Source organism: Stenotrophomonas sp. (assembly GCF_059505245.1).
In genome coordinates this window covers 317,010-364,417 of record NZ_JCACKF010000037.1, presented here as the reverse complement: position 1 = coordinate 364,417, position 47,408 = coordinate 317,010, and the positions used below count along the sequence as shown (strand labels likewise).

Below are 47,408 nucleotides of genomic sequence, written 5' to 3'. Positions count from 1 at the left end.
CCCCCCCCCCCCCCCCCCCACCCCCCCCCCCCCCCCCCCCCCCCCCCCCCCCCCACCCAGCCCTCCCGGCATTTCGGTGTCGGACGGCAAGAGCATTGGGTTTCCAGGTGGAAAGAGGGGTCAGATCCGTTTTCCTGCGGAAAACGGATCTGACCCCGGATGCGGTGCGGCTGTTGCTCTTGCTCTTCTTTTTTCAATCCGGTGTGGACGCGCACGGAAAGTGTCCGTGGCCGGGAGGGTGGGTTGCGCAGGGGTGTCCGCGGCATGGGCCCGAGGCATGCCTCGGGCGGGTTGGGCAGGACGCCCAACCCCGGTCTTGCCGTGTGCGCAGGACAGTGCACACGTGCAAGCGGCGACCAGCTTACAGAGACGTACTTGCAGCGTCCCCTGCGCAACCCATCCTCCCGGCCTGCCCTCAGCAGCCCAGCACTTCGACCGACCACCCCGAGGGGCTTCGCCGTTGGCTGGATAATCAGATACCCCGTAAACAAAAACGCCCCAGCACAGGGCCAGGGCGTTCTCGTACATCAGATCAGGCAGGCATCAGAACTCCTGCCAGTCCCCGTCGGCCAGTTCGGTGGCCATCGGGCGACCACCCGCCGTGCGGCGGGCCGGCGGGGCAGTCGGGGCCGGGGCAGCCGGTGCAGCGGCGCGCGGCGCCGGGGCGGTGACGCGCGGGGCGGCGACGACCTCGGCTTCGTCCACCACGAAGATCGACACGGCCTCGCTGAGGTGGCCGGCCTGTTCTTCCATCGCACGTGCGGCGGCGGTGGCTTCTTCCACCAGCGCGGCGTTCTGCTGCGTGGTTTCGTCCATCTGCACCACGGTCTGGTTGACCTGCTCGATGCCCGCCGACTGTTCCTGCGAGGCCGCAGAGATCTCGGCCATGATGTCGGTCACGCGCTGCACCGAGGCGACGATCTCGCCCATGGTCGCGCCGGCCTTGTGCACCAGCGCCGAGCCGTCGTTGACCTTGCCGACCGAGTCGTCGATCAGGCCCTTGATCTCCTTGGCGGCGGCGGCCGAGCGCTGGGCAAGGGTGCGCACTTCGCTGGCGACCACGGCAAAGCCGCGGCCCTGTTCGCCGGCACGGGCGGCTTCCACTGCGGCATTCAGCGCCAGGATGTTGGTCTGGAAGGCAATGCCGTCGATGACCGAGATGATCTCGGCGATCTTCTTCGACGAGGCTTCGATGGCCGACATGGTGGTGACCACCTGGCCGACCACGTCACCGCCCTGCGAGGCGACACCGTGCGCGCCGATGGCGAGCTGGTTGGCCTGGCGTGCGTGCTCGGCGTTCTGGCGCACGGTGGAGGTCAGTTCCTCCATCGAGGCAGCGGTTTCCTCCAGGTTGGCGGCCTGCTGTTCGGTGCGGCGCGACAGGTCGCTGTTGCCCGAAGCAATCTCGCCGGCCGCCGAACTGATCGCGCGGCTGGACTGCTTGATGCGGGTGACGATCTCGCTCAGCTGCGCGGCGGTGGCGTTGGCGTCGTCGCGCATCCGGGCGAACACGCCCTGGTAATCGCCGTGCATGCGCACGGTCAGGTCGCCCTGCGACAGCGCGGCCAGCAGGCCGGAGATCTGCTCGATGCTGCCGGCATTGGCGTCCAGCAGGCCGTTGATCTGCTGGGCCAGCTGCAGGAAGAAGCCTTCCTTGTCGCTGGCATCGATGCGGCCGGACAGGTCGCCAGCGGCGGCCTGGGCGATCACGCGGGCCACTTCGGCTTCGACCTGCGCTTCCTGGGTACGGTCGCGCCATTCCACCACGTAGCCGACGGTGTCGCCGCCTTCATTGCGGATGGTCGAGACCACCTGGGCGAACTGGGCATCGCCGTACTGCATCGGGCGACGGGCGACGCCGTGTGCCTTCAGGTTGCCCAGCAGGGTCTGGTCCATCTCGCCGCGGTGTTCGAGCACGGTGACCGGCTTGCCGATCAGCGAAGCCTGCGCATCGAAGTCCGGCAGGTCGCGGCGCAGTTCGTCCTGGTACTGGCTCAGGGTCTGCTGCAGGGCGCGGTTGCTGTAGACGATGGTGTTGCTGGTGTCGGTCAGGTAGACGCCGGTCGAGCTGTAGTCCAGCGCGGTACGGATGCGCAGGTTCTCGCGGGCGATGGCCTGGTCGGTCTCGATGCGCTCGCGCAGGTCGCGCTGCATGCGCTGCATGGCCTGCATCAGTTCGCCCACTTCATCCTGGCGGCTGACGTCGATGTGGCCATCGAGCTTGCCGCCGGCCACGTCGTTGGCCACCGAGACGGCGCCACGCACGCTGCCGACCAGGGCGCGGGCAAACAGCCACACCAGCACCAGGCCGAGCGCGGCGCCGCCCAGCAGGGCGATCACGGTCAGCACGGCCGAGGCGGAGTAGGTGGATGCGGCCTCTTCGCGCGAGGCGCGGGCGAGGCGGTTGTCTTCGGCGATCAGCGCCTCCAGCGCGGAGGCGGCCTTGCGGTGCTTGGTGCGGGTTTCGCCGACGAAGGTATCGATGGCGTCGTCCGGCAGGTCCAGTTCCAGCATCTCGGTGACGCTGTCATAGGATGCCAGGGCGTCCTTCCATTCCTTGGCGAAGGCGTCGAACAGCTTCTTCTGCTGCGGGTTGTCGACCAGCTTCGGATACTCCTTGATCGACTTGTCCATGCTGGCGCGCAGGTCGACGCCCTGCTTGCGCGCATCGGACTTGACGTCATCGCTGGCGCGGATCAGCTGCTGGTAGGCGGCATTGCGGTACTCGCCCAGCATGCCGCGCATCTCGCCGGCCATGCGGATGCTCTCCATGCGTGAACCGGCCAGCTCGGTGGTCACGTTGTTCAGCGAATGCAGGCCGCGATAGGCGACGATGCCCTGCAGCAGCATCACCAGCAGGAGGACGCCGAAGGTCAGCAGCAGTTTCGGCATCAGTTTCAGGTTGTTGATCCACGGCATGGGCGTTGCGAGCTCCTAAGGCAGACGCGCCCGGGCATCGGGCCCGGTTGCAGCAGAAACCACGCCAGGACCAGGCCCGGCGTGGTCCGACGAACGGCGGATTACTTGATGTTGGCCAGCTTCAGCCCGGCCGGCGAGCTGACTTCGATTTCCGCACGCGAGGCGTCGCGCTGGATCTTGCCGATCACGCACACGGTCTTGCCTTCCAGGGTTTCCAGCGGGAAGGAGAACTTGCCGCGGTTCTCGCCGGCGATACGCGCCGAGAAGGTGTGGCGCGGGAAGGCGCCGCCCATGTACAGGAAGGTCGGCTGGCCTTCGGAGCCTTCTGCGTAACGGGCCTTTTCGACCTTGCCACAGACCATGCCGTCCTTGCCGACCGAACGCGGCGCCATTTCCGGCGGGATCATGTCGGCCGACTGGGCGAAAGCGGAGGCGGCGGTGGTGGCCAGGACAGCGGCCGAGACGAACGCAAACAGGGACTTCATCGAGGGTATCTCCGGGGATGGTAACGATCGGGCCGGTCCTGTGCGCTCCTGCGCGACCGGCTTCTGTCCCCCTATCGGCACCGCCGAAGGGAACTGAAGGGTTTTGTGACTGGAACGTGAAGCAGTTCCGTTTGCTCAGGCAGCGACGTCTTCGGCGAGGTTGGCCTGGCCCATGTCGGCGCTGTCGAGCAGGGTCTCGATGTCCAGCAGGATCAGCATGCGATCGTCGTGGGTACCGATGCCGGAGATGAAACGGGTGTCGACGGCCGCGCCGAATTCCGGGGTCGGGCGGATCTGCTCGGCCGACAGGGGGATCACGTCGGAGACGCTGTCGACGACGATGCCGACCACGCGGTCTTCCACGTTCAGCACGATCATCACGGTGAAGGCATCGTAGCGGGCGTTGTCCAGGCGCAGCTTCAGGCGCAGGTCGATGACCGGGACGATGGTGCCGCGCAGGTTGATCACGCCCTTGATGTAGTCCGGGGCGTCCGGCACGCGGGTGACGGCGTCGTAGCCGCGGATTTCCTGCACCTTGAGGATGTCCACGCCATAGTGCTCGTCACCAAGGGTGAAGCTGAGGAATTCGCCACCGGCGCTGGCGGCGGAGCTGGTCATGTCGTTCATCGAGGGGTCCTGGTTCTGCCGGAAGTCCCGGTGTCAGGCTCGATATCGGCCCCGCCGGGGGGGACTTTAGGTGCCGGGCAGTGCCGTGGATGGGGTCAGATCCCTTTTCAGGGAAAAGGGATCTGACCCCGGCACGCGTTCCAGGGTTGCCGGCCGGCGGCCGGCACTACCGGTCGGACGGCCTCAGAGCTCGCCGTTGCGGCGGGCCTTGCGCTGGCGGTCGATGCGGAAGATGTAGCGCTGGATGGCGCTGTCGGCGCCGCGTGGCAGACATTCAAAGCGCATCCCCACGCGCTTGACCTCGATGCCATTGGGCTGACGCTGCGGCAGCAGGTTGCAGACCACCAGTTCGATATCCAGGTCGGGGCCGTCCGGCAGCGACAGCTGCGCCGGATAGCGCCTCTGCAGACCAAACACCGCGCAGTCATTGGGCACCACCACGGCCAGGCCGCCACCGCTGATGTCCACCACCCGCATCGACAGCGCTTCGGCCCGCGCTTCGCCAGGCGGCAGCAGCAGGTGGGGCGAGTCGGTGACCGGCGTCTCCAGCCGGTACAGCTCGCGGCGCTGCAGGTGCACCAGTTCGTCAGGCAGCGGCGCACGGAAGGCCACATGGCCGTCGTTGTCCACGCGCTGCAGTTCGTGCAGCCGGAACCGTACCAGCACGCGTTCGAGCTGGGCGAAGCACAGCAGGTGATCGGCCTGTTCGGCGGCGCGGTTGGAGGCTTCCTGTGGGCTGCCATCGAGCAGCAGGAAGTCCTCGTCTTCGTCGAGGTCGAGCAGGGCGGTCGGGAAGGAACGGTCGCGGCCGTCGATATGGGCGTTGATCAGCGATCGCTGGTCGATCAGCGAGCGCAGCAGCTGGCGCAGCTGGCGCGGGTTGCGGACCAGGAATCGTTCGTCCGCGGCATCGGCCGCGTGGACATCATGCACTGCAGTGTCGTTGCCGTCGGACATGGAATCTACGGTCAGGGGCGGGCGCCAGCACGCATTGGCGCGAGGCTCGATGGGGATATCGGCCTCTGCACCGGATTATGAAGTGGGATTTGCATCACTTTCCACGCGTAAGGGGTCAGATCCCTTTCCCGCAGGAAAGGGATCTGACCCCGTGGTTCTGTCAGAATTCCTGCCAGTCGCCGTCGGCGGCCAGCGCCGGCTGGGCCGTTGCCGTGCGCAGCGCACGTGCCGGGGCCGGCTTTGCCGCAGGCGCGGCGGCTGCGAGCTGTCGCGGTACCGGTGCGGCCAGCGGGCGTGCCGGGATGGCCATCGTGCCCTGCGATGCCAGCCGGAAGCGGGCCACGGCTTCACCCAACTGCACGGCCTGGTCTTCCATCGCGCGCGCCGCAGCAGTGGCTTCTTCCACCAGCGCAGCATTCTGCTGGGTGGTTTCGTCCATCTGCACCACGGTCTGGTTGACCTGCTCGATGCCCGCCGACTGTTCCTGCGAGGCCGCAGAGATCTCGGCCATGATGTCGGTCACGCGCTGCACCGAGGCGACGATCTCGCCCATGGTCGCGCCGGCCTTGTGCACCAGCGCCGAGCCGTCGTTGACCTTGCCGACCGAGTCGTCGATCAGGCCCTTGATCTCCTTGGCGGCGGCGGCCGAGCGCTGGGCAAGGGTGCGCACTTCGCTGGCGACCACGGCAAAGCCGCGGCCCTGTTCGCCGGCACGGGCGGCTTCCACTGCGGCATTCAGCGCCAGGATGTTGGTCTGGAAGGCAATGCCGTCGATGACCGAGATGATCTCGGCGATCTTCTTCGACGAGGCTTCGATGGCCGACATGGTGGTGACCACCTGGCCGACCACGTCACCGCCCTGCGAGGCGACACCGTGCGCGCCGATGGCGAGCTGGTTGGCCTGGCGTGCGTGCTCGGCGTTCTGGCGCACGGTGGAGGTCAGTTCCTCCATCGAGGCGGCGGTTTCTTCCAGGTTGGCGGCCTGCTGCTCGGTGCGGCGCGACAGGTCGCTGTTGCCGGAGGCGATCTCGCCGGCGGCCAGGGTGATGCTGGAGGCGCTGGCCTGGATCTGGCCGACGATCTGGGTCAGCTGTGCAACGGTGGTGTTGGCATCATCCCGCATGCGCCCGAACACGCCATTGAACTGGCCTTCCATGCGCGCGGTCAGGTCGCCGGCGGCGATCGACTGCAGCAGCTGCGAGAGCTGGCCGAGGTTGCCGTCGGCCACCTGCATCATTGTGTTGAGATGCTCGATCATCAGCTTGAAGTCATGCTGGAAACGCTGTGCGTCGCCGCGCTGGCTGAAGTCACCGGCAGCGGCCGCCGCGGCCAGCTGCTGGATCTGCGAATTGATCGCCAGCAGGCTGGCCTTGGCCGCGTCCATCGATTCGTGCAGGATCGCGCGGCTGCCGGGCAGGCGGCGTGCATCCGGGGTGAGATTGCCGATGGCGTACTGGTTGAGCACGTCGATGGCATCGCGGATCGCATCCAGGTGCTCGAAGATCACCGTATTGATGCCTCCGGCCAGCTGGCCATAGACACCCGGGAAATCTTCCGGAATGCGATGGCTGATGTCCGGTCCCGCGTGCATCTGTGCCATCAGCTGGGTCTGCTCGCTGAAGCGGCGGAGCATTGCGGTCATCTCGGTCGTGGCGGCCAGCATCCTGCCGGCTTCGTCCTTGCTGGTGGCCTGGGTGCTGACGCTGAGGTCGCCGCGGGCAACCGCCTGGATGGCATGCACGGCCTTGCCCAGCGGGCCAGTAACGGCGCGCGAGATGACGATGGCCAGCGCGGCGGCCACCAGCGACAGCAGCACGATGCAGCCGATGATGGCGATCATGCTGGTGCGATGGGTGGCGTTGGCGTCGGCGATCTTGCCGTCCATCTGCCCGGCGATGTGGGTGCCCAGTGCCTTCATCGCAGCGAACAGGTCGCGGCGCGCCGGGCGTGACTGCTCATCGGAGATCTGCTGGGCCTGCGTGCCATCACCGGCGGCCACGGCGTCGCGCATCGCCTTGTTGGCGGCGAAGTAGCGATCCAGCTGGGTGCTGGCGGCGCGATACAGTTCGCGCTCCTTGTCCAGCGCCGGCAGCGCCGCGTACGCCGCCAGTTCGTCATGTACGGCCTTGGCGGTATCGTCCATGCGCTTGTTGTAGTCGGCGACCTTCTCCGGCTGGTCGAGCATGCTCAGCTGGGCCAGTTCGTAGGTGCGGAACTCACCGAGCTGCGAGCGCGCCTCGCCCAGGTGCTGGACCGAGGGGATATCGTTGCCGGCCATCTCGCGCAGCTGCGCGTTGGCTTCGCTCAGTCGCAGCAGGGCGAACGCGCCGAGGACCAGGGTCATCAGGGTGGTAAGGGTGAACCCCACGGCCAGCTTGCGGGCGATGGGCAGATCTTGGAACCACTTCATGCAGGGTGCTCCAGGTGGGCAGAGTGCCGGCGTCTGTGCGCCGGTTTGGGGGTGGTTGCAGAGCGAACGGTGGTGCCCGGTGGGGTTCGGTGACGGCCGTCATTGCGAAATAACGGCGCCGTCCGCGTGGACTTTATGGACGCAGATCACATTCGGTTGCGTAGGGATGACAGCGCGAAAGCGTTGCAGCGGCGTGCTTTCGCTTGGATGAAGTAGTTGCGCCCGCAACCATCATGGCGACGGAGTTCACAGAAGGGATGGGGTCGGATCCCTTTCCTGCGGAAAGGGATCCGACCCCCTTGGCAGAGCGCGCAAACAAAAACCGCCGCCCCGAAGGGCGGCGGTCCAGTACACGCATGCAGTGTGGATCAGGCGGCCTGCGGCATCCGCAGTGAACGCACCAGCCCGCCGATGTCGACGATCAATGCGACGCGGCCGTCGCCGAGAATGGTCGCACCGGACACCCCGCCGATGCGGCGGTAGTTGTTCTCGATGTTCTTCACCACCACCTGCTGCTGGCCGACCAGTTCGTCCACTTCCAGGGCGATCTTCTGGCCATCGCCTTCGACCACCACCACCAGCGATTCGCTGCCGGGTGCACGGTTGCCGTAGCCGTAGTACTCGCTCAGCGACAGGATCGGCAGGTATTCACCGCGCACGCGCAGCACGCGGCCTTCGCCGGCCATGCTGCGGATGTCCTCGGCTTGCGGCTGCAACGCCTCAAGCACATAGGCCAACGGCAGGATCAGGGTTTCACCGGCTACCGCCACGGTCATGCCATCGAGGATGGCCAGGGTGAGCGGCAGGCGGATCAGCGTGCGGGTGCCAGCGCCGAGGCTGCTTTCAATCTGCACCTCGCCCCCCAACGCCTGGATGTTGCGGCGGACCACGTCCATGCCGACGCCACGACCGGACAGGTCAGTGACCGCATCGGCCGTGGAAAAGCCGGGCTGGAAGATCAGGTCCCAGACCTGCGAATCGGTCGGGTTGTCCGGCACCGCCAGGCCGCGCTCGGTGGCCTTGGCCAGGATCTTGGCGCGGTCCAGGCCGCGACCGTCGTCGCTGACTTCGATGACGATGTGGCCGCCCTGGTGCGAGGCCGCCAGGGTGATCGTGCCGGTTTCGTCCTTGCCTGCACCGCGGCGCACGTCGGGCATTTCCAGGCCGTGGTCGATCGAGTTGCGCACCAGATGCACCAGCGGATCGGCGATCTTCTCGATCAGGCCCTTGTCCAGCTCGGTACCTTCGCCGACGGTGCGCAGCCGCACCTGCTTGCCGAGGCGGCTGGACAGGTCGCGGACCAGGCGCGGGAAGCGACGGAACACCGCATCGACCGGCAGCATGCGCACGCCGATCACCGCTTCCTGCAGGTCGCGGGTGTTGCGTTCAAGCTGGTCCAGGCCAGCGAACAGGCTCTCGGCGTGGACCGGGTCCAGCGCATGCGAGACCTGCTTGAGCATGGCCTGGGTGATGACCAGTTCGCCGACCAGGTTGATCAGCGCGTCGACCTTGTCGACGCTGACGCGGATGGAGGTTTCCGCTTCCTGGCTGGCGCCACCGCTGGCGGCAGGCGCGGCGGGTGCCGACAGCGACGCTGCCGCCGGAGCGGGAGCAGCCGCGGCCGGCGCCTGGGTGGCCAGGCTCGGCGGTGCGGCCGGACGGATGTCCAGCTCGCAGTCGTCCAGTACCCACGCGAAGGTGTCTTCGATCTTGCTGCGCGGCACCTTGCCGACCAGACCCAGGTCCCACGCCAGGTGGGCTTCGAGCGGATCGAGCTGCGCGAAGCCCGGCAGGCGGTCCATGCGCGCGGCGACCTGCAGCGAACCGAGGTGTTCCAGTTCGCGGATGATGCGCAGCGGGTCGTTGCCGCTCATGAACAGCGACGGCGCCGGGGTGAAGCCGATCTGCCAGGCTTCCGGCGTATCGTCCACCTTGGCTGCGGCGGTCGCCGGGGCGCTCGCTGCGGCCTGGCCGGACAGAACCGCTTCCAGGCGTGCCTTCACCGCAGCGACGGCAGCCGGATCGGCAGCCTGGCCATGTTCGGCTTCGCGCAGCAGGGCGCGCAGCACGTCCACCGAAGACAGCATGGCGTCGACGGCGTGGCCTTCCAGTGCCCGCTTGCCGGCGCGCAGCTCATCGAGCAGCGTTTCCAGCACGTGGGTCAGGCCGGCGATCGCGTCGAAGCCGAAGGTGCCGGCGCCGCCCTTGATCGAATGGGCAGCGCGGAACACCGAATTGATGATCTCCGCGTCCTGCTGCCCCGATTCCAGGGCCAGCAGGCCAGCCTCCATCGCGTCGAGGCCTTCGCGGCTCTCCTCGAAGAAGGTGGCGTGGAAGCGTTGCAGGTCCATGCTCATGGCAGTGGTGGTCCGGAAGCGAAGAGGGGGAGCGGTGCGGGGCGATCAGCCCAGCACTTTCTGCACGGTGGCGACCAGCTGTTCGGGATTGAACGGCTTGACCAGCCAACCCGTAGCGCCAGCGGCCTTGCCTTCGGACTTCTTGTCGGCGGCAGATTCGGTGGTCAGCATCAGCAGCGGGGTGAACTTGTAGTCCGGCAGCTGGCGCAGTTCGCGGATCAGCGCGATGCCATCCATGTTCGGCATGTTGACGTCGGTAACCACCGCATTGAAGCGCTGGCCCTTGGCGCGACCGAGCGCGACCGCGCCGTCTTCAGCTTCTTCGACGGCAAAACCGGCCGAGGTGAGGGCGAAGGACACCATCTGGCGCATCGACGCCGAATCGTCCACCACCAAGATACGTGCGCTCATGCAGCGTTCTCCACAGATTTCAGGTTGTCATGGGTTACGTCCAGGCCGAGGGCCTGGGTGACGCCCAGCAGGCGCGCGGCGTCACGGAAGGTTGCAGTGCAACCGTGGAAGCCGGTGCCCAGGCCTGCCTCGCGGCGGGCCTGCACGAACGCACACAGCACCTGCACGGCGGCCGTGTGGATGCGGGCGACCTGGCTGGCATCCAGGGTCAGCTCGCCTGCCTGCTCCACCAGGGGGGCAAGGCGGTTCTTGAGCTCGGTAGTGCTCTCGATGCCGAGATCCCCACCCAGTTCGACAGTGCTCATCGTTGCTCCGGACAAACGGTTCCGTGATCCATAACGGCACCCCGGTGGGGTTCTTTAGAAGAATCGACGCGGTGCGTCGATGCGGTCGCTGTTGAAAAGGGGACGGAGGGGATTAAGTCGCAAGCGACCTGGCTCTACTGCAGCCCCTCGGCTAACGGCGACTGCGCGGTGGGGACATAAGGTGTTGATCCAACGGATCAACTCCTTGCGTCCCCGACAGGCACCGCTTCGGCGCCAAGCGCCGAGCCACTTGCGACTTAATCCCCTCCGTCCCCTTTTTGGGGGTCAGCTCAACAGCCGTGTGGCGTCCAGCAGGATCATCGGGCGCTGGCTGACCCGGGCCACGCCGCGGAACAGGTCGTTGGAAATCTGGCAGATGCGTGCGGTATCGGGAGGTTCGATCTGTGAATCGGTGAGGTTGGCGACATCTTCCACTGCCGACACGCGCAGGCCGATGGTCTCGCCGTCTTCTTCCAGCACCACGATGCGGGTCTGGGCGTCGTCCTCGGCGGCAGCCGCGCCCAGGTGCAGGCCCAGGTCCATCACCGGGACCACCTGGCCGCGCAGGTTCATGATGCCCAGCATGGCGGCAGCGGTGCCGCGCAACGGCAGCAGCGGCACCGGCAGCACGACCTCCTGGACCTTCAGCAGTTCCAGCGCATAGGCCTGGGTGCCACAGCGCAGGCGCAGCCAGCGCGAGGTGCGTTCACCGGCACGACGGTTCTGCGGATGCGGGCTGCGGGCCGGTTGGTGGGCCTGCGCCTGCAGCTCCTGCCAGGTGCCGGGGCGGTTGCCTGCGGGTGCATCGACGGCGACGCGCGGCGGCGGCGTGCCGGCGCGTGCGGCCGGGGCCGGTGCAGGGCGTGTCGCCGGGGGGGGCACCGGCGCTGCGACCACGGCGGGCGGCGGCGCAGGCACGTCTTCGCCACCAGCGGCCGCCTCGAAGGCGGCCTGCAGGCCGGGGCTGTCGGTGTGGGCGAGACGATGGCTGTCCGCCGGGTCGGTCTCGTAGATCACTTCGTCCGGCAGATCGTCCCAGGTGGGTTCCGGGCCGGTGTTCGCAGCGGCCGCAGCGGGCGCCGGCGCGGTTTCGTGGATGACCTCGTCGGGCAGGTCATCCCAGGTCGGCTCGCGTTCGGTGGACCCGGCGCTGGCCGGCGCGGCGGCGGCCTCGAAGGCGGCCTCCAGTGCAGCCTCATCCTCGGCCGGGGCCGCGACGACGGCATCCGTTTCGTTGACCACTTCAGCGGGCAGGTCGTCCCACGTGGGTTCGCGTTCGGCATCGATCACGCTGACGGGCGCGGACGCGGCATCGAAAGCGGCTTCCAGTGCGGCATTGTCCACGGCAGGGGCAGCGGCAACGCTCTCGGTTTCGGTTTCGTAGATCACCTCGGCCGGCAGGTCATCCCAGGTGGGTTCGCGTTCGGCGGCGGCTTCGGTGGCCGTGGCCGGGGCGGTGCTGATCGGCGCGGGGAGGGGAGCGGCGGCCGGGGCGATCGCCTCGCCCAGCAGTTCGTCCAGGTAGTCGTCGAGGATGCCGGTGCTGTTCATGCGGCCTGCTCCAGGGCGCGGGCATCCTCGCCGAGGATCCAGTTCAAGGCGCGCCGGTAGGCAGCCAGGCCACGCCCCGGGTAGTCTTCGCCGACGCTCGGCAGGGTCAGCCCGGCGGCGTTGCTGATGCGGGTGTCGATCGGAATCGCATCTTCCCAGACGCGGCTGCCATGCCGGTCCTGCATGGTGCGCAGCGATTCGTTGCCGGCGCGGGTGCGACGGTCGAACAGGGTTGGCAGGATCGAGATCGGCAGCGGCCGGCGGCGCGAACGCTCGACCATCTCGCCGGTGCGGACCATGCCATCCAGGCCGTGCAGCGCCAGCGGCTCGGCCTGGGTCGGAATGATCAGGCGATCGGCGGCAGCCAGTGCGTTGATCATCAGCAGGCCGAGCGTCGGTGCGCAGTCCAGCAGGATGTAGTCGTGCTGGCCCTGGTGGCGCGCCAGCGCGTTCTGCAGGGCCAGGCCGAGGCCGGGTTGGTTGGCGCTACGGCGTTCCAGCGTGGCCAGCGCGGACTGCGCGCAGACGTAGTCCAGGCCCTGGATGTTGCTGGCATGGCACAGGCCGGACAGGTCCGCCGGCGGTGCGCCGAACAGCTCCAGCACGCCGGCCGGCGGCGGGTCCACCGGCACGCCGAAGGCGCGGCTGAGCGAAGCATGCGGATCGAGGTCGATCAGCAGCACGCGATGGCCGAGCGCGGCCAGGCCGCGGCCGAGGGCGAGGGTGGTGGTGGTCTTGCCGACTCCGCCCTTCTGGTTGGCGACTGCCCAGATGCGCATCGGATTACTCCTTCATTGCCGGGGGAACGGCGGCGCCGACGCGGCTGCCAGCCGGCACCGGTGGCAACGTCACCGGTGCGATGGGGGAGGTGGGGGTGCTGGCCGGCGTTGCGGCGGCCTGTTCGGTGACGGTGCTGCCGGTGGCGCCGGTGGCTGCGTTCAGGCGCTGGCCGAGCGGGTCCACCGAATGCGAGGTGTCGGCCAGGATGATGACCATCACCCGACGGTTGCGGTTGCGGCCCTGGGCGCTGTCGTTCTCTTCGCGAGGGCGGAACTGGCCATAGCCGACCATCGCCAGCCGCGACGGCTGCACGCCCTGGTCGGCGAACAGATGCACCACGCTGGCGGCGCGTCCGGCCGACAGCTCCCAGTTCGAGGGGAAGGTGGCGGTGGCGATCGGCACGTTGTCGGTGTGCCCTTCCACGCGCACGCTGTTGGGCACGTCGCGCAGCACCTCGGCCAGGCTGGCCAGGGTCTGCCGCGCATGCACGTCCAGCGCGGCCGAGCCGGTCGGGAACAGGATGTCGCTGTTGATCTCGACTTCGATCCACAGCTCGGTGCGGCGCACGCTGATCATGCCGCGGTCGATCAACGGCGCCAGTGCGGCGGTGAGGCGGTCGGCGATGCTGTTGAGCTGGCGCTCGGCGCGCGCGATCTGCTCCTGGTTGTGCACCGACACCGGCATGCGCATCTGCGAGGCCATCGACGGCAGCAGCGTCGGGTCGTGCGAGGGCGCCGGCGCGGACGGTCCGATCTTGGTGCCGGACTTGATCACCGACGGGCTGTCCCAGCCGCCACCCTGCACCTGCTTGTTGCCCACCTGCACCGGATTGATCGTGCGCGGCGCGCCACCGAAGGCATCGGTGAGCGCGTCAGCCATGATCCGGTACTTGCCCTCGTTCACCGACGAGATCGCGTACATGACCACGAAGAAGGCGAGCAGCAGCGTCATCAGGTCGGCATAGGGGATCGCCCATGCTTCGTGGTTGGCGTGCTCTTCGTGGTGCTTGCGGCGGGCCATGTCAGTGCAGGAAGCCGGAGAGGTTGGTTTCGATGTTGCGCGGGTTCTCGCCCTGGGCGATCGAGATCAGGCCTTCGATGACCATTTCGCGGTCGCGCGTGTTGTGCGAGATCACGCTCTTGAGCTTGGCGGCGATCGGCAGGAACAGCAGGTTGGCCGAGGCGATGCCGTAGATCGTGGCGGTGAACGCCGCAGCGATGCCGTGGCCGAGCTTGCTCGGATCGGCCAGGTTCTTCATCACCGCGATCAGGCCCAGCACGGCGCCGATGATGCCGAGCGTCGGTGCGTAGATGCCCATCGCTTCGAACACCTTGGCGCCGGCCTGGTCCTGGTGTTCCTGGCTGCCCAGTTCGATTTCCAGCATGTGCCGCATCGATTCGGGCTCGACACCGTCCACCAGCAGCTGCAGGCCCTTGCGCAGGAACGGGTCCTGCTGCGCTTCCACCTGCGATTCCAGGCCGAGCAGGCCCTGGCGGCGGGCGATGTTGCTCCACTCGACGATCTGCTGGATCAGTTCGCGGCGATCGCTGTGCGGCGGGCGCACGACCCAGCGCACGATCTTGAACGCATGCTTGAACACCGCCGGCGAGGTGTGCAGCAGGATCGCGGCAACGGTGCCGACGATGACGATCACGAACGCCGCAGGCGACCACAACGACGCCAGGCCGGCGCCCTTGAGGATGCTGCCACCGACCAGCGAGGCCAGGGCGAGAAAGAGTCCAATGAGGCTGAGTCTATCCATGGATCCGGTATCGGCTTGTATGAATGGGACTTGAGACACCGGTACGGGCTACTGGTGCGACTTCACGGTTTTACGGGTTCAGCAAGCGGATCAGTCGTGCGGGCTGCGCAGGCCATCCACATCCAGGATCAGCGCCATGCGACCATCGCCGATCAAGGTTGCACCGGCGTAACCGCGCAGGCCGCGCAGGGCCTTCGGCAGTGGCTTGATGACCACTTCCTCGCGCCCACGGACCTGGTCCACGACCAGGCCGAAGCGCGCTTCGCCGGCCTGCAGCACCACGATGGTCAGCAGGGTCGATGCGGCCGGCGTCACATCCAGCCAATGCCGCAGATCGACCAGCGGCAGCGTGTGCGAACGGCGGTCGAGCACGGCACGGCCATCGAACCAGCCCAGCGAGGTGGGCGGCGCGTGCAGCACCTCCATCACGCGCGCCAGCGGCAGCGCATAGACGTCCTCGCCGGCCTGCACCAGCAGGGTCGGCAGGATCGCCAGGGTCAGCGGTACGCGGATCAGGAAGCGGCTGCCGCGGCCCAGCTCCGACTGGATCTGGATCTGCCCGCTGAGTTCGCGGATGCGCGACTGCACCACGTCCATGCCGACGCCGCGTCCGGAAATATCCGTGACCTGCTGCTTGGTCGAGAAGCCGGGCAGGAACACCAGGTGCAGGCACTCCTCGCTGCTCAGGCGGGCGGCGGCTTCCGGATCGATCAGGCCCTTCTCGCGTGCCTTCGCGCGCAGCTTTTCCGGATCGATGCCGGCGCCATCGTCCTGCACCTCGATGCTGACGTAGTCACCTTCCTGCTGCGCCGACAACCGCACATGGCCCATGCGCGGCTTGCCCTGCGCTTCGCGCAGGTCGGGCATTTCCACGCCATGGTCGATGGCGTTGCGGACCAGGTGCACCAGCGGGTCGGCCAGCGCTTCGACCAGGTTGCGGTCGAGCTCGGTCTCCGCGCCGATCAGCTCCAGGTCCACTTCCTTCTTCAGCGAGCGGGCGACGTCGCGGGCGACCTTGGGGAAGCGCGAGAATACCTTGCCCACCGGCTGCATGCGGGTGCGCATCACCGCCGACTGCAGGCGCGCGGTGGCGATGTCCAGGGTGGACACGGCGCGGTCCAGCTCCTCGTCGCGCAGGCGCGCACGCAGGGTCTTGAGCCGGTTGCGCGACAGCACCAGTTCGCCGATCAGGTTGACGATCGCATCCAGGCGCTTGGTGTCCACGCGCACGGTGTGTTCGGCTTCGGCCAGCGGCTTGGCGGCCGGCTTGGCCACCGGTGCCGGTGCGGCGGCCGGGCGCGGGGCGGCGATCGGTGCCGGCGCCACCGCAGCCGCGGGCCTGGCGCCGGGTGCGGCGCCGCCGTGCAGCTGGTCGAGCAGGGCTTCGAACTCATCTTCGCTGATCAGGCCGTCGTCGGCCTTCTTTGCCGGCGCCACCGCAGTCGGTGCGTTGCCACCGTGCAGCTGGTCGAGCAGCGCCTCGAACTCGTCGTCGGTGATCAGGTCGCCGGCACCGGCCGTCGGTGCGGCGGCAGCGGCGGCAGGCGCTGCTGCACCTCCATGCACGTCGAACTGGGCGATCAGGTCCGGCGGTGCATAGCCCGGCTCGGTGCCGGAAGACACGGCATCGAGCATCGACTGCAGGTAGTCCAGCGATTGCTGGGCGGCGTCGAAGTGATGGGCCTGCAGCACGGCCTGGCCGGCACGTGCAGCGCCCAGCGCTTCTTCAGCGGCGTGGCACAGCTCGACCATGGCGGTGACACCGAGGAAACCCGCGCCGCCCTTGAGCGTGTGGTAGCCCCGGAACACCGCGTTGAGCTGTTCGGTGTCCTGCGGTGCCTGCTCCAGCGACACCAGCTGTTCGCCGAGGCGATCCAGGATTTCCTGTGCCTCGATGATGAAATCGGCAGTGATGTCGTCGGATACCGCGCTCATGCTTACAGCCCCAGATCCGACAACAGGTCGTCGGCGTCGTTCTGCGAGACCGCGTGGCGGTCCAGTCCCTTCAGTGCCGGCCCGGCCAGTTCCGGGTCGGTGCGATGCTGTTCCGGCGGCAGGCCGAGCGCGCCGAAGCCTTCATGCACGCGGCGGACGATGCCGACCACGCGACGGATGATCTGCCCGGTCAGGTCCTGGTAGCTCTGGGTCAGGGCGATCTCGGTCAGGTTGTGGCGGATGCGCTCGAGCTGCGCGTCCTGGCCTGGCTGCAGGCCTTCGGCGCGCAGCTGCTCGGTCAGGCTGCGGCATTCCTCGGCCAGGTCCAGGGTGCGGTGGGTGGCCTGTTCGGTCATCGCCACCACGTGGTCCAGGCGTGCGCACGCATCGTCCAGTTCGCCGGCCTCGCTGGGCACGGTCGGCAGTTCGCCCAGGGCCTGCCCCAGCTCGCGGGCCAGCCGCGAGAGGCCGCTCATCATCGGCTGCGTGCGCAGCGCGACCAGTCCGTCGATGCGTTGCCGCCAGGCGGCTTCGTCACCGGACTCCAGGGCATCCAGGGCTTCCTGCAGGCGCAGGGCGAGGGCGTTCTTGTCGACCGTGGTATCCATCAGGCGCTGGCCGCCAGGCGTTCGAAGATCTTGCCCAGCTTCTCTTCCAGCGTCTGCGCGGTGAAGGGCTTGATGATGTAGCCGTTCACGCCGTTCTGGGCCGCTTCGATGATCTGCTCGCGCTTGGCTTCGGCGGTGACCATCAGCACTGGCAGGGTCTTCAGCTTGGCGTCGGCACGGATCGCCTTGAGCAGTTCGATGCCGGTCATCACCGGCATGTTCCAGTCGGTGACCACGAAATCGAAGGGCTGGCTCTGCAGCAGCGACAGTGCGGCATGCCCGTCCTCGGCTTCGGCGGTGTTGGTGAAGCCCAGATCGCCCAGCAGGTTCTTGACGATTCGACGCATGGTCGAGAAGTCGTCGACGATGAGGATGCGCATGTTCTTGTTCAAAGCAGAGTTCCTTTGTTGTTCATTCCGGGCGGCCGGGGGCAGTCGCCTCGGGGATGTTCATTCTTCCAGGCCGGCGTCGACGGCCTCGAAGATCTTCAGGCGGCCGCGCAGGCGCAGCACGGCCTGGCCATGGATCTGGCAGACCCGCGACTCGCTCACGCCGAGCACCGCGCCGATCTCCTTCAGGTTCAGCTCCTGCTCGTAGTACAGCGAGAGCACCAGCTGTTCGCGCTCGGGCAGGTGGCCGATGGCCTTGCCCAGCTCGCGACCGAACTCGCCGCGCTCCAGCACCTGCTGCGGGGTCGGGCCGCCCTGGGCGACGGTATCCAGTTCGCCCTGGTCTTCGATGCGCGACTCCAGGCTCAGCACCTGGCCACGTGCGGCGTCTTCCATCAGCCTCAGGTACTCGGGCAGCGGCATCTCCATCGCGGCGGCCACTTCGGTGGCGCTGGCGGCACGGCCCGTGCTCTGTTCCAGGCGGCGGATGGTGGCGGCGGCGTCGCGTGCACGGCGGTGCACCGAGCGCGGCACCCAGTCGCCACGGCGGATCTCGTCGATCATCGAGCCGCGGATGCGGATCGAGGCATAGGTCTCGAACGAGGCGCCCTGGTCGGCGTCGTAGCTGCGCGAGGCTTCGATCAGGCCCATCATGCCGGCCTGGATCAGATCATCGACTTCGACGCTGGCCGGCAGGCGCGCGGCCAGGTGGTGGGCGATGCGTCGCACCAGGTCCGAATGCTGGGCGATGACCTCGTTGGCCGCCGAGCGCTGGACTTCCCTGTACTGGTGGGCTGCGCCTTTCATGCGGCCACCCCACGCTGCTTGAGGATGCGTTCGAGGAAGAACTCGACGCCACCGCGCGGTTCGGTCGGTGCCTGCCAGCGCGCGGTGCGGCGTGCGATCTCGGTGATCGCCAGCGCCGACGGGCTGGACGGATAGGCCTTCACCACCGGCTGCTGGCGCTGCACCGACAGGCGCAGCCAGTCATCCTGCGGCACGCAGCCCAGGTAGTTCAGCGAGACATCGGCGAGGAACTTCTCGCAGACGCGGGTCAGCTTCTCGTACAGCACGCGGCCCTCGTTCGGGTCGCGCACCATGTTGGCCACCACCTGGATGCGGTCCACGCCGCGCTCGCGCGACAGCACCTTGATCAGTGCGTAGGCGTCGGTGATCGAGGCCGGTTCGTCACAGACCACCACCACGGTGTCCTGCGCGGCCTGGCAGAAGGTCAGCACGCCGTCGGTGATGCCGGCGGCGGTATCGACCACCATGATGTCCAGCTCGCGTTCCAGTTCGGAGAACACGTTGACCAGGCCGACATGCTCGGCCGGGGCCAGCTCGGCCATGTGCCGGCGGCCGGAAGCGGCCGGGACCACCAGCACGCCGTTCGGGCCTTCGACGATGACGTCATCCAGCGAGCAGCGGCCGGCCACCAGGTCGGCCAGCGTAAAGGTGGGGTTCAAGCCCAGGATCACGTCGATGTTGGCCAGGCCCAGGTCGGCGTCCAGCAGCAGCGTGCGCTTGCCCATGCCGGCCAGCGCCACCGCCAGGTTGGCGGACACATTCGTCTTGCCCACGCCGCCCTTGCCGCCGGTCACGGCAATGGTGCGCACAGGGCCGAGCGGCTCGCTGCGGGTGGCCGACAGCGGGAAGGTCTTGGTCAGCTTGGCGTACTCACGCGACGGCATGGTTCAACTCCGGGTTGCAGGGCATATCGGCCGCTCGGCGCAAATCTTCAAGGCGAAGTACAAGATTGGCTGCACTGGCCCGGTGCAGGTCCTCCGGGACGTCCTGGCCATCGGTCACCCAGGTGATCGGCAGGGCGTGGTCCACGGCCACCGACAGGGCGTTGCCGAAGCGGCCGGTCTCGTCCAGCTTGCTCAGCACCAGGCCCTGCAGGTTGGCCGCACCGAAGCGGCGCACCACCTCGTCCATGTCGCCGAAGCTGGTGTTGGCCGGCAGCACCAGCAGGGTGCGCACCTGGCGCGCGGCGCGCAGCCACTGCAGCTGGGCGGCCAGGGCACGGTCGCGCGGGCCCAGGCCGGCGGTATCGATCAGCACCAGCTTGTAGTCCTTCAAGCGTTCCAGCAGCTGGTCCAGGTCGGTGCCGCTGTTGGCCTCGTGCACGGCGATGCCGAGCTGGCGGCCGTAGCCATACAGCTGTTCACGGGCGCCGATGCGGGTGGTGTCGGTGGTGACCAGGGCGACGTCACGCGGGGCGTGCTTCTCGGCGAAGCGCGAGGCCAGCTTGGCGATGGTGGTGGTCTTGCCGGCGCCGGTCGGGCCGACCAGCGCGATCACGCCGCCTTCCTCCAGCGGGTCGACCGGGGCGATCGGCAGCTTGCGCGAGATCAGCCCCAGCATCAGGCCGCGGCCACGATGGGCTTCGGTCTCCAGCGGGATCTGCATGGCCACGTCGCGGGCCAGCCCGGCGTCGAAACCGTACTCGTCCATCAGGTCCAGCGCGGTGGCGCGCACCGGGCTGCCACGCAGGCGCTCGTCGGTGAAGCGGTTCATCTCGCGCTCGATCACCTGGCGCATGCCGGCCACTTCCTGGCGCAGCTGGCGGATCTCGGCGTCGTCCTGGGCAACCACGGTCAGCGTCGGTGCCGGGGCCAGCATGGGGGCCGGGCTGGCCTCGATAGCGGCTTCGACCGCTGCCGGTTCGCTGGCGGCGATCCCGGGCTGCGCGTCGATCACGGCAGCGGTCGGCAGCGGCGGCGGCAGCACGGTCGGGGCCACGCTTTCGTGATGCGCCTCGTGCGGCGGGTCGATCTGGAAGCGCGCGCGGTTGGCCGGCACGGTGGCGGCCGGTGCAACGATGGCCTCGGCGAACGGCGCGAAGGTCTGATCCGGCGGTGCCGGTTCGTTGACGGCGGCGCGGGCCAGGGTGGCGGCGAAGCCGGTGCTGCCCCGGGTCGGCACGATCTCGTCGGCGCTGTCCAGGGTGCGGCCGGTGGCACCGACGGCGGCGCGGGCGAGGGCGGCCACTGCCGAGGTGGTGGCCGCGACCGGTTCCGGCGCCGGGGTGCTGCTGCGGCGGCGGGTGACGGCGGCGATCACCGCGTCGGCGGCGGTGCGCGGCTTGGGTGCCGGCGGCGGTGCGACGTCACGGCGCGAGGCTTCCAGTGCACGCTGCACGGCGCTCTCGTCGTAGTTGGCGGCGGCGACGATCTCGATGCCTTCCTCGATCCGGCGGTTGGACAGGATCACGGCGTCAGGACCATGTTCCTTGCGCACCAGGTTCATGGCCGAGCGCATGTCGGCGGCGACGAATCGTTTGATTTTCATGCTGTGGTCACGGGGCGAAGACGGCGGGGTGGCGGTCGGAGAACTCGGGTGGTCGGTGGTCTGCACGGTGCGGGTTCCCCTTGGTATCTGTCTGTTGCGTTGGTTCGAAAGTGGTGTCTGTTTTCTGGCGCATCGCAGGGCGGCGTCAGCTGATCGTTCCGACCAGCTTCAGGCGCTTGTCCTCCGGCACCTCGCTGTAGGCCAGGACCGACAGCGACGGAACGCTGTGGCGGACCAGGCGGGCCAGCGCGGCGCGCACCGGGCCAGGTACCAGCACGACCGCGGGCTCGTTGCGGGCTTCCTGCTTGCTGACACATTCGGCCAGGCTCTGGTGCAGTCGCTCAGCGAGTCCGGGTTCCAGCGCGGCGCCGTTGCCCTGCGTGGACTCCTGCAAGACACGTTCCAATTGCGGATTGAGGGTGAACACCGGCAGCTCCGCCGACATTCCGGCGATCTCCTGCACGATGAAGCGGCCCAGTGCGGTGCGAACAGCGGCGGTCAGCACGGCCGGGTCCTGGCTGCTGGGCGCATGTTCGACCAGTGCCTCGGCGATCTTGCGCAGCTGGCGGATCGGAATGCGCTCGACCAGCAGGTTCTGCAGCACGCGCACCACCGCCGACAGCGGCAACGCCTTCGGCGTCAGATCTTCGACGAGCTTGGGCGCGCTCTTGGCCAGGTTGGCCAGCAGGTGCTGCACTTCTTCGTGGCCGAGCAGTTCCGGCGCGTGCTCACGGATCAGGTGCGACAGATGGGTGGCGACCACGGTCGCCGGATCGACCACGGTGTAGCCCAGCGTTTCGGCCTGGGCGCGCTGGTGCGGCTGGATCCAGGTGGCGTCCAGGCCGAACGCGGGGTCCTTGCCGGCGATGCCTTCCAGCGCGCCGAGCGCGCTGCCCGGGTCCAGCGCCAGCTCGCGGTCGGGGTGGATCTCGGCGGTGGCCACCGGCACGCCGTGCACCAGCACGCGGTAGCCGTTGGCCGGCAGTTCCAGGTTGTCGCGGATGTGCACCGACGGGATCAGGAAGCCGACATCCTGGGTCAGCTTGCGGCGCACGCCCTTGATGCGCGCCATCAGTTCGCCGCCCTGGTTGCTGTCCACCAGCGGGATCAGCCGGTAGCCGACCTCCAGGCCCAGCGGATCGACCGGGCGCAGTTCGTCCCAGCTCAGTTCGGCAGTCGGTGCCGGTGCGGCCGGGCGGCCGAGTGCGTTGAGTGCGGCGGCATCGGTGCCACCGCCTGCCGCATCGGCAGCCGGCGCCTTGCCCTTGCGGTACAGCTTCCAGGCGATGAAGCCGAGGATCGCGGCCAGCGTCAGGAAAGCGACGTTGGGCATGCCCGGCACCAGGCCGACCACGCCGATGATGCCGGCGGTGATCGCCAGCGCACGGTACTGGCCGAACACCTGGCCGGTCATGGCCTGGGCCATGTCCTGCGAGCGCGAGGCGCGGGTAACCAGCATGGCCACGGCGCTGGAGACCAGCAGGGCCGGCAGCTGCGCTACCAGGCCGTCACCGATCGACAGCAGGGTGTAGGTGGCGGCGGCTTCGCCGAACGGCATGCCATGCTGCAGCACGCCCACGGCCAGGCCGCCGAGCATGTTGATGAACAGGATCAGGATGCCGGCAATGGCATCGCCGCGGATGAACTTGCTGGCGCCGTCCATCGCACCGTAGAAGTCGGCTTCCTCACGCACTTCCTCGCGGCGCAGCTTGGCTTCTTCACGCGTCAGCAAACCGGCGTTGAGGTCGGCGTCGATCGCCATCTGCTTGCCGGGCATCGCGTCCAGGATGAAGCGCGCGGTCACTTCCGAAACGCGGCCGGCACCCTTGGTAATGACCACGAAATTGATGATGGTCAGGATCGCGAACACCACGATGCCGACCGCGTAGTTGCCGCCGATCACGAATTCACCGAAGGCGGCGATGACCTTGCCCGCGGCATCATGGCCGTTCTGGCCGTTCAGCAGGATCACACGGGTGGAGGCCACGTTCAGCGCCAGCCGCAGCATGGTGGTGATCAGCAGCACGATCGGGAAGATGGTGAAGTCCAGCGGGCGCTTCACGTAGACCACCGCCAGCAGCACCATCAGCGAGATGGCGATGTTGAAGGTGAACAGCGCATCGAGCACCGGCGCGGCCAGCGGCACCACGACCATGGCCAGCAGGGCCAGCACGATCAGCGGCGCGCCAAGGCCCTGGCGGATCATTTCCAGGGCGCGGCGGGTGTTGAAACCGGCGGAGGGCTGGGCGCTCACGGGCGGCCTCCCTTGCCGAATTCATCCACCTGGATGTGCGGGGCGTCCGGCATCGGGCCAGTGCGCCAGGCGCGCAGCTGGTAGACGTAGGACAGGACCTGGGCGACGGCCGAATACAGTCTCACGGGGATTTCCTTTCCGAGTTGGCCTTCCCGATACAAGGCGCGTGCCAAAGGCGGGGCGGAGACGATCGCCACCTTGTTGCCGTCGGCCACTTCACGGATGCGCAGGGCGGTTTCGTCCACGCCCAGCGCGACCACGGTGGGGGCGTTCATGGCGCCGCCCTCGTACTTCAGGGCCACCGCGTAGTGGGTGGGGTTGACCACCACCACGTCGGCAGTGGGCACCGCCTCCATCATCCGGCGGTTGGCCATCTGCTGCTGCAGCTGGCGGATGCGGCCCTTCACCTCGGGGCTGCCCTCGCTTTCCTTCATTTCCCGGCGCAGTTCCTCGCGGGTCATCTTCAGCTTGCGCGTCCAGTTCCAGCGCTGGTACGGCGCATCGATGGCGGCCAGCACCAGCATCGCGCCGGCGGTGGCCAGCAACAGGCGCAGGGTGAAGCCCAGGCCATCGGTGATGGCGGTTTCCAGCGGGTGGTGGATCAGCCCGCGCAGGGTGTCGAAGCCGGTCCAGACCACCAGCCCGGCGGCGACGCCGACGAAGGCCACGCGCAGCAGCGATTTGGTGAATTCGGCAATCGCCTCCGGGCCATACAGGCGCTTGAGCCCGCTCATCGGGTTCATGCGGTTGATGTCGGGCAGCAACGCCTTCTGCGACCAGCGCAGGCCGCCCATCACCAGCGGGGCGACGAAGCTGGCCAGCAGGCAGACCAGCACCAGCGGTGCGATCACCAGCATGAACTGCAGCAGCAGGTCGCCGAAGTGGCCGAACAGCTCCTTCGGGTTCTGCCGCAGGCTCTGTTCCGGGCTGAGCGCGTGCTTCATCCAGGCCGTGGCGCCACGGCCGATCGAGCCGCTCATGGCCATCACCGCCAGCACGCCGGCGCCGAACACGGCGGCGGTGCCAAGTTCGCGCGAGCGCGGCAGGTTGCCCTGTTCACGGGCGTCGCGCAGGCGTTTTTCTGTCGGTTGTTCGGTCTTTTCGCCGGCGGATTCGTTCTCGGACATCACGGGCACTGCGGCAGGAGGTGCCGGGGTGCGTGCAAGAACCGTTCCACGCATGGCGTGGATCTAGCGACGGCCCGTTCTGTAGAGCCGAGCCCACGCTCGGCTGCGGTTGGGGCCAGGCGCGAAGCACAGCCGGGCATGGGCTCGGCTCTACAGGAGGGTGCCGCAGGAATCGCTCCGTGATGGCGGGCGCGCGTGGCCCGGTGTCAGCCGGGCGGGAATTGCGGCGGCGGGCTCTGCGCCAGTTCCACCCGCGGCCGCGGCAGGTCGTGCAGCTGCATGAAGCGCGCCGCGTCGACCGGTCGGCCCAGCAGGTATCCCTGCAGGAAGTCGCAGCCCAGGCGTTCCAGGTAGGCGCGCTGCGCGGCGGTCTCCACGCCCTCGGCGACGATGTCCATGTCCAGCGCATGGCCCAGCGCCACGATCGCCGAGACGATCACCACGTCTTCGGCACTGTGTTCCAGGTCGCGCACGAACGCATGGTCGATCTTGATCTCGGTGGCCGGCAGCCGCTTCAGGTACAGCAGGCTGGAATAGCCGGTTCCGAAATCATCGATGGAGATGCCCACGCCCAGCGCCGACAGCGCCTGCAGCAGGCGAAGACTGGTATCGGTATCGCGCATGACGGTGCTTTCGGTGATCTCCAGCACCAGGTGGCGCGGGGCAATGCCATGGCGCTCGATCACCTCGCGCACATCCTGCAGCAGGTGCGGCGAACTGAACTGCACCGGCGACAGGTTCACCGACATCGACCAGCTTTCATGCCCGGCGTCGTGCCAGCGCCGCAGCTGCTGGCAGGCCTGGTCCAGCGCCCAGCGCCCGATCTCGTTGATCGCACCGCTGCGCTCGGCCAGGCGGATGAAGCGGTCGGGGGGAATCAGGCCGTGTTCCGGATGGCGCCAGCGGATCAGCGCTTCGGCGCCGGCCACCTTCTGCGTGGCCACGCGGATCTTCGGCTGATAGTGCAGGAACAGCTGCTCGCTGCCGATGGCGCGGCGCAGGTCGGCCAGCAGCCGGAACTGCTGCTCGGCGCTGTCGTTCATCCAGTCGGCGAACAGCACGAAGGCGTTGCGTCCGGACTCCTTGGCCTGGTACATCGCCGCATCGGCGAAGGCCATCAGCTGGCGCTCGCTGGCGGCGTGGTCCGGGCAGATCGCCACGCCGATGCTGGCGGTCACCTGCAGTTCGTTGTCCGGCAGCAACGGGCCGCTGCCCACCGCCTGCAGGATGCGCCGGGCCAGGGTCGGCAGGTCCTCGTCGTGCTCGATGCGCACCACCAGCACGAACTCGTCGCCGCCCAGCCGTGCCAGCATATCGTGCGGGCGCAGCAGCTGGCGGGTGCGTTCGGCCACCGCCACCAGCAGCGCATCACCGGCCTGATGGCCGTAGGCATCATTGACCTGCTTGAAGCCGTCCAGGTCCATGAACATCACCGCGAAGCGGTTGCCGCCCTGTTCGGCCTCGGCCAGTGCCTGCACGATGCGCCGCTGCAGCAGCAGGCGGTTGGGCAGGCGGGTGAGCGGATCGTGCAGCGCGGCCTGGGTCAGTTCCTGCTGCGCGTCGGTCAACGAGGTGCTCAGCATCGAATTGCGCAGCCGCAGCAGTTGCGCTTCCACGCGCTGGTCCAGCCATGAGACCACCAGCACCACGGCCAGGATCGCCACGGTCAGCACCACCACCAGCATCGCCAGCCACTCGTTCTGCAGGCCATCGCCGACCGCCGCGCCGCAGACGCTGCCTTCCGGGAAGCGCGCAGCGGCCATGCCGGTGTAATGCATGCCGACGATGGCCAGGCCGAGCAGGCCCGCCGCCGCCAGTCGATCACCGATGCGGGTGCGCTGGGCGCGCAGCCGGAACGCCACGTACAGCGCGGTCCAGGAGGCAGCCACCGCCACCATCAGCGAGAACAGCAGCCAGCCCGGGTCGTAGTCGATGCCCGGCTGCATGCGCATTGCAGCCATGCCAACGTAATGCATGCCGGCGATGCCGGTGCCCATCAGCAGGGCGCCGACCGCCAATCGCGGGTGGGGCAGGGTGCGCAGCGAGACCAGCCACAGCGCGAACACCGATGAGGCGATGGCAAGCGCAAGCGAGAGCAGGGTGATGGGAAGGTCGTAGCCCAATGGAATGGGCAGGTCGAAAGCCAGCATGCCGATGAAATGCATCGACCAGATGCCCAGGCCCATGGCGAAGCCGCCGCCCAGCCGCCACCACCAAGCCGCGCCCCTGCCCGGTGCGGTCACCGTGCGCCCGGCCATCGCCAGCGCGGTGTATGAAGCCATCACGGCGACCAGCAGCGAGATCGCCACCAGCCACGGGTTGTACGTGCCTACCAGCATTCGTCAGTCTCCCGGACCTGCCTGTCGACGGAAACCACGGTGGGGCATGCATGAGGCAGGCCGACGCACGACGCCGGCCATGTGCGGCATCCCCCCGGTTGCCGCGCATTCACTCTAACGCGCAGACCGGGGGGGACTTCAAGCGGCAATACGTGAAATTGCGCCCCTGTAGAGCCGAGCCCATGCTCGGCTGCCTTCGGCAGGAGCGGCAGCCGAGCATGGGCTCGGCTCTACAGAAACAAATGCATGGCAAGCAGTAGAACGTGATGATCGGGTCAGTGTGTGACCGCGTCCGCAGCCTGGAAGGCGGCGTCGAACAGGCGCTGTACCGGCGGCCCCATTTCCCCGGCCAGCAGGGCCAGCAGGAACAGGCCCAGCAGCAGCGAGACCGGCAGGCCCAGCTGGATCGGGTTCAGCGCAGGGGCGGCACGCGCCAGTACGCCGAAGGCCAGGTTCACCGCCAGCATCGCCACGGTGAGCGGAATGGCCAGCGTCAGCGCGCCGCGCAGCACGGTCAGCAGGAAGGTCGGGGCGATGCTGAAGAAGGCGTGCGGGTCCGGCAGCGGGGCGCCGATCGGCAGTGCGCGGTAGCTGTCGACCAGCAGCGAAATCAACGCCAGGTGGCCGTTGGCGGTGAAGAACAGCAGGCCGAACAGCAGGTAGAACCACTGGCCGATCACACCCGAAGTGCCACCGCGCAGCGGGTCGCTCATCTGCGCGAAGGCCAGGCCGGTGCCCTGCGCGATCAGTTCGCCGGCCATCGCACCGGCTTCGAATACCAGCCGCAGCATGAAACCGATGGAAACGCCGATGGCCAGTTCGCGCGCGATGGTCAGCACCGTAGCCGCGTCGAAGCCGGTCCAGTCCGGTACCGGTGGCAGCAGCGGCGCCAGTGCAATGGCCAGGGTGCCGGCCAGTACCACGCGCACCCGCGACGGCACCGCACGCGTGCCGACCATGGGCATGGCCATGGCCACCGCGCCGATGCGCAGCATGGTCCACAGCACGGTGCCGATCATGCCGAAGGCCTGCAGGCCGTCGGCCGCCATCTGTGTCGCGGCATCCATCGAAGCGCGTGTCCTAGCCGATCAGGTGCGGAATGCGCTGGAACAGCAGCGTGGTGAATTCAACCAGGTGGCCGATCAGCAGGCTGCCCAGCGCGAACAGCACTGCGGTCAGCGCCGCCGCCTTGGCGACGAAGGCGATGGTCGGTTCATTGAGCTGGGTTGCAGCCTGCACGACACCGACCACCACGCCCACCACCAGTACGGTGAGCAGCAGCGGGCCGGCCACCCACAGCACGGTGATCAGGCCGCCACGCAGTTCGGTCAAGGCAAGTTCGGGAGACATTCGGGTTCCACCTTCTGATATAGAGTCGAGCCATGCTCGACTGTCTTTCAATCGCGCCGGATCGCGTCACGCGGGATTGAAGCTCGCCGCCAGCGTGCCTACGGTCAGCACCCAGCCATCCACCAGCACGAACAGCAGGATCTTGAACGGTGCCGACACCAGCATCGGCGACAGCATCATCATGCCCATGGACATCAGCACGCTGGCGACGACCAGATCGATGATCACGAACGGAATGAAGATCAGGAAGCCGATCTCGAAAGCGGTCTTCAGTTCGCTGGTGACGAACGAAGCGACCAGCACCGGGAACGGGATCGCATCGGGGCTGGCGTAGGTGCCGTGCCCGGCGATGCCGGCGAAGGTCATCAGGTCGGTCTCGCGGATCTGCGCCAGCATGAACCCGCGCAGCGGCTGCGTGGTCAATGTCCAGGCGGTCTGGAAGTCGATGTCGCCGTTGAGATAGGGCGCCATGCCCGTGCTCCACGCCTTGTCCCAGGTCGGCATCATCACCATCGCGGTGAGGAACAGGGCCAGGCCCAGCAGTACCTGGTTGGACGGCGTCTGGCCGGTACCCAGTGCCTGGCGCAGCAGGCCCAGCACGATGATGATGCGGGTGAACGAGGTCAGCACCAGCAGCATCGACGGGATCAGGGTGATCGCGGTCATCAGCAGCAGGGTCTGCAGCGGCAGGCTGACCGGCTGGCCGCCGATCTTGCCGACGTTGACGTCCGGCAGCGGGGTGGCCGGGGCGCCGGGCGCGGCGAACGCCAGCACCGGCAACAGGCACAGGGCAAGCAACAGCAGCCACGGCATCAGGGTGGCAACACGGGTACGGGTGACACGCATGTCAGGGGTCCTTGCGCAGCCGCTGCTGCAGCAGCTGGGCGAAATTCGGCAGGTTCTTGAAATCCGGCACGCGCACCGGCGCCGGTGCCGGCAACGGTTCGGGCAGGGTATGCAGGGTGTTGATGCCGCCGGCAGTGACGCCCAGCAGCAATTGCTGGCCGTTGACCTCCACCACCACCACGCGCTCCTTGGCGCCGACGCTGAGGCTGGCCACCAGCTTCATGCCTTCGGCCGGGCGGAAGCCGCTGCCGGGCATGCGCTTGAGCAGCCAGCCCAGGCCGATCACCAGCGCCAGCACCGCCAGCAGCGCCAGCACCGCACCGAACAGGCTGGGTGCGGCGGCTGCGTGCTGGCCGACCTGCGGGCCGATCGGCGCTGCGGTCTTGCCGACCGCCAGCAGGGTGGAGGCCAGCAGGCTCAACGCAGTCTCCGGATCCGCTCGCTCGGGCTGACCACGTCGGTCAGGCGCACGCCGAAGCGGTCATTGATCACCACCACTTCGCCGTGGGCGATCAGGGTGCCGTTGACGAACACGTCCAGCGATTCGCCGGCACCGCGCTCCAGTTCCACCACTGAACCCTGGTTGAGCTGCAGCAGGTTGCGGATCGGCAGGCGGGCACGACCGACTTCCAGCGACAGGGTCACCGGCACATCGAGGATCACGTCCAGGTTCAGGTCCGGACCGTTGGCCTCGTCGGCCTGCAGGCTGCTGAACTGGGCCGGGGTCGGTTCGAGGGCGTCGATATCGTTCATTGCGGATCTTCCTGGATGACGGGTACGCGCGGGCGGGTGCCCGGCGGATGGGGAGCGGTGATCTTCACGGCGTTCATGCCGTTGGCGATGCCGAACTCGCCGGTGAACACAGGGATGTTCTCCACGCACAGCGGCACCTGCGGGCTCAGCTCGATCGGCAGGATGTCGCCGACCTTCAACTGGGTCAGGTCGCGCAGGGTCATGCGCTTGCTGGCCAGTACGCTGGACAGGGTGACTTCGGCGATGTTGAGCTGCTCGCGCAGGGTCTTGCCCCAGCTCTCGTCGCGGTCGTTGCGGTCGCTCTGGATGCCGGCGTCGAGCAGTTCGCGGATCGGTTCCAGCATCGAGTAGGGCAGGGTGACGTGGATGTCACCGCCGCCGCCGTCGAGCTCGACGTGCAGGCGGCACACCACCACGTACTCGCGCGGGGTCACGATGTTGGCGAAATGCGGGTTGATCTCCGAGTTGATGTACTCGAAGTCGACGTCCATCACCGGTGCCCACGCTTCGCGCAGGTCGGCGAAGGTCTGCTTCAGCAGCAGGTGGATCACCCGCATTTCGGTGGCCGTGAATTCGCGGCCCTCGATGCGGGTCGGGTAGCGCCCGTCGCCGCCGAAGAAGTTGTCGACGATGGCAAACACCAGGGTCGGCTCGAACACGATCAGGCCGGTGCCGCGCAGCGGCTTGAAGCGGATCAGGTGCAGGTTGGTCGGCACATACAGCGAGTGCATGTAGTCGTTGAACTTGATCAGTTCGATGCCGCGCACCGACAGCTCGGCCGAGCGGCGGATCAGGTTGAACAGGCCGATCCGCCACAGGCGCGCGAAGCGCTCGTGGACCATTTCCAGGGTCGGCATGCGACCGCGGATGATGCGGTCCTGGCTGGCAAAGTCGTACGAACGCGCTTCGCCTGACGGGGGTTCCGCATCGGTCTCGACCGCGCCGCTGTCCACGCCGTGGAGCAGGGCATCGATCTCGTCCTGGGACAGCAGATCATTCATCGGGGGGCCCTTACTGGGTCACGAAGCTGGTGAACAGCAGATCGTCGGCGCCGTTGCTGCCGGTCTCGGCCTTGAGCACCTTCTGCACCTCGGCCAGCGAACTGGCCTGCAGCTTCTGCTTGCCGGCGACATCGGCGATCTGGTCCGGGCTGACCTGCGAGAACAGCATCAGCAGGCGCGCGCGGATGGCCGGGGCATGGGTCTTGATCGCTTCCAGCGCGGCCGGGTCGCGGGTCATCAGCTGGACCTCCAGCTGCAGGTAGCGCGGGCCGTCGACCGGGCCATTGAGGTTGACCACGAACGCCGGGTCCAGCGCGAAGTACTGTGCCGGGGCCGGGGTCGCGCTCTTCTTCGGCGCCTGCGCGGTCTTCTCTTCGTGCTTGGACTGGGTGAAGAACCACACGCCGCCACCAGCGGCAGCGGCGGCCAGTACGGCCACCAGTGCGGTGATCAGGATCGGACTACGCGGCTTGGCGGCCTTGTCCTTCTCGGCGGTCTTCTTGGTTTTGTCAGCGGCTGCGGCCACGGGGTGAAGCTCCTGAGGGTTGCTTCACCGGGATATGCAAGGGGTGTGCCGAAGGCTGGGCCCGCAGGGTGCGACGGAATTCCGTCGGGGTGCCGGCGGGGCCGTGCGGAGCAAGCTCCGCACCCACCAACGCAATACGGGGAGGTGCCAACCGCCCGCCCTGGTGGGTGCCAACCGCCCGCTCTGGTGGGTGCCAACCTTGGTTGGCACACCTGTCAGGCGTAGGCGTCCAGCAAGCCGCGCTGGCGGATCAACTGCGCGGACGACACGCTGGCATCGCCCGGCGTCGGTTCTCCGTCGCCGGTCATGCCGCCGCCACCGGGTTGTCCCGACGCATTGCCGTCACCACCAGACGCCTGGTGGCCGACATCGGCGTGAGCCAGCTGGAAGCCCTGTTCGCCCAGCAGCTCGCGCAGGCGCGGCAGGCTGCTTTCCAGTGCCTGGCGCACGTCCACGTGCGGGCTGCTGAAGCTGGCATGCACCTTGTCGCCGTTCAGCTGCAGGCGCACGTCGACCGGCCCCATGTCGTCCGGGCTCAGGCGGATGTGGGCATGGCCGATCTTCTGGTCGGCCAGCCAGCCCAGGCGTGCGCCGATGGCCTGGTCGAAGCCATCGTCACCCAGCAAGGGCTTGGGCGTGGGTTCGCCATTGAAGATCGCGTTGCCGGTGGCGAGCGCCGCCTTCAGGTCCTGCACGGCGGCGGCTGCCGGTGCGTGCAGCAACGGTGCATTTGCGCGGTCGCCAACGGCGGCCACGTCACTGCCTTCGCCGCGCTCGCTGCGCCTGCCGGGCAGGATCATCTCCGGCAATGGCAGCGCGGTGGCATCCTCCGCGCTGGTCGCAGCCGGTTTGCCGTCGGCCGCCACGGGGGCTGCGGTTGCCGCTGCCGGCGCGGCTGCAGGCAGTGTCGGGGTCGCGACGGGGGCAGTGGTGGGTAGCGCCGTACCCTCGCTGGCCAGTGACGGTGCAGCGCTGCCCGCCAGAGCGACGGCCGGATCGGCAGGCGTCGGCATCGCCAGCACCAGGCCGGCCAGGCCGATCGGTGGCCACGGGGCGTCCTCGCTCGCGGCGGGCTTGTCCTTGTCGGTGCCGGGTCCAGCCGGGGGCAGGGCAACGGGCGGTAGCGGCGGCGTTTCGGCAGATGCCGCTTCCGCGTCCGCGCTGCGTTCGCCCGGTGCCTGGCCATTGCTGTCGGCGGTCGATGGCTGGCTGGGCGGGGACGGCGTCGGTGCGGTAGCGCTGCCGGCAGGCGCGGGCGCGGAGGGCGCACCGCCCTGCAGCAGCTGGCTGAAGTCCTTTGCGCCTTCGCTGCGCGCGGCGCGTGCGGCACTGTTGCTGGTGGCGGGCGTGGCCGGGTTGGCGCTGCTGGCGAGCGGGGCGGGCATCACGGGCGGCCTCCCTGCTCGGCGCCGTCCTGGTCTTCGGCCTGCACCAGGCGCGCGCGCCGCGCGCCAATGTCGTCCATCTCGCGCTGGTCGCGGCGGTCGGTCACCACCTTTTCCTGCGCGCGGTAGCTGGCGGCCAGCTGCTCCAGCACCGCCTTGTCACGGCTGGCCAGGATCAGCCGCGCGCGCTCGGCCTCCACTTTTTCGCGGTTGCCGTTGACCGTGGCCTGCTGCTGCTCGACCGCACTGTCCAGGCGATCAAGGAAGGCGCGGCGGTTCAGCAGCTGTGCCGGGCTGGTCGCTGCCATCTGGGCGTTGGCGTACTCCTCGGCATAGCGGCGCAGTTCGTCCAGGCGCGACAGATGGGTGTCGAGCACGCGCTGGCGTTCGGCCAGGTCGCGGGCGACCGCGTCCTCGTGTTCCTGGGCCCGCTTGAGCAGGGGATCGATGCGCTTGGACTGGTTCATGGCTTAACTCTCTTGTTCCACCAGGCGCTGCAGCGCCGCCTGGCTGTGCGGGAGATCTGCGGCCTTGGCAACGTCCTGGCCGAGGAACTCCATGATTTCCGGCCAGCGTTCCAGGGCTTCGTCGGTGGCCGCGTCGTTACCACGCTGGTAGGCACCGATCGCGATCAGGTCACGGTTGGCCGAGTACGCCGAGACCAGTCGCTTCAACTTGCGGATGCGCAGGCGCCACGGCTCGTCGGCGATTTCCGTGACCACGCGGCTGACCGACGATTCGACGTCGATGGCCGGGTACAGGCCGCTGTCGGCCACCCGGCGCGAGAGCAGGATGTGGCCGTCGAGGATCGCGCGTGCGGCGTCGGCGATCGGATCCTGTGGATCATCGCCTTCGGTCAGTACGGTATAGAACGCGGTGATCGAGCCGCGGCCCTTTGCGCCGTTGCCAGCGCGTTCGACCAGCGCCGGCAGCTTGGCGAACACCGAGGGCGGGTAACCGCGGGTGGTCGGTGGTTCACCGACCGACAAGCCGATCTCGCGCTGCGCCTGGGCGAAGCGGGTCAGCGAGTCCATCAGCAGCAGCACGTTCAGGCCCTGGTCGCGGAACCACTCGGCGATGGCGGTGGCACGGTAGGCACCGTGCAGGCGCGCCAAGGGTGGCCGGTCGGCGGGGCTGGCCACCACCACGGCGCGGCGCAGGCCTTCCTCGCCCAGCGTGGTCTCGACGAAGTCGCGTACTTCGCGGCCTCGTTCACCAATCAGGCCGACCACGATCACGTCGGCGGCGGTGTAACGGGTCATCATGCCCAGCAGCGTCGACTTGCCGACGCCGGAACCGGCGAACAGGCCGACACGCTGGCCGCGGCCGATCGGCAACAGCGCGTTGATCGCGCGCACGCCCACGTCCAGCGGCTGGGTGATCGGTTCACGCGCCAACGGATTGATCGACACGCCGGCCATGCCGACATGCCCTTCTGCGCGGATCGGGCCCTTGCCATCCAGCGGCACGCCGTCGCTGTCGATGACGCGGCCGAGCAGGCCTTCACCCACTTCCACGCCGCCACGCCGCGCCGACGGTACCACGCGGGCGTTGGGCAGCAGGCCGTGCAGTTCGGCGCTGGGCATCAGGTAGGTGCGCTCACCGGCAAAGCCGACCACTTCGGCATCGACCCAGCCACCATCGACCACTTCCACCTTGCAGCTGGCGCCCAGCGGCGCCTCGCAGCCGACCGCTTCCAGGGTGAGCCCGACCGCGCGGCGCAGCACGCCCTCGCGGATCAGCCCACGGCCATGCGCGGTATCCACGCGCAGGCCGTCCAGGCGCCGGGCCAGGCGCAGGTTGCGGGCCACGGCCCAGTCGGCCGGCGGCGGCGTCGTTTGCGGTGCGGCGCTCATGCCGTCGCCCCGGTCTGGCGGATCACCGCATCCAGCGCACCGCGCAGGCGGGCCTCCAGGGTGCCGTCGATGCGTACGGCTTCGGCGTGCACGCGCAGGTCGCCACGGCTGAGGCTGGTATCCGGTACCAGGCGCTGCGCCGGCGACAGGTTCAGCAGCGGGGCAAGCGCGGCGATGTCATCCGGGTGCAGCCGCACTTCCACCTCGCGGGTGCTGCCGCCCACGGCGTCAATCGCTTCGCCGACCAGCTGCGCCAGCAGTGCCGGCTCGGCCTCGTAGGCGCGGCCGACCAGCGCGCCGGCGATGCGCACCGCCAGTTCACCAAGGGCGCCGACCACTTCGTTCTCCAGCCGCACCAGCGGCCGGCTGAAGTTGTCGAGGATGCCTTCGATCTGCGCGGCGAGGCGACGCACCTCCGCCTGGCCCTGGCCGTAGCCTTCGGCATGGCCCTGATCGAATCCTTCCTTCTCCGCGCTGTCCTGGATCGCCTGGATTTCCTCCAGGGTCGGCAGCTGCAGCGGCGGCTCCGGTTCGTGTTCCGGGTCCGGCTCGGTGAGTTCGAACGCGTCCTCCTGCTCCAGCGCCGGTTCGGGCTGGGCCAGCAGGTCCGGGGCAAGCCAGCGCACGACGTTGCTCACAGCATGGCCTCCGCGCTGCCGCCGATGGTGACGGTGCCTTCATCGGCCATGCGCTTGACGATGGCCAGGATCTCGCGCTGCGCGCCTTCCACGTCGGACAGGCGCACCGGCCCGCGGGCTTCCATGTCTTCCAGCAGGATCTCGGCCGCGCGCTGCGACATGTTGCGGGTGATCTTGTCGCGCACCTTGATGTCGGCGCCGCGCAGGGCCAGGCCCAGGCGCTCGCCGCTCACCTCGCGCAGCACCAGCTGCATCTCGCGGTCGTCCAGGTCGACCAGATCGTCGAACACGAACATCAGGTCCTGGATGCGGTTGCTCAACGGCGCATCGATGCGGGCGATCTCGCCCAGGATCGCCTGGTCCTGGCCGCTGTCCATGAAGTTCAGGATGTTGGCCGCGCACTGCACGCCACCGATGTTCGACGACTTCAGGTTCTGGTTGCCGGCGAACTGGCGCTCCATGATCTCGTTGAGTTCATTGAGTGCGTTCGGCGGAATGCCGTCGAGGGTAGCGATGCGCAGCAGCACGTCCACGCGGGTACGGTCCGGCAGCAGTTTCAGCGCGTCGGCGGCCTGGTCGGTTTCCAGGTGCGCCATCACGATGGCGATGATCTGCGGGTGCTCGTTGCGCACCAGGTCGGCCACCGCACGCGGGTCCATCCACTTCAGCGCGTCCAGGCCGGTGGTGTTGCGGCCGAGCAGGATGCGGTCGATCAGGTTGCCGGCCTTCTCGCTGCCCAGCGCCTGCACCAGCATGTTGCGGATGTAGTCGTCCGAGCCAACGCCGAGTGAGGTCTTCGAGCCCAGCTCCTGGCCGAACTGGTCCATCACCCGTTCCACCTGCTCGCGGGTGATGTCGGTCATGGTGGCCATGGCGATGCCGATTTTCTGCACCTCCTTGGGTTCCATGTGGCGCAGCACTTCGGCCGCATCCAGCTCACCCAGGGACAGCAGCAGCACGGCCGCGCGCTGTACGCCGGTCAGTTGTGCCTCAGTCATTGGCCACCCAGCCCTTGACCACCTGGGCCACGCGCTTGGAGTCGGTCTTCACGGCTTCACGCGCCATCCGCAGTCGTTCCTCATATGAATCCACCGGCAGGGCCAGTGCTTCCGGCCCGCCCAGGCTGGCCCGGTCAGCGCCCAGCGCCGGCAGCGGCATGCCATCGTCATCGACCAGCTGCACGTCCGCGGTATGCGGCTCGAGTGCCTGTTCGTCGTTCTTCCTGCTCTGGCCGGTGATCGCGCGCAGCGCCGGACGCAGCACGCCGAACAGCAGCGCCAGCACCACCACCGCGCCAAGCAGCATGCGGCCGGCATCGTGCACCCACGGCAGCTCCCACCACGACGGGCCTTCGACCGGCGTGGTGTCACGCACGAACGGGGCATTCATCACCGACACGGTGTCGCCACGCTCGGCGTTGAAGCCGACGGCCTGCTTGACCAGCGCTTCGACGCGGGTCAGTTCGGCAGCCGACAGCGGCTGCGGGCTCATCTTGCCGTTGGCGCCGGCGCGCGGCACGTTGTCCACCAGCACCGCCACCGAGACGCGCTTGATGCGGCCGGCCGGCTGGCGGGTGTGCTGCAGGGTGCGGTCCAGCTCGTAGTTGCGGGTCGCGTTCTTGCTGCTTTCGGTCGGGGCCTGCGCGGTGGCCGGTGCGGCCTGCTGGCCCGGCGGGCTGTTGCTGGTCGCACCCGGCACGCCCTGCGGGCCCGGCGTGCTGGTGGTGTTCTCGCTCATCTGCTCGCTGCGCAGCTTCTGCGGCTCGCCGTTGTAGAGCTCGCGGGCTTCCTCGGTCACCGAGAAATCCATGTCCACGCTCACTTCCGGGTTGACGCGGCCGGGGCCAGTCATCGGTTCCAGCAGTTCGCGGATGCGCTGGTTGAACGAAGTTTCCTGGCGGCGCACCTGCTCGAACTGGGCCGCGTTGACCGCCGCCTCGCTGTTCGGGTCGGTAATGCTGAGCATGCGCCCGCTCTGGTCGACCACGGTCACCCGTTCCGGCGCGAGGTCCGGAATGCTGGCGGCGACCATGTGCACGATGGCATCGACCTGGCTGCGTTCCAGCTGCTGGCCGCCACGCAGTTCCAGGGTGACCGAGGCGCTGGCCACGTCACGCTGGCGGGTGAACGCGCTGGGCTTGGGAATGGCCAGGTGCACGCGCGAATCGCGCACCGGGCGCAGCGTGTTGATGGTGCGCGACAGCTCGGTTTCCAGCGCGTGCTGGTAGCGCGCGCTTTCCACGAACTGGCTGACACCAAAGCCCGGGTCGCGTTCCATCAGCTCGAAGCCCAGCTTGCCGCTGTCGGTCAGGCCGGAGCCGGCCAGCTTCAGGCGGGCATCGTGCAGGTTCTTTTCCGGCACGGTGATGCCACCCGTGGCCGGGTCGAGCGCGAACGGAATCTGCGCGGCGCGCAGCAGGTCGGTCGCTTCAGCGGTCGCCTTCTGGTCCAGGCCGGTGTACAGCGGGACCATGCCCGGCTTCTGTGACCAGAAGAACACGGACAGGCCTGCCGCCACCGCCACCGCGATCATCGCCATCAGGCCCAGCCGACGGGTGATCTGCAGACTCTGCAGGCGGTCGAACCATTGCCCGGCCTTCTCGGCGTTCAGGCTGTCCTTGGAGAGCGTCAGTGCCATGCGTCAACGTTCCTTACAGCGGCATGTTCATCACGTCCTGGTAGGCCTGGACGAGACGGTTGCGGACTTCCACGGTGGCGCGGAAGGCGATCTGGGACTGCTGCGAGGCGACCATCACCTTGGCCAGGTCGGCGCTGGGGTCGCCCATTTCGAAGGCCTTGGCGAGGGCGCCGGATTTCTGCTGCGCGTCGTTGACGCCGGCAATCGCACCACGCAGGGTTTCGGTGAAGCTGGCCGGCTGCACCTGCGGCGCATCCAGCACCGTGCCCGGCAGGGCATTGCTGCGCGGCGTTTCGCCCAGCGGGTTGAGCGCCGGCTGTCCCATCTGGGTCTGATAGGAGCGGATCTGCGAAAGGATCGAAGTGACGGAGTGGGACATCTGCAACGGTTCCAGAAACAGGGATGGGGTTGTCTGCTGGAGCCAGTGCAAGTGCCGTGCCGAAACCGGTTTTCGATTCAGTGAAGTGAGGAGGTTGGGTGTGCGTGCGGGGTTGCACCCCGCGCCCCGCGGTAGTGCCGGCCGCTGGCCGGCAACCTCAACGGCAACGGCCGAAGCCGGAGCCGGAGCCGGAGCAACAGCAGAAGCGGGTCTACTGAGGGATGGCGGGGTGGGTCCGGTTACGGGGGACGCCGTAAATCCGTCCATGGAGGCTCGGTCGCGCCATCCATGGCGCTCACGCCCCCGCAACCGGACCCACCCCGCCTTCGACAGGTGGCCGCGATCTGTTGGAACTTGCTACTGATGGTGGGTGCCGACCGTTGCTCGGCACGGGCTCTGACCCCATTGGCGGCGCCATTTAACCGGCGTCGGTTTTCTGGCCTATGGCTGCAGGGTCCATCGGCCGGAATTCTGGCGCTGGCGCGGTGCGATGGGGCCGTCATGCTGGGTGTAGATGAAACGGCCCTGGCGGTCGCTCTGGCACGTCAGCAGCAGGGTGTAGTGGGCGGGGCCGGCCGGGTGGGCCTCGGTCATCTGGATTTCCGCGATATGCGGGGCCAGGCGCTGGTAGCGGTAGCTGCCGCCGATGCGGAGGTCGGTGCCGAGGATGTCCAGCACGTACTGGCTGCCAGCAAAGCTGAGCTGCACCATGCGTCCGGCGTTGGGGTTGTCCGGCGCGTACAACGGGTCGCTGAGGTTGGTGAACTGGCGTTGGTCGAGCGTGGCGGGCAGGGTGCAGTTGGCCGCGGTGGCCAGGGCCGGGCAGAGCAGGACGGCGAGCAGGATCAGGTGATGCATGGTCGGACCTCCTTGGGATGTCCCTGCCATGCTCCGCACTGCGATTCCGTTGTCTCTAGGAAAACGTGCAAATGCAATGGGGTCAGATCCCTTTCCGCAGGAAAGGGATCTGACCCCGGGCACCAGGAAAGGGATCTGACCCCGGGCACCAGGAAAGGGATCTGACCCCGGGCACCACAAACACCAACGCCCGGGCAAGCCCAGGCGTTCGTGCCCCCTTCATGCGGGTCGCGCGCTTCAGCCGGCCAGTTCGGCCTGCTCGCGCTCGATGCCGTACTTGCGCAGCTTTTCCACCAGGGTGGTGCGGCGCAGGCCAAGCAGCTGGGCGGCGTGGGCGACCACGCCCTGGGTGCGTTCCAGCGCTTCGTTGATCAGGCCCAGTTCGATGTTGGCCATGTGGTTGCGCAGGTCCAGGCCATCGTCGGGCAGTGCCGCCGGTGCCGCCGGGCGATTGACGGCGATGCCGTGCTCCAGCGCCGGCTGGTTGCCGCTGCCGGGCGTGTGGAACGAGAAGCTGCGCAGGTCCAGGCGTTCTTCGCTGGCAACCGGCGCTGCAGGTACCGCTGCGGCCACCGCTGCCAGCGCGGCATCGCCACGATAGCGGGCCGGCAGGTCCTGCACGCGCACCGAACCACCCGGATGCAGCACGGCCAGTCGTTCGACCAGGTTGGTCAGCTCGCGCACGTTGCCCGGCCATTCGTAGCCGGCCAGGGCCTGCAGGGCTTCCGGGGTGAAGCGCACTTCGCCACGGCCGGTTCGCGCCAGCTGCGCGGCGATGGTTTCCACCAGTGCCGGCAGGTCTTCGCGACGCTCGCGCAGCGCGGGCACGTCGATCGGGAACACGTTGAGGCGGTAGAACAGGTCCTCACGGAACTTGCCTTCAGCAATGCGGGTCTCCAGGTCGCGGTGGGTCGCGGCCACCACGCGCACGTTGCAGCGGATGGTCTGGTTGCCGCCAACGCGCTCGAAACTGCGTTCCTGCAGCACGCGCAGCAGCTTCACCTGCATCGGCAGGCTCATGTCGCCGATTTCGTCGAGCAGCAGGGTGCCGCCCTCGGCCATTTCAAACCGGCCCTTGCGCGCGGTCAGTGCGCCGGTGAAGGCGCCCTTCTCGTGGCCGAACAGTTCGCTTTCCAGCAGGTCGGCCGGAATGGCGCCACAGTTGATCGCCACGAACGGGCCATCACGGCGCGGCGAGCGCTGGTGGATGGCGCGCGATACCACTTCCTTGCCGGTGCCGGATTCGCCCAGCACCAGCACGGTGGTGTCGAACGCGGCCACCTGCTCGATCATGGTGCGCAGCGCGGTGACCGCCGGGCCGTTGCCGGTCGGCCCCTGGTCCTGCGCGGCGCCGGCCTGGTGCTCGGCATCCAGGCGCTTGAGGCTGGCACGGCGCAGCAGGGCTTCCATCTGCGCGTGGCGCAGCGGCGTTTCCAGTGGCCAGATGTTGGCCTCGTGCAGCCCGTGCTGCTCGGCAAACGCTGCAGCATCACCATCGGCCAGCAGCACCGGCGGCGGCAGGCTGCTGCCGCCCAGCCAGTGGTACAGCGCAGTGCTGGCGGCGCTGTCGTCCAGGCTGCCGACGATCACCGCCATCCAGTCGTTCTGGCGCTGGCGGCCCAGGTCGAAGTCGGCCGCGTCGGACACCCAGCGCGGGTTGAAGTCCATGAATTCCAGCAGGGCAACGGTGCGCTCTGCGCGCACGGCGTCGTTGTCCAGCACCAGGATGCGCGATTCGCTCACGATCGATCCTCCCTGAGGCCTTCCAGGATCGGCATGACTTCCTGGATGTAGGACAGCTTGCTGACAAAGTTGTCGGCGCCGGCGCGCAGCGCATGTTCGCGGTGCTCGGCGTCGTCGAAGTGGCTGGCGATCACGATGTACGGTGCATCGTCCTGCGACTTGATCAGGCGGGTCGCCTGCAGGCCGCCCATTTCCGGCATCGCCAGGTCCATCAGCACCACCTGCGGGCGCAGCGTTTCCGAGCGCTCGATCGCTTCCAGGCCGTTGCCGGCACTGCCGACGATCTGCAGCCAGTCGATCTTGCGGAAATGGCGCATCGCCGCGTTGATGAAGCCCTCGTGGTCATCGACCAGCAGGACCGTGAGCTTGTTCATGTCCAACATCCTTTTCAGCCCACCCGGGCCAGCTGGGGTTGCCTGGCGCTGAGCCGGCGCCGTTCGCGGGCCGGGGCGATATCCAGTTGTTCTCGGTATTTTGCGACGGTTCGGCGGGCAATGTTCACCCCCTGGCGTGACAGCAGGCCGGCAATGGCCTCATCGGCCAGCGGGCGGCCGGCCGGTTCGGCGTCGATCAGGCGGCGGACCATGGCCTTCACCGCCTGGCCGGAGACGCTGGCGCCTTCCAGGCGCACGGCGAAGAAGTGCTTCAGTTCGAAGGTGCCGCGCGGGGTCTGCAGGAACTTGCCGGTGGTGATGCGCGAGACGGTGGACTCGTGCATGCCGATCTCCTCGGCCACTTCCTTCAGGGTCAACGGCGCCATGGCCTCTTCGCCACGGACCAGGAAGGCGGCCTGGCGCTCGACGATCACCCGGGCGGTGCGCAGCAGGGTGTCGTAGCGCATCGACAGGCCGCGGCTGAACCAGCGCGCCTCCTGCAGCATTTCGCGCAGTGCCGGGGCGGCGTCGCTGGTCTCGGCCAGGGCCTGTTCGTACTGGCTGTTGATCGACACGCGGCGGCTGGTGGCCGGGTTCAGTGCGACCTTCCACTGCCCATCAGCGTGCCAGGCGACCACGTCCGGCACCACCACGGCGTTGCGTTCGGGCAGCAGGCTGTCGCCCGGGCGCGGCTGCAGCGAGAGGATCAGGCGCACCGCCTCGCGCACGTCGTCGATCTCGGCGTCGTGCTGGCGGGCGAGGGCGGGGTAGTCGTGGGCCGCGAGCGCGTCGAGCGCGCCATCGAGAATGCGTGCGGCCAGGTGGCGGGCCGGCACCACGCCATGCAGGCTGCGCAGCTGCGCCTGCAGGCCTTCGCGCAGGTCCTGCGCGGCCATGCCGGCGGGCTCGCCATGCAGCAGCTGCTGGCGGATGGCTTCCACGCCGTCGGCGGTGATGTCGAACTGGGCACTGGCCAGCAGCTGCAGCTGGGCCAGCGGCGCCTGCAGGTAGCCGGCTTCATCGCAGTGGTCCAGCCAGAACGCGGCCACCGCCAGCTGATGGTCGTCCATGTCCAGCGCCAGGCGCTGCAGCACGCGCAGCTGCGGGTCGGTCGACTCGCCGGCGGCGATGCGTGCCATGCGGTCGTCATCACCGTCCTGCCAATTGGCACCGGCCACATCCCACATCGACGGCTCGGGCAGCTCGTCGAAGGCGGCGGTGTCGAGGGTGGTGGCACTCGCTTCGGTGGCTTCAGCAGCGGGCGCTTCGGCCTCCTCGATCTCCAGCAGCGGGTTGGAGTCCAGCAGGCGCTGGATTTCCTGCTCCAGGTGCAGGCCATCGAGCTGCAGCAGCCGGATCGACTGCAGCAGTTGCGGGGTGAGGTGGAGTTGCTGGCCCAGCTGGGTCGAGAGTGCAGCCTTCATCGTGGTTCCCCGGCACCGCTCCCCGGCGCCTTGTGGAACGCATCTTGCTTTTGATCCGGCGGGGGCGGAATCGGGGGGTTCCTGATGCATTTCGTGGAACTCCCGACAGGGTGTAGGGGAATTCCCTACACCGACGCGGGAAATTGACGAAATGCGCCGCCAAGTCATTGATTTGTCGTGGCGAAGCCGCTGGGCGCGCGGCGGTCGGGGTACGGATTCCTGTCAGGGAATGTCGGGGTGACGGGATGTCGTCGCCGCTGCAGGGTGTCGCGGGGTCAGATCCTTTTCCGCGGGAAAGGGATCTGACCCCGATACCGGCGCCTACTCGAGCTCGTGCTGATGGCGCGCGGCCAGCAGCAGCAGGTCATTGGCGCGGCGGCAGCCCAGCGATTCCATCATCCGTGCGCGGTGGGTCTCCACCGTCTTGACGCTGATGCCGAGATCGGCGGCGATTTCCTTGTTGCTCTCGCCCTTGCCGATGCGGCGCAGGATCTCGCGCTGCCGTGGTGAGAGTGCGGCGATGCCGGTGGGTTTCTCGCGGCCCAGCATCGGCGCCAGCATCTTGGCCGAGATCTGCGGGCTCAGGAACACCTGGCCGGCGTGCGCGGCCCGCAGTGCCAGTTCCAGTTCCTGCGGTGCGGCGTCCTTCACCACGAACCCGACCGCGCCACGATCCAGTGCATCGCGCACGTGGGCGGCATCGTCGTGCATGGTCATCATCACCACCCGGGTACCGGGGGCACGCAGGCGGATGTCGCTGAGCGCTTCCAGGCCGGTGCGGCCCGGCAGCGAGAGGTCCATCAGCACCACATCCGGTGCGTGCTGCAGGGACAGTTGCAGTGCCTGTTCGGCGTTGCTGGCCTCGGCCACGAGCTGCACGTCGGCAAACCCCTGCAGCAGCCGCGCCAGGCCGGCGCGGACAAGGGTGTGATCGTCGACGATGAGAACTCGCACAGGCACGCAGCAGATCCGTGTAGGGGCATCCACCTTAACTTAGCTGAACGGGCGCGCCAAGGGTCGGCCGTACAGCGCCAAGGGGGCGGGTTTCAGCGTGCGCGGCGTGCCTCGGCCACCTGGCGGCGGTGCAGGCGGAACAGGTGCCGCTCCATCGCCATCTCCAGGCCATCGCCCAAACGCTGGAAGCGCAGCCACAGGAAGTGCCCGCCGCTACCGTCGGCGGCTTCTGCGACGACCTCCACGGGCAGGTCGATGTGGTCGGGCAGCCAGTCGCTGGGCTGCAGGCGCACCACGCCGGCCTGGCCGGGGCTTGCGCCACTGCGCGGGCCCAGCTGCAGGCGGATGCCACGGCGCGACCAGCGCACCGGGCGCAGGGTCAGCTCCTGGCCCTGCTGGCGCACCAGCCGGCCGAGCAGCACCATCGCCAGGTCCAGCTTGGCTTCCAGGCGCTGCAGCTGCAGGCTGGCTTCGTTGCGTTCGTCGTGCTCGTCGACGCGGCTGTCCTCGACCAGTGCCAGGCTGCGCAGCAGGCCTTCGGCGCTGCTGGTGCGGCCGGCCGCGCTGCCCGCCTGGAACTCGGCCGGCAGGGCCAGTTCGCAGCTGAGCGTCTCGTCGAACAGCTCGCTTTCGGCCGGGTGATGCAGCGAGGTGGTCGGCAGCGAGGTCATGCCAGCGATTCTGCCTGCAGATAGGCATGCGCCGCGCGAAGGGAGCGCTGGCCGTCGTTCATCAGTGCGGCCACGGCATCACGGCGCTGGCGCAGCAGGCCGAGCAGACTCTGCTGGCGCTCGAACAGGGCGCTCAGCGGCGCGTGGTCCGCAGCGGTCAGCGGCTGGCTGAGCAGGGCGTGCAGGGTGCTGTCGTGGCCGTCGAGCAGGCTGTCGGCCTGGTCGAGGGATTCTTCGCCCAGTGCCTTCTCGAAGGCATCCAGCTGCGCATGCAGTTCCTGCAGGCTCATGGCGCCACCGCGGCCGGGCGGCGCTGTTCGTGCGGGATCGCGTTCCAGGCGCTGTCGATCTCGCCCAGCAGCTGCAGCGATTCATCCAGCGCGGCACGGTCGTTGTGCAGGTTGGCCTCGGTCAGGCGCTGCAGCACGTAGTCATAGAGTGCCGACAGATTTCCGGCGATCTCGCCACCGGCCTCATGGTCCAGCGAGCCGTTGAGGTGGCCGACGATCGCGCAGACTTCGCCGATCGCCTTGCCCTTGCCGGCCTGGTCACCGCGTTCAAGGCTGGCCAGGGCGCGGCGCACGCGCTCCAGCGCGCCGGCCAGCAGCATCGCCACCAGCTTGTGTGGATCGGCATCGGCGACCGCACTGGTCACCCCCACCTGGCGGTACTGCTCGGCATATTGACGGCTGGAACCGTACATTCGTGATTCTCCTTGCGCGGGGTGCCGTCGGGTGATCGCGGGGACCGGTGCCGACGGCGCGGCGATGATTGCTGTTGCGTCCGTTATCGGTGCATTGCGCGGCAAACTTGAGTGCCGTGCATGTTCCGTCAGCGGTTCAACTGGGCCAGCTGCTGCTGCAGCGCGGTGTTGCTCTGCTGCAGCTTGCCCATCAGGCTGTCCAGCGCCAGGAACTGCTTCTTGTAGCGTTCTTCCACGCTCTTCATGCGCGTGTCGAGGTCCTTGCGGCGCTTGTCGATGTTGTCCAGCGTGGTGTTCAGGCCCTTGGTGCGGGCAACGAAGGCGCCTTCCTTGCCGACCGTGGTGCTGACATAGCCGTCGACCAGCGTGTACAGCTTGCCGGCACCGCCGGTATCACCGGTGATCGCCTGGCGCATCTTCTCCGGCTGGCTGGCCAGTGCGGCGGCGAACTTGGTGGTGTCCAGGATCAGCGTGCCGTCGGCATTGGGATAGCCACGGGTATCCAGGCCGATCGCCTTGGCATCGAGCTTGTCACCGGCCAGGTCCTTGAGCACGCTCGACATCACCGAGCGCAGCTGGCTGGTGGCGCCGCGCATCTGCGCATCGCCGGTCAGCGTGGAGGCTTCCTTGGTCTTGGCGTCGTACTTGGTTTCGGTGTTGATCGCCGCCAGTGCAGCGTTGTAGGCGGTGACGAACTCCTGCATCACCTTGGTGGCTGCCGCAGTGTCCGTGCTGATGGTCACCGTGCTGGTGCCCGGCATCTTCAGGTTCAGGGTCAGGCCCGGAACCGCATCGGCCACGGTGTTGCTCGCGCTGACGACCTTCACACCATCGATGGTCAGCTCGGCGTCGGCGGCGGCGGTGTTCTGCTTGAGGCTGTTGACCAGGCCGCCCAGTTTGGCGTCGCTGCCGGCGTATTCGAGCTTGATCGCGTTGGCGGCACCGGTCTTCTCCTGGGCGATCGACAGGTACTGGTTGTCGCCGGAGCTGATCAGGGTGGCCTGCACGCCTTCCTTGCGGCCGGCCGCATCGATCTTGTTGCGGATGGTGGTCAGCGTGTCGCCGTCCTCCACCTCCACGTTCATGGTCTTGGCCTTGTCGCCCACGCCAACGGTCAGCGTCAAGGTTCCGGCAGCAAACGTGTCGGTCTTGGGTACCGAGGTATCGGCGATCAGTTTGTGCGCTGTCGCCAGCGAGGTGACATTGACCACGTGCGTGCCGTTGGAGGCCGCAGCCTTGGTGGTGCCAACGTCATACAGCGCGACCGACGCCGTCAGGATCTCGTCGGTGCCCTTGTCGCCGCCCTTGCTGGCGGTCACCGTGCGCGTGTCGAACGCCGTGGTGGCCTTCAGTGCGGTCAGCGCCGTCTTCAGCTTGTCGAAAGCAGAGGTGATGGTGCCGATCGACGACAACTGCATCTTGGCCTTGGACTGCTGCAGGTTCAGCGCATTGTCGGCGGGCTTGCGGTCAGCTGCGACCAGCTGGTTGACGATGCTGGAAATATCCAGTCCCGAGCCAATGCCACCGTATCCAAAGTCTGCCACGTCGTTTCTCCTGGTATCCGGGCCCGGCCGTCGTGCGGTGGCCCGTCGTCAACGAAAATAGCGGCCTGCGCCGCTGGGTCTTGAGGACTTCGTCGATGCACGTGCCGTGCCAATCGCCTGGCGCGGGTTCTGGCACGCGGGTTGCAGGAGGGCTGGGGCAGGGTGCGGGTAGGTTCACCGCGGGCTGCCGGGAGTCTGCAAAAAGCCCTCCCCCAATGCAGGGGAGGGATCAGGCTACTGACAATCGGGGGGAGACGAAGCCGCCCGGTACGTACAGTCAAAGGTACAGCGCTGAAAGAGAGGTCCGCAGGAGCGGGCGATGCCAAGCCGGTTCGGGAGTGATCCCGGGCCGGGCATGGCCCGCGCCTTCGTGCATCGTGGCTTCCCGGTTGCCGCTACCGTCGGTTCGACCCGACGGTAGCGGCGCCTTCTTGCCGTGGATCAGCGCAGCAGGCTGAGCACGCCCTGCGGCACCTGGTTGGCCTGGGCCAGCATGGCCGTACCGGCCTGCTGCAGGATCTGGGTGCGGGTCAGTTCGGCGGTTTCCTTGGCGAAGTCGGTGTCCTTGATGCGGCTGCGCGATGCCGACAGGTTTTCCGACGAGGTCTGCAGGTTGGCCACGACCGAGGTGAAGCGGTTCTGGATCGCGCCGAGGTCGGCGCGGGTGCTGTTGATCGCACCCAGGGCCTTGTCGACCACTTCCAGCGCCTGCTGGGCGCCGAGCACGGTGCTCACGTCCAGCTTCTGCACGTTGGCCGAGGTATCGGTGCCGGCAGTGTAGGCGCCCGCAGCTGCCGCGGTGCCCCAGGTCTTGGCGGTCGCGTCGTAGTCGCTGCGCATCAGGGCGATATCGGCGGCGGCGACAGCCTTGCCTTCCTTCACCGAGCTCAGCTTCAGGGTGCCGTCGGCATTGGCTTCGGCGTAGATGCCGGCCTCGCCGATCTTGGCGTTGATGGCGGTGGCGACAGCCTTGGAGGCATCGGCCGTGGTGGCGCCGGCCTTCACTTCAACCGTGCCGATGTCCACGCCCATCACGGTGCCGGAGAAACGGGCGCCGTCGGTGCTGGCAGCCAGGGCAGCGGTCGCGCCGGTGGCGAAGGTCGAGGTGCCCAGCGAGCCGGCCTTGGCATCGATGGTCTTGTCGATGGCGATGGCCTGGCCGGCATTGGCGCCGACCTGGAACAGCTGGCTGGAGAAGGTGCCGTCCAGCAGCTTGGTGCCGTTGAAGTCCGACTGCTTGGCGACGCGGTCGATTT

45 protein-coding genes are annotated in these 47,408 nt (G+C 68.1%); all 45 read right to left on the bottom strand.

Annotated elements, in window-relative coordinates; genetic code table 11:
* Positions 1-543 precede the first annotated feature (543 nt).
* The gene (locus AC5JLE_RS15115) at positions 544-2,919 is read right to left on the bottom strand and encodes a methyl-accepting chemotaxis protein (RefSeq protein WP_496065434.1); all 2,376 of its coding nucleotides are present in this window, start codon (positions 2,917-2,919) and stop codon (positions 544-546) included.
* A 101-nt stretch (positions 2,920-3,020) separates the two neighbouring features.
* On the bottom strand, positions 3,021-3,404 hold the full coding sequence (locus tag AC5JLE_RS15110; protein ID WP_014647020.1) for a hypothetical protein: 384 nt from the start codon (positions 3,402-3,404) through the stop codon (positions 3,021-3,023).
* 135 nt (positions 3,405-3,539) lie between these two features.
* Positions 3,540-4,031 carry a chemotaxis protein CheW gene (locus AC5JLE_RS15105; RefSeq protein ID WP_496065433.1) on the bottom strand — a complete coding sequence of 164 codons (492 nt, stop codon included), beginning with the start codon at positions 4,029-4,031 and terminating at the stop codon, positions 3,540-3,542.
* A gap of 183 nt (positions 4,032-4,214) precedes the next feature.
* Entirely contained in the window at positions 4,215-4,988 is a 774-nt protein-coding gene (locus tag AC5JLE_RS15100) for a flagellar brake protein (protein WP_164110424.1), read from the bottom strand.
* A gap of 160 nt (positions 4,989-5,148) precedes the next feature.
* Complete coding sequence (locus AC5JLE_RS15095; RefSeq protein ID WP_496065432.1) at positions 5,149-7,398, bottom strand: methyl-accepting chemotaxis protein; 2,250 nt, start codon at positions 7,396-7,398, stop codon at positions 5,149-5,151.
* Between the two features lie 368 nt (positions 7,399-7,766).
* The gene (locus AC5JLE_RS15090) at positions 7,767-9,755 is read right to left on the bottom strand and encodes a chemotaxis protein CheA (protein ID WP_049418949.1); all 1,989 of its coding nucleotides are present in this window, start codon (positions 9,753-9,755) and stop codon (positions 7,767-7,769) included.
* A 45-nt stretch (positions 9,756-9,800) separates the two neighbouring features.
* The gene (locus tag AC5JLE_RS15085; protein WP_005409521.1) at positions 9,801-10,166 is read right to left on the bottom strand and encodes a response regulator; all 366 of its coding nucleotides are present in this window, start codon (positions 10,164-10,166) and stop codon (positions 9,801-9,803) included.
* Positions 10,163-10,471: an STAS domain-containing protein gene (locus AC5JLE_RS15080; protein ID WP_014647026.1), complete on the bottom strand. Its 309-nt coding sequence runs from the start codon at positions 10,469-10,471 to the stop codon at positions 10,163-10,165. The genes AC5JLE_RS15085 and AC5JLE_RS15080 overlap by 4 nt, the downstream gene beginning before the upstream one ends.
* Positions 10,472-10,756: 285 nt before the next feature.
* A complete protein-coding gene (locus tag AC5JLE_RS15075) occupies positions 10,757-12,022 on the bottom strand; it encodes a chemotaxis protein CheW (RefSeq protein WP_142234676.1) in 1,266 nt (421 codons plus the stop codon).
* Complete coding sequence (locus AC5JLE_RS15070) at positions 12,019-12,801, bottom strand: ParA family protein (protein ID WP_014647028.1); 783 nt, start codon at positions 12,799-12,801, stop codon at positions 12,019-12,021. The genes AC5JLE_RS15075 and AC5JLE_RS15070 overlap by 4 nt, the downstream gene beginning before the upstream one ends.
* A 4-nt stretch (positions 12,802-12,805) precedes the next feature.
* The gene (gene motD, locus AC5JLE_RS15065; RefSeq protein ID WP_496065431.1) at positions 12,806-13,822 is read right to left on the bottom strand and encodes a flagellar motor protein MotD; all 1,017 of its coding nucleotides are present in this window, start codon (positions 13,820-13,822) and stop codon (positions 12,806-12,808) included.
* Between the two features lies 1 nt (position 13,823).
* Positions 13,824-14,564 carry a flagellar motor protein gene (locus AC5JLE_RS15060; RefSeq protein ID WP_005409527.1) on the bottom strand — a complete coding sequence of 247 codons (741 nt, stop codon included), beginning with the start codon at positions 14,562-14,564 and terminating at the stop codon, positions 13,824-13,826.
* Between the two features lie 90 nt (positions 14,565-14,654).
* Positions 14,655-16,499 carry a chemotaxis protein CheA gene (locus tag AC5JLE_RS15055; RefSeq protein ID WP_496065430.1) on the bottom strand — a complete coding sequence of 615 codons (1,845 nt, stop codon included), beginning with the start codon at positions 16,497-16,499 and terminating at the stop codon, positions 14,655-14,657.
* Between the two features lie 2 nt (positions 16,500-16,501).
* Complete coding sequence (locus AC5JLE_RS15050) at positions 16,502-17,107, bottom strand: protein phosphatase CheZ (RefSeq protein WP_006442968.1); 606 nt, start codon at positions 17,105-17,107, stop codon at positions 16,502-16,504.
* Complete coding sequence (cheY, locus tag AC5JLE_RS15045; RefSeq protein WP_005413247.1) at positions 17,107-17,499, bottom strand: chemotaxis response regulator CheY; 393 nt, start codon at positions 17,497-17,499, stop codon at positions 17,107-17,109. Before cheY ends, AC5JLE_RS15050 begins: the two co-directional genes overlap by 1 nt.
* 57 nt (positions 17,500-17,556) lie before the next feature.
* Entirely contained in the window at positions 17,557-18,303 is a 747-nt protein-coding gene (locus tag AC5JLE_RS15040) for an RNA polymerase sigma factor FliA (protein WP_014647032.1), read from the bottom strand.
* Entirely contained in the window at positions 18,300-19,187 is an 888-nt protein-coding gene (locus tag AC5JLE_RS15035; RefSeq protein ID WP_005416424.1) for a MinD/ParA family ATP-binding protein, read from the bottom strand. Before AC5JLE_RS15035 ends, AC5JLE_RS15040 begins: the two co-directional genes overlap by 4 nt.
* Positions 19,174-20,790, bottom strand: a complete 1,617-nt coding sequence (gene flhF / locus AC5JLE_RS15030; protein ID WP_496065429.1) for a flagellar biosynthesis GTPase FlhF — start codon at positions 20,788-20,790, stop codon at positions 19,174-19,176. Before flhF ends, AC5JLE_RS15035 begins: the two co-directional genes overlap by 14 nt.
* Positions 20,791-20,935: 145 nt before the next feature.
* Positions 20,936-22,996, bottom strand: coding sequence for a flagellar biosynthesis protein FlhA (flhA, locus tag AC5JLE_RS15025; RefSeq protein ID WP_153643679.1), 2,061 nt, complete (start codon positions 22,994-22,996; stop codon positions 20,936-20,938).
* Between the two features lie 44 nt (positions 22,997-23,040).
* Complete coding sequence (flhB, locus tag AC5JLE_RS15020; protein WP_046430444.1) at positions 23,041-24,171, bottom strand: flagellar biosynthesis protein FlhB; 1,131 nt, start codon at positions 24,169-24,171, stop codon at positions 23,041-23,043.
* Between the two features lie 206 nt (positions 24,172-24,377).
* Positions 24,378-26,510 (bottom strand): putative bifunctional diguanylate cyclase/phosphodiesterase, encoded by a 2,133-nt coding sequence (locus AC5JLE_RS15015; RefSeq protein WP_032959421.1) that lies wholly within the window; start codon positions 26,508-26,510, stop codon positions 24,378-24,380.
* Positions 26,511-26,785: 275 nt separating this feature from the next.
* Positions 26,786-27,577: a flagellar biosynthetic protein FliR gene (gene fliR, locus AC5JLE_RS15010; RefSeq protein ID WP_014037103.1), complete on the bottom strand. Its 792-nt coding sequence runs from the start codon at positions 27,575-27,577 to the stop codon at positions 26,786-26,788.
* 13 nt (positions 27,578-27,590) lie between these two features.
* Positions 27,591-27,860 carry a flagellar biosynthetic protein FliQ gene (locus tag AC5JLE_RS15005; protein WP_005413254.1) on the bottom strand — a complete coding sequence of 90 codons (270 nt, stop codon included), beginning with the start codon at positions 27,858-27,860 and terminating at the stop codon, positions 27,591-27,593.
* A 66-nt stretch (positions 27,861-27,926) separates the two neighbouring features.
* Positions 27,927-28,706 carry a flagellar type III secretion system pore protein FliP gene (fliP, locus tag AC5JLE_RS15000; protein WP_014647039.1) on the bottom strand — a complete coding sequence of 260 codons (780 nt, stop codon included), beginning with the start codon at positions 28,704-28,706 and terminating at the stop codon, positions 27,927-27,929.
* A gap of 1 nt (position 28,707) precedes the next feature.
* Complete coding sequence (gene fliO, locus AC5JLE_RS14995) at positions 28,708-29,127, bottom strand: flagellar biosynthetic protein FliO (RefSeq protein ID WP_080354537.1); 420 nt, start codon at positions 29,125-29,127, stop codon at positions 28,708-28,710.
* Positions 29,124-29,459, bottom strand: a complete 336-nt coding sequence (gene fliN, locus AC5JLE_RS14990; protein WP_005409543.1) for a flagellar motor switch protein FliN — start codon at positions 29,457-29,459, stop codon at positions 29,124-29,126. The genes fliO and fliN overlap by 4 nt, the downstream gene beginning before the upstream one ends.
* A complete protein-coding gene (fliM, locus tag AC5JLE_RS14985) occupies positions 29,456-30,460 on the bottom strand; it encodes a flagellar motor switch protein FliM (RefSeq protein ID WP_496065428.1) in 1,005 nt (334 codons plus the stop codon). Before fliM ends, fliN begins: the two co-directional genes overlap by 4 nt.
* 10 nt (positions 30,461-30,470) lie before the next feature.
* Positions 30,471-30,986 carry a flagellar basal body-associated FliL family protein gene (locus AC5JLE_RS14980; RefSeq protein ID WP_049441913.1) on the bottom strand — a complete coding sequence of 172 codons (516 nt, stop codon included), beginning with the start codon at positions 30,984-30,986 and terminating at the stop codon, positions 30,471-30,473.
* Between the two features lie 215 nt (positions 30,987-31,201).
* Positions 31,202-32,371, bottom strand: coding sequence for a flagellar hook-length control protein FliK (locus AC5JLE_RS14975; protein ID WP_496065427.1), 1,170 nt, complete (start codon positions 32,369-32,371; stop codon positions 31,202-31,204).
* Positions 32,371-32,838: a flagellar export protein FliJ gene (fliJ, locus tag AC5JLE_RS14970; RefSeq protein ID WP_014647043.1), complete on the bottom strand. Its 468-nt coding sequence runs from the start codon at positions 32,836-32,838 to the stop codon at positions 32,371-32,373. The genes AC5JLE_RS14975 and fliJ overlap by 1 nt, the downstream gene beginning before the upstream one ends.
* A 3-nt stretch (positions 32,839-32,841) precedes the next feature.
* The gene (locus AC5JLE_RS14965; protein WP_014647044.1) at positions 32,842-34,227 is read right to left on the bottom strand and encodes a FliI/YscN family ATPase; all 1,386 of its coding nucleotides are present in this window, start codon (positions 34,225-34,227) and stop codon (positions 32,842-32,844) included.
* On the bottom strand, positions 34,224-34,865 hold the full coding sequence (locus tag AC5JLE_RS14960) for a FliH/SctL family protein (protein ID WP_014647045.1): 642 nt from the start codon (positions 34,863-34,865) through the stop codon (positions 34,224-34,226). Before AC5JLE_RS14960 ends, AC5JLE_RS14965 begins: the two co-directional genes overlap by 4 nt.
* Positions 34,862-35,848, bottom strand: a complete 987-nt coding sequence (gene fliG / locus AC5JLE_RS14955; RefSeq protein WP_024958226.1) for a flagellar motor switch protein FliG — start codon at positions 35,846-35,848, stop codon at positions 34,862-34,864. The genes AC5JLE_RS14960 and fliG overlap by 4 nt, the downstream gene beginning before the upstream one ends.
* Positions 35,849-35,855: 7 nt before the next feature.
* A complete protein-coding gene (fliF, locus tag AC5JLE_RS14950; RefSeq protein ID WP_014647047.1) occupies positions 35,856-37,502 on the bottom strand; it encodes a flagellar basal-body MS-ring/collar protein FliF in 1,647 nt (548 codons plus the stop codon).
* A 13-nt stretch (positions 37,503-37,515) separates the two neighbouring features.
* On the bottom strand, positions 37,516-37,881 hold the full coding sequence (gene fliE, locus AC5JLE_RS14945) for a flagellar hook-basal body complex protein FliE (RefSeq protein ID WP_014037113.1): 366 nt from the start codon (positions 37,879-37,881) through the stop codon (positions 37,516-37,518).
* Positions 37,882-38,322: 441 nt separating this feature from the next.
* Complete coding sequence (locus tag AC5JLE_RS14940; protein ID WP_032959410.1) at positions 38,323-38,739, bottom strand: hypothetical protein; 417 nt, start codon at positions 38,737-38,739, stop codon at positions 38,323-38,325.
* A gap of 237 nt (positions 38,740-38,976) precedes the next feature.
* Positions 38,977-40,482, bottom strand: coding sequence for a sigma-54 dependent transcriptional regulator (locus tag AC5JLE_RS14935; protein WP_241883839.1), 1,506 nt, complete (start codon positions 40,480-40,482; stop codon positions 38,977-38,979).
* The gene (locus AC5JLE_RS14930; RefSeq protein WP_010485922.1) at positions 40,479-40,856 is read right to left on the bottom strand and encodes a response regulator; all 378 of its coding nucleotides are present in this window, start codon (positions 40,854-40,856) and stop codon (positions 40,479-40,481) included. The genes AC5JLE_RS14935 and AC5JLE_RS14930 overlap by 4 nt, the downstream gene beginning before the upstream one ends.
* A gap of 14 nt (positions 40,857-40,870) precedes the next feature.
* Positions 40,871-42,280, bottom strand: coding sequence for an RNA polymerase factor sigma-54 (gene rpoN, locus AC5JLE_RS14925; RefSeq protein WP_049419501.1), 1,410 nt, complete (start codon positions 42,278-42,280; stop codon positions 40,871-40,873).
* 321 nt (positions 42,281-42,601) lie between these two features.
* Entirely contained in the window at positions 42,602-43,234 is a 633-nt protein-coding gene (locus AC5JLE_RS14920; RefSeq protein ID WP_032959406.1) for a response regulator, read from the bottom strand.
* A 92-nt stretch (positions 43,235-43,326) separates the two neighbouring features.
* Entirely contained in the window at positions 43,327-43,905 is a 579-nt protein-coding gene (locus AC5JLE_RS14915) for a PilZ domain-containing protein (RefSeq protein WP_049405341.1), read from the bottom strand.
* The gene (locus AC5JLE_RS14910) at positions 43,902-44,195 is read right to left on the bottom strand and encodes a hypothetical protein (protein WP_100450007.1); all 294 of its coding nucleotides are present in this window, start codon (positions 44,193-44,195) and stop codon (positions 43,902-43,904) included. Before AC5JLE_RS14910 ends, AC5JLE_RS14915 begins: the two co-directional genes overlap by 4 nt.
* Positions 44,192-44,608, bottom strand: a complete 417-nt coding sequence (gene fliS, locus AC5JLE_RS14905; protein WP_005416447.1) for a flagellar export chaperone FliS — start codon at positions 44,606-44,608, stop codon at positions 44,192-44,194. Before fliS ends, AC5JLE_RS14910 begins: the two co-directional genes overlap by 4 nt.
* A 128-nt stretch (positions 44,609-44,736) precedes the next feature.
* Positions 44,737-46,152 carry a flagellar filament capping protein FliD gene (gene fliD, locus AC5JLE_RS14900; protein WP_014647054.1) on the bottom strand — a complete coding sequence of 472 codons (1,416 nt, stop codon included), beginning with the start codon at positions 46,150-46,152 and terminating at the stop codon, positions 44,737-44,739.
* Positions 46,153-46,593: 441 nt separating this feature from the next.
* Positions 46,594-47,408 (bottom strand): flagellin (locus AC5JLE_RS14895; protein ID WP_414615664.1); only part of this gene is annotated, 815 nt, incomplete at its 5' end.

Excerpts from the sequence above, each read along its gene's own strand:
- AC5JLE_RS15005 (WP_005413254.1), bottom strand. The coding sequence starts at position 27,860 with ATGTCTCCCGAACTTGCCTTGACCGAACTGCGTGGCGGCCTGATCACC.
- AC5JLE_RS15055 (WP_496065430.1), bottom strand. The coding sequence starts at position 16,499 with ATGAGCGCGGTATCCGACGACATCACTGCCGATTTCATCATCGAGGCA.
- flhB (WP_046430444.1), bottom strand. The coding sequence starts at position 24,171 with ATGTCCGAGAACGAATCCGCCGGCGAAAAGACCGAACAACCGACAGAA.
- fliS (WP_005416447.1), bottom strand. The coding sequence starts at position 44,608 with ATGTACGGTTCCAGCCGTCAATATGCCGAGCAGTACCGCCAGGTGGGG.
- fliN (WP_005409543.1), bottom strand. The coding sequence starts at position 29,459 with ATGAACGATATCGACGCCCTCGAACCGACCCCGGCCCAGTTCAGCAGC.
- AC5JLE_RS14940 (WP_032959410.1), bottom strand. The coding sequence starts at position 38,739 with ATGCATCACCTGATCCTGCTCGCCGTCCTGCTCTGCCCGGCCCTGGCC.
- AC5JLE_RS15090 (WP_049418949.1), bottom strand. The coding sequence starts at position 9,755 with ATGAGCATGGACCTGCAACGCTTCCACGCCACCTTCTTCGAGGAGAGC.
- AC5JLE_RS15105 (WP_496065433.1), bottom strand. The coding sequence starts at position 4,031 with ATGAACGACATGACCAGCTCCGCCGCCAGCGCCGGTGGCGAATTCCTC.
- AC5JLE_RS15115 (WP_496065434.1), bottom strand. The coding sequence starts at position 2,919 with ATGCCGTGGATCAACAACCTGAAACTGATGCCGAAACTGCTGCTGACC.
- AC5JLE_RS15095 (WP_496065432.1), bottom strand. The coding sequence starts at position 7,398 with ATGAAGTGGTTCCAAGATCTGCCCATCGCCCGCAAGCTGGCCGTGGGG.
- flhA (WP_153643679.1), bottom strand. The coding sequence starts at position 22,996 with ATGATCCGCCAGGGCCTTGGCGCGCCGCTGATCGTGCTGGCCCTGCTG.
- AC5JLE_RS15035 (WP_005416424.1), bottom strand. The coding sequence starts at position 19,187 with ATGCCGTCGCGTGAGTACGCCAAGCTGACCAAGACCTTCCCGCTGTCG.
- AC5JLE_RS15080 (WP_014647026.1), bottom strand. The coding sequence starts at position 10,471 with ATGAGCACTGTCGAACTGGGTGGGGATCTCGGCATCGAGAGCACTACC.
- flhF (WP_496065429.1), bottom strand. The coding sequence starts at position 20,790 with ATGAAAATCAAACGATTCGTCGCCGCCGACATGCGCTCGGCCATGAAC.
- fliJ (WP_014647043.1), bottom strand. The coding sequence starts at position 32,838 with ATGAACCAGTCCAAGCGCATCGATCCCCTGCTCAAGCGGGCCCAGGAA.
- motD (WP_496065431.1), bottom strand. The coding sequence starts at position 13,822 with ATGGCCCGCCGCAAGCACCACGAAGAGCACGCCAACCACGAAGCATGG.
- AC5JLE_RS15110 (WP_014647020.1), bottom strand. The coding sequence starts at position 3,404 with ATGAAGTCCCTGTTTGCGTTCGTCTCGGCCGCTGTCCTGGCCACCACC.
- AC5JLE_RS14915 (WP_049405341.1), bottom strand. The coding sequence starts at position 43,905 with ATGACCTCGCTGCCGACCACCTCGCTGCATCACCCGGCCGAAAGCGAG.
- AC5JLE_RS15100 (WP_164110424.1), bottom strand. The coding sequence starts at position 4,988 with ATGTCCGACGGCAACGACACTGCAGTGCATGATGTCCACGCGGCCGAT.
- AC5JLE_RS15015 (WP_032959421.1), bottom strand. The coding sequence starts at position 26,510 with ATGCTGGTAGGCACGTACAACCCGTGGCTGGTGGCGATCTCGCTGCTG.
- fliF (WP_014647047.1), bottom strand. The coding sequence starts at position 37,502 with ATGGCACTGACGCTCTCCAAGGACAGCCTGAACGCCGAGAAGGCCGGG.
- fliM (WP_496065428.1), bottom strand. The coding sequence starts at position 30,460 with ATGAATGATCTGCTGTCCCAGGACGAGATCGATGCCCTGCTCCACGGC.
- AC5JLE_RS14975 (WP_496065427.1), bottom strand. The coding sequence starts at position 32,371 with ATGCCCGCCCCGCTCGCCAGCAGCGCCAACCCGGCCACGCCCGCCACC.
- AC5JLE_RS15060 (WP_005409527.1), bottom strand. The coding sequence starts at position 14,564 with ATGGATAGACTCAGCCTCATTGGACTCTTTCTCGCCCTGGCCTCGCTG.
- fliE (WP_014037113.1), bottom strand. The coding sequence starts at position 37,881 with ATGTCCCACTCCGTCACTTCGATCCTTTCGCAGATCCGCTCCTATCAG.
- fliR (WP_014037103.1), bottom strand. The coding sequence starts at position 27,577 with ATGGATGCCGCGACACAGATGGCGGCCGACGGCCTGCAGGCCTTCGGC.
- AC5JLE_RS14910 (WP_100450007.1), bottom strand. The coding sequence starts at position 44,195 with ATGAGCCTGCAGGAACTGCATGCGCAGCTGGATGCCTTCGAGAAGGCA.
- AC5JLE_RS14930 (WP_010485922.1), bottom strand. The coding sequence starts at position 40,856 with ATGAACAAGCTCACGGTCCTGCTGGTCGATGACCACGAGGGCTTCATC.
- AC5JLE_RS15070 (WP_014647028.1), bottom strand. The coding sequence starts at position 12,801 with ATGCGCATCTGGGCAGTCGCCAACCAGAAGGGCGGAGTCGGCAAGACC.
- AC5JLE_RS15085 (WP_005409521.1), bottom strand. The coding sequence starts at position 10,166 with ATGAGCGCACGTATCTTGGTGGTGGACGATTCGGCGTCGATGCGCCAG.
- AC5JLE_RS15050 (WP_006442968.1), bottom strand. The coding sequence starts at position 17,107 with ATGGATACCACGGTCGACAAGAACGCCCTCGCCCTGCGCCTGCAGGAA.
- fliP (WP_014647039.1), bottom strand. The coding sequence starts at position 28,706 with ATGCGTGTCACCCGTACCCGTGTTGCCACCCTGATGCCGTGGCTGCTG.
- AC5JLE_RS14965 (WP_014647044.1), bottom strand. The coding sequence starts at position 34,227 with ATGAGCGCCGCACCGCAAACGACGCCGCCGCCGGCCGACTGGGCCGTG.
- rpoN (WP_049419501.1), bottom strand. The coding sequence starts at position 42,280 with ATGAAGGCTGCACTCTCGACCCAGCTGGGCCAGCAACTCCACCTCACC.
- AC5JLE_RS15040 (WP_014647032.1), bottom strand. The coding sequence starts at position 18,303 with ATGAAAGGCGCAGCCCACCAGTACAGGGAAGTCCAGCGCTCGGCGGCC.
- AC5JLE_RS15075 (WP_142234676.1), bottom strand. The coding sequence starts at position 12,022 with ATGAACAGCACCGGCATCCTCGACGACTACCTGGACGAACTGCTGGGC.